Genomic DNA, 57,671 nt, shown 5'->3' on the forward strand with positions numbered 1-57,671 from the left:
CATACGGTTCATTGGTTTCTTCCAAAGGCCCCGTGAGCAGGTATGTTTCCTTCAGGGGTTGCGGTGCCATTTTGGGATAAATGCAACTGCTGCCTAGAAACATTAGTTTTTTAACGTTGAACTGATGTGCAGCATGGATGACATTGGCTTCCATAATGAGGTTTTCATAGATGAAATCTGCCCTGTAGGTATTGTTGGCTAGGATGCCACCCACTTTCGCTGCTGCTAAAAACACGTATTCTGGCTGTTCGGCAGCGAAAAATTGCTGTACCGCTTGTTGATTGCGGAGATCAAGTGATGCTGATGTTTGCAAAACCAGGTTGGTGTAGCCTCGTTCCTCCAGTTGACGCTTGATGGCACTGCCTACCATGCCACGGTGTCCTGCGATGTATATTTTGCTATTAGTATTCACGTTGGTAGATTATTATTTTAGTTTGTTATCGTTTTTTTCGAAATGGCCACCACCATCGTTTACGATGGTTTTCGGCATCCTCCCCATAGCTCCCATATCCAGGGCCATAGCCATACCCACCCTTGGACTTCATGTCATTTATAAGCAAGGCTATCTGTTTCATTTTTTGGTTACGATACAGGCTTTCCGGTATAGCCAGTTGGTTCTTGTGTGTGAACCCGCGTCGTACTAAATACAATGTTAAGTCAGCATGATCGCTGAGTAACTGGGCATCGGTAACCAACCCTACGGGCGGAGCATCGATGATGATGTAGTCAAATTCCTTTTTCATGTAAGTCATCAACTCATCCATGCGATTACTGAGAATGGTTTCTGCCGGATTTGGAGGGATGGGGCCAGAACTGATGATGAATAAGCCCTCGTGTATCCCGGAAGGTTTGATAATGTCCGCTGGAGCAAGTGATTGGGTGATTACATAGTTTGTATAACCGAAATCATTGGTGATGTTGAGTTTTGTCGAGAGATTGGGTTTGCGTAAGTCCATTTCCATCACCACTACTTTCTTTTTTGAAATGGCAAAGATCATGGCCATATTCAACGCTACGAAAGACTTCCCTTCGCCACTCATACTGGAAGTAAGTAAGATGGTTTTCCGATTCGGATCGTTCAAGTAAAAAGCTAGGTTGGTGCGCAATGAACGGAACTGTTCGGCAATGGCCGAGCGGGAATTCCAACCTACGACCAGCGTTTCCTTTGACGGGCTGTGGCTGATCTCGCCAGCCACAGGCACCTGCGTATACCGAGTGATGTCCTCTACGGTGTGGACACGTGTGTTGAGTAAATTGCGGAGATAGATTATGATGAAAGGAACGGCCAAGCCAATCAGCAATCCAACCAATAAGGTCGTTGAGCGTCTCGGACTGAATGGGTGTGCAGCCACCTTGGGGGGGTCAATGACCCGGCTATTGGAAATATTGGCCGTTTTGCTGATGGCCGTTTCTTCTCTTTTCTGCAATAGGTATACATACAATTCTTGCTTGATTTGTTGTTGCCGGGTCAAATCCAAGTACTTACGTTCCGTGGCTGGAATACTCGTCACCTCGGATTCCAACTGTCCGGTTTTTCGTTCCAAGTCATTACGGATAATCTCCAGGCGGTTTTGCGTGTTATTCATGTTGGCAAGCATATCGGCACGCAAATTTGATAGTTGTTTGTTCAGGTTCTGGATGGACGGGTTGTCAGGCGTGGCACTCAACAAACGTCGGTCCCTGTCCAGTAGCAAGGTATTATACCGTTCCACCAGCGAATTGAAAATCATATCGTTCGGCAAGATAGCGATGGGGAGCACACGTTCATTCGCTTCGTCCAGTAAATACGCTTTGAGATTGGCCATGATGTTCAACTGGGTTTCCACTTCGGCCAGCTCTTTGATATAATCGCTGGAGTTTTGGAGTAATAATTGAGACTGCGTATTCATATCTGCCAGTTGCCGCGATTGACGGAACGTTTCGATATCGCCCTCCACATCTCCCAATTCCTGACCCACAAATACAAGTCGGGTTTCAATAAATGAAATGGTACTGTCGGCAATGGTGTTCTTGGCTTTTAGGTTATTCTCCGTATAGGTCCGAATAATCGTGCGTAAAATCTCTTCGCCTTTATCCTTTAACGGATACTCAAACGCTAGGCTGATAATGGAAACCAGTTTATTATTAACGGCCACCGAAAGACGTCCCATATATTCATTGACACGGGAATCCAGCGATACTACCTGGAATTTATAAGGCTTATCCTCCAACAATATATCTGCATTGCGGGTGATCAGGACAGTCCCCAGGCCGGGAAGGTCAAATGGCTGGTTGAAAATGGCCTCCTGTTCAAAGCCATCTCGTGTAATCAAGATGTTCTCCCCCTCGGTACGTGTGAGGTAAAAAGTTCCCCCCCTTAGGCTGTCGGTCTGGAGTAGGGAGACATGAAAAGGCGGCCGGAAAATTTCCACATCCCGTATGTTCCCCGGTAGGTAATAATTAACCTGGGCATTGAGTTTTTGAACCACCTGTTCCATGAGGTACCTGGTTTTCAGGATCTCCGCTTCGTTATCCACGGAGCTAACCCCACCAAAAAGGTTGTTGAAATCGCCCATGAACGCTCCTTGTCCCGAGGTAGACGAACCTTTCTCCCCATCCGTAACCAGCACCTTTGCATTGATTCTATATTGCGGGGTGCTGTAACGTAATTTCAAGAAGGCAATTGCCAGACCAATAAAGCCACATAGTGCAAACCAATACCAATTGGATAATAGCTTACCTAAAAACTCGATTAGCCCCTTGTTGTCGTCTTGTGTTTCAAGCTCAAAATCCTCTTCCAGCCTCTCCTTCATATCTATCAATCTGTGTTTATATTATAATTATAAAAGCCTCGAAATGACCAATGTCAAAATAGAAACCACGGTAGCCGCAATGGAGATGGCTTGTGTACGTGCAGCGTTGGTTGATGCTATCTTGCCCTTGCCCGGTTCGACATAAATGACATCATTCTGTTTTAGGTAGAAGTAGGGTGAATTAAAGATGTCTTGAGAATTTAAATTAAAACGGATGAACTCTTTCTCTCCATTGTTTTCACGTACCAACAGTATATTGTCCCGTTTGCCGTGAATGGTGAGATCGCCGGCCATTCCCAAGACATCCAGTATGGTTACTTTTTCGTTGGGTACGGTATAGGTAGCCGGTTTTGCTACTTCACCGATTACCGTTATTTTGAAATTGGAGAATCGTACTTGTACTGTGGGGTCGTTGAAATATCGCGATGCATCTTTGGTGATGCGGCGGCGTACTTCCGAAGTGGTCAAACCTGCCACTTGCAGCCTGCCCAGTATGGGTATGGTGACTTGCCCCTCCTCATCCACCAAGTATCCACCTGGAGCGGCACCACTCATGGGCGTTGCTTGGCTTCCTGCATCTGAGGTGCCTCCTGAAAATTGATTGATGGCTGCCGTGGAACTCCCATCAAGGGTTTGGATGGTGATATGTAGGATGTCATCGACTTGAATGATGGGTTCATGGTATTCTGGGAGTTTTACCCGAGGACTGTCCGGGGAGATGTCGCTAAAATAAACGGTTTCCTTCGTGGAAACACAAGCTGTAAAGCAGCAGGATAAAAAAAAGAGACAGGTGATAATACAATTCGATTTTTTGTTAATTTTTTTTCTCAACATAGACATTAATCAAATGGGGAATATGTATGTTATTTGGATTACCACATGGTTGCCTAGAAGGCCCAGTAGGTTTGTTGGCATGGCCCTTATTTTTTTAAGATTTTGAATTCCCATCTAAATAGTAAGCAATGCGTACTTGTGTGGTGTGTGTTTTGTGAATTTCAGGCCAATGATGCCTCACCGTATGCTTAATGTGCGTTTTCTTCTCCCTTCACCATGTTGATGATGGTTAAGAAAACAATCCTTACATCGAGCATTGCCGTCCAATTTTCGAGGTACCAGACATCATGTTCCACCCGTTTTTCCATTAAGGTGGAGTCTTTAGTTTCCCCTCTATAGCCGTTAGCTTGGGCCCACCCTGTGATACCGGGCTTTACAAAATGCCGTACCATGTATTTTTTGATGATGGTACTGTATTCCTCCGTATGCGCCAACATATGGGGGCGGGGGCCGATGACACTCATTTCGCCTTTCAGTACATTGATAAACTGAGGTAGCTCATCGAGACTGGTCTTGCGAAGGAACCTTCCGATAGGGGTAATCCGGTCGTCGTCTTTACTTGCCTGTTTCCGGTCGCTATCGCTATTTACCCGCATGCTCCTGAACTTATAGCAGTAAAATGATTCATTATTCCTGCCACTGCGTAATTGTTTGAACAGGACGGGCCCTGGGCTTTGCATTTTGATGAGTATGGCAATGATGGGATATAGCCAACTGAGGATGAATACAACCACTAAAATGCTGAAAGACAAATCGAATATACGTTTCTTGAATCGATTGCTAATCTCGCTCATGGGCTCTTTGCGAACCGTAAGAACGGGGAACGCATTGAGGTATTGGACATGATAGGAGCTATCAAAGCCATCGCTCAGGTCAGGTACAAAATTAAGCCTTAGGCAATGCTTGTCGGCTTCCTCGGCCAATGCCGTGGCATGCGAAAGGTATTGAGGCTTTAGCGATAAATATATTTCCCGTACACCCGCTACCGCGGCTTTCATGAAATGTTTGCCTACGGTAGCTATTTGCAGTTTCCCCTGCCCATCGATAAACATTTCATCCTTGATAGGCAAGTTTTCCAATTTGTAATTGAGTTGGTGTTGCTCAAAATAGGAAGCCAATCGCTTGCTGGTGTTACTATCATTGCCCATGATGCTTACCCGTTCACGAATACGGAAGTGTTTGTCCAACGTAAATTGGAAATAAGTACCAGTGAAACGACTCAAGATGATCAGGCCACCGAAAAACGTGTAAAAGATAAGGAGGTGGTAGGGAGAAACATCGATTTGTTTGGAAAATGAGAAATACGAACAACAAATGATCAAATGGAATAAACCTGTGCGCCAAGAAGAGCGGTAGATATCTTCGAGCGAGGTGATAGTGTCATTGCGATACAAGCCGAAGATACTGGCCAATAGCAACCAAACCAAATTGATTACGACCAACGTTTCTTGTTGGAAAACTTGTTGATCTTGGGGTGGAGACCCAGATGTAGAAAAACCATAAGCGATTAAGGCGGATGCGATGAAAGCTAGATTCATCAATAACACGTCTGAGGCACCAATCACGTATTTGATGATGAATAAATAGCGTGTCTGCGGTTGTTTTGCGACGTTGGCGTTCACGGTGTTGATTGTTTAATGATGATGATGATTGAATGAATTAACCCTTGTCCATGTTGTCCCTGTTTGTTATTTCATATCTGTATCTGTAATTGTTTAATACCTAGCGGTCTAATATTGATGATCGCTTGGGCAATTGTTCTAATATTTCAGCATCTTCCATGTTCCGTGTAGTAACCCAATAATTGGCTAAAACGTTTAATCTCAATGACGAATCCTGTATCGGTCTCAACATCATGACACGATTAACCCACTATGTCGGTTTACCTTTCATCTCCCATTGGGAATTCCAGTATTTGAAAAAGAGCTATATAATGGCCTCTCTAATTCTCGGCCATATTATTGGCCCAACCTTGCCCCATACAGATGCGTATAAATAAAGCACTTGCACCCCTGTTTAGGGTATGGTATAATGCATGTTGGAACCAATTAATACTATCCATGTGTAATTGCAATTTCATTTGAATGGCATTTTATCATAGAACATTGGACAATATTTTTGTAAAACTATACTGAATTCTTTGTTTTAGTATCCAGAGGCTGGAAGACACAAAACACTATTCTTTTTGTGCCAAAGAGCCGTTTTACTTGTTATTATAAGGTAGATGTTTCCCGTTTTATATTAGATTAACGGATTTCATGGTAGCAAATATATTACATATTTTAATTTCAATCAAGTGTTTTTTAAAAAAACACGTAATTCGTTGAAAAATAACTAAAAAATAGGCTGTTTGCTGATTTTTTATGTAACAAACATCAATTTTTTGTTAAAAAATGATAAAATTAAGTGTTTAAGCGGGTTGTTGTGCGCTGGGGGAACGATAAAGAATGGTGTACAAACGACGTATGCCTAGCAGGTTATGGCTCCAACACCAATAGGTAGGAGCCAATATATTGGATTTAAGGCTAATCAAAATAAGCCAATTTGTCCATTATCATCTATCTGTATATCATCTGGATTGGTAATCTCAAAGTCCACGTCAGATTGCTGTTTTTGATTGGTCGGTTCCTCCTTATCCTTTTCCGGTGCGGAAGGTTGATCATCATCAGCATGGTCTATTGATGGGGGGGGCTCGGTTACCGTTGGAGGCGGTTCGACCGCTTCCTTTGGTTCTTCTTCTACTGCTTCTTCTTGGGCTGGGGTTGTTTTGCTTTCCATGTCAGTGTCAAGGCTGTTTTCAGCGCCTTGCTCGGTTTCCGGGGGTGTGCTCTGGATTTCACCCGGGGACAGCTCATCTTCCGCGGCGATTAATGTTACCTTCTTCACTTCATGTGGGCTAAGCCGATTACCTTGGGCCTTCATGCCTTTCACATCGATGATATCGGCAAGGTTTTGCTCCGTAGCATCCAGGTTTTGTGATTTACCTTTCTGTAGATCCACATGTACCCATGGTATGGTGGCATTGGTGATGAGTACCAATTTTGACCCCGGTTCGTCATTAATGACGGAGGTCCGTCTGCCTAATGGCGTATCCTCAAAGGTAAATCGTTTGACATAGTGGACGCCCGATTTGCCGTCGCGATGCACCACACTGTACACCCGTTGTCGGTCGTATTTTTCAATGCGCACCATTTTGTCATCGAAATGGTTGCTCAGTTCGAAGCTGCACAGCTCATAAGAACCGTCGGCCATTACGGTGAGGATTTTGTCATCACTGTCAAACTCCCCAAGGTATTTGCCACGTCGATCCGCATTAAGCCGTTTGCGCACATCGTCATACCAGATTTTGCGCCCCGTCAACGTAGATACTCCCTTGCTCTTCAACATGATTTTTTTGATGGGGTATTTCGTCAAGATATTGCCTTGGGAGCCTCGTCCCTTGATGGCTACTTCTGCAAAATCGAGGTCGAACTGCAATTTGCGGAGTTTCGAATGCGGTTTCAGTTGGATGTTCACCACCTCGGCTTCCCCATTTGGATTGGCTGTGAGGTAGAGCGTTTTGGAGCCGTTGCTCCCTTTGGTCAAGTCATATTCCTTGTCGCGCGTTACCCCCAACACGGAAAAGCGTTTCACGTAGGATACGCCTGATTTTCCATCGCGGTAAACCATGTTATAGACCGTTCGGTCGTCTCCTTTTTTGAACACGGCCACGTGGACAATGTCTTTACCCACGAAAACCTTATCCTGCACTTTGGTAACTAGACACTTGCCATCACTTCGGAATACGATGATGTCATCCAGGTCAGAGCAATCGCCCACATATTCGTCTTTGCGCATACCCGTACCTATAAATCCATCGGCGCGGTTTACGTAAATTTTCACATTGGCGAGTGCCACCTGAGCGGCCTCCACCCGGTCAAAAGCCCGTAGTTCGGTTTTCCGTTCACGGCCCTTGCCATATTTTTCCTTGAGGCGCTCAAACCAAGCGATGGCATAGTCGGTGAGATGCCGGAGATGGTGCCGTACCTTTTTGATTTCTTCCTCCAGTGAGGCCATTTGTTCATCAGCTTTCGCTACATCGAAGCGGGTGATGCTACTCATGGGTTTTTCAATGAGTTTCTTGTAGTCTTCCGGCAGTATTTCGCGGTAAAACTGACTGAAAAAAGGAGTAAATAGGCGGGTGAGCACCTCAGTCACGGTTTCGAAATCACCGGAATTTTCATAATCAGCATGCTTGTACATCCCCTCCTGGATGAATATCTTGAGCAGGCTGCTGAAAAAAATCCGCTCCTGCAGTTCTTTCAGTTTTATTTCGAGCTCCTGTTTGAGCAGGCTTTTAGTCTGTTTGGTATTTTCGACCAATATATCGTTCACCCCCATGAAATGGGGCTTATCATGCTTGATTACGCAGGTATTGGGCGATATGGATACTTCGCAGGAAGTGAATGCATACAAGGCATCAATGGTCACATCGGGTGAGATGCCTGGGGCAAGGTGAATGATGACTTCCACATTTTGGGCGGTGTTGTCCTCAATCTTTTTGATTTTGATTTTACCCTTTTCATTGGCAGCCACCACACTATCGATCAACCCACCTGTAGTGGTGCCATATGGGATTTCGGTGATCGCTAACGTCTTTTTATCGCGTTCCTCGATTTTAGCACGTACCCGTATCTTTCCGCCGCGTTGTCCCTCGTTGTAAGCCGAGCAATCGGCTAGGCCACCTGTGGGGAAGTCAGGCAGGAGATTGGGACGCCCGCCCCGTAATATATCGATGGAACTATCGATGAGCTCGATAAAGTTATGCGGCATGATCTTGGTGGCCAGCCCCACAGCTATGCCTTCGGCACCTTGGGTCAAGAGCAAAGGGAATTTGACTGGCAATGTCACAGGTTCCTTATTGCGCCCATCATAGCTAAGCTGCCACTCGGTGGTATCGGAATTGAAAACCACTTCGTTGGCAAATTTTGACAGGCGGCCTTCGATGTACCGTGGCGCGGCGGACGAATCGCCTGTCACGGGATCACCCCAATTACCTTGGCAATCAATCAGCAGGTTTTTCTGTCCGATCTGCACCATGGCATCACCGATGGAGGCATCGCCATGCGGATGGTATTTCATGGTATTGCCGATGACGTTGGCGGCCTTGTTGAACCGCCCATCGTCCATTTCCTTCAGCGAATGTAGGATACGGCGTTGTACCGGCTTGAACCCATCATTGATATGCGGTACGGCTCGGTCGAGGATAACGTAAGAAGCATAATCCAAAAACCAGTTTTCGTACAATCCAGACAAAGGGATGGTTTGGCTACTGCCCAATTGAGCATCGTTGGGAATGTTATCTTGGTTTTCTTCGGGTGTCTGATTCGTCTCGTCGCTCATGTAATCTCTTAGTGTAAAAACTGTACTATACAAATTGCCGACCAATATACACGATGGAAAGTGTGTTGCTGATTAGCTGCGGTAAAAATACAAAATGTTCATGATTCTTTCTTGGTGTCTTGCAAACCGGTGTCCAAAAAAGTGGCTAATGTGATTGACTATGCTAGAAAAGAAGGTGAAGAAAAAGGTGCGGAGCAAAAAAGCTACGAGGTAGTCAGCAACCTTTATTTTGGTAAATCGTTTCACCACGGCTGAAATCGCCAACTTTGCTGAGACCCGATACGGGGTTTGAAGGCCATTGTCCTACCAATTTAACTACCCACGCCATCCGTCAGAACAGTTTTGAGGGTGGAGTGATTTTTTATTATCTTGCAGAGCAAAACGGATGTAAACCATGAGAAGAATCGTTTTCCTTGCTGTATCACTCGTCATGTCTACATCGGCCATCTGCCAGCCGAAGAATGCGAAGCAATCGTTTAATTTTGATTTTGAGCAGACCCTCAATGGCATGCCCGTTGGCTGGGGAAACTTCGGCGAAACGGGATACAAACTGTCGCTGGATTCGGCCGTGGTGAAAAGCGGGAAATATGCCGCGGCAATCGCGTTTGAAGCCGAAAATCCGGGGTACCGTGCGTGGATGTTTACCATTCCGGGCAGCTACCCCGGCAGGGAGATCACGCTTTCGGGATACATTAAAACGGAGGATGTGGAGGGGTTTGCTGGATTGTGGCTGCGTATCGATCCACAGTTGGCATTCAACAACATGCAGCAGCAGGGCCTGGCGGGCACCACGGACTGGACCAGGTATGAGTTTGCCCTCCCAATGAACCCGGAGAAAACCGACCAGACCGTTCTGGGCGGGCTGCTGGTGGGAAAGGGCAAAGTTTGGTTCGATAGTCTGGCGGTGACCATCGACGGCAAGGACATCGCCACGCTGGAACCCTTGGAAAAGAAGAAAGTACCAGCCCAGCTGGATACCACTTTCGATAACGGGTCAACGATCAGCCTGCCGGTGCTCGATGGTGCACGGTCCGAAAACTTGAAGGTGCTGGGTTTGGTATGGGGATTCGTCAAATACTACCACCCCAATATTGCCAAAGGTGATTTCAATTGGGATTACGAGTTGTTCCGGATACTCCCTTCGGTATTGGCGGTGGGCGGTAAAGACGAACGGGATGAAGTGCTCGTAAAGTGGATCGGTAAGCTGAGGCCGTTCGAAAAGGGCGATGCCACGCGGCGGGCATCAGCGGAAGTGAAACTCGAACCCGACCTGGAATGGATTTTGGCAAGCGGCTTTTCGGATGCCCTGACCGCGTTGTTACTGGATGTCAAGGATGCCAAACGTACGGGTGAGCACTTCTACATCGGCATGCATCGGGGTGTCGGCAACCCGGATTTCAGCAATGAAAGTGCGTATCCAAGAATGCAGGCGGATGACGATGGTTTCCGGCTGCTCGCATTGTACCGGTATTGGAACATGATCCAGTATTTCTTTCCCTATAGGCACCTCATCGGCGAAGACTGGAAGGATGTGCTGGGCGAGTTCGTACCCAAATTTGCTGAGGCCGACGAAAAGCGTGCGTACATGCTTACGGTATTGGAGTTGGTCGGACGTATACACGATACCCATGCAAATGTTTGGGGCAATAATACCGTAATGGATAACTTCTTGGGTGAACGGTTCGCACCAGTGGAGGTGGAGTTTGCGGAAGAACAAGCTGTGGTAACCGGATACCGGCATGCGGAGTGGGGAAAAGCCACTGGTTTGGAAGTGGGCGATGTGATCACGTCGATCAATGGCCGGGCGATTGAAGGGATCGTGAAAGACTGGTTGGAGTATACACCGGCCTCGAATTATCCGACGCAACTGCGCGACATCGCCCCGAAATTGCTGAGGACAAATGACTCATTAATCCGAATCGAGTTCAAGCGCGATGGGACCATGCGAACAACAGCGCTGGAAACCTTTGAACCAAAACTGCTGACCATGCATAATCGATTTGTCAGCAAGGATACCAGTTTCCGTATGTTAACCGACGAAATCGCGTACCTGAACAACGGCACGCTTAACGCGGATGACCTCGCCACATTTTGGGAAACCATCCAAAACGCAAAGGGATTGATCATTGACAACCGGAATTATCCGCAACGGCCCGGTGCCAATCGGGTTGGAGAGTTTCTGATGGCCGACAATACGCCTTTCGCGAAGTTTACCATGGGCAGCGTGCAACAGCCGGGATTGTTTACCATGACACCTACGATGGACACGGGCAAAAAGAACGCCAGCCCCTACAAGGGGAAAGTGGTGATATTGGTCAACGAAGTGACGCAGAGTGCCGCCGAGTTTCAGGCCATGTCGTACCGTGTGCATCCAAATGCGACGGTCATCGGTTCCACAACGGCAGCTGCCGATGGCAACGTATCACCAATTGTGCTGCCGGGCGGTATACAGACAGCAATTAGCGGCATCGGGGTTTACTATCCCGATGGCCGCGAAACGCAACGGGTGGGCATTGTCCCCGATATCGAAGCGAAACCAACGATCAAAGGCATTAAAGCGGGCCGCGATGAGGTGTTGGAGAAAGCCATCCAATACATCAACAGCCGGTAGCACCCGGCCCTTGGTATGAAGGTGAACTGGCATCGCCCCCCATTTGTCCCACGTGGCAGCACTAAATCGCATAAGTAATTCAGGCATCCTTCCCCTATATCCGAACAAAAAAACTACCAAAGGGCATTTTCAGCACACGCAACGGCAGAATCAACGGTGGTGGAGTCAATGGTTGGGTAGCCCCGTTTTTCCGTAAACCCCCCAAAAGTTTGATTCCATGTGGTACACTTTTACGTAAGATCTTCCCACCTAAATTGGGGTAGTATTTCCCACAAATTAGGTGGGAAGAAACGATAAAATTTTTATTTTCCTTTGTTTCATGATAAATCGTGAAGGAATGAATGGGTTTGGGTTACAAGGACAATTGTTTTGGAAAATCGGATTGCACCATCATCTGAAATATAAACCAAAAGATTGAAAAATAAAATCCATTCTCATGGGGTAATTTTTCCAAACGTGCCGTATAGAGGTAAAAGGATAGTTGACATACTGGTGAGATCAAAAGCCGGAATGGCGCAATCCGGGTTTTTGATAAAAATACGCCACTTGCGTTGGATTTCAGTGTAATTCTGGATATCCCTGAAATGTATAAAGGTGGGGTAGGTTATTTATGACATCTATTTATTTTGGTTGGCTATGTGTTTTGCGTTCCAAACAGATTGAAATTGTGATGAAAGTGAATTTAGATATAAACCAACGTATAGTAAACCATTTGCTGTTACAAGGTTCCTTTATGGATAACGTAGGACTGTTCCATGGGAAGACAGGGGTTGCTATTCTCTTTTACCATTACTCAAGATATATGAGGAACTCAATATATGAAGAATTTGGGGACGAGTTGGTTCAACAGATATACGATGATATTGACAATCAAATGCCTATCAATTTGGAGAACGGTCTTTGTGGAATTGCTTGGGGGTTATGTTATTTGATTAGCAGTGATTTCGTTGAGGGAGATCCGGAAGAGGTGCTAAGTCAAATTGACGAGGTCATAATGGAGAGGTCACCTATGCGGGTAAAGGACTCATCAATTCGTACTGGACTTCAAGGTATCCAAATGTATGTACGGGACCGAATCGCCCTTTCAATTAAGCAGGAAACTAATCACCCCTTCAATCCTGATTATCTAAAGGAAATGGAGATGGCAGCAAAAAAGGTGAAGTTAAAAATGCCTCCATCACCATTTAGCGAAATGGATTTTCCAAATAAAGAAGAGCAAATCGAATTTTTGAACCTACCACTAGGGTTGGACCATGGGTGTGCTGGCGCTGTTTTACACGAAATAATGGCAAGGTGATGCATATTTATCTTTTTAACACATACAATTATTCGAGGGATTATGGTATCACTACCTATATCAACGAGCTGTCGAATCACTTTTGTGGTAGAGAGGGAATTAACCTAACCATTGTCACACTGCAATCTGATGGATCGGAATTTTCTGTTTCATATGATAAGGAAAAGCGCCTGAGAGAGATAAACATACCGTGGCCATTCAATATTCCCGTCATAAGCTTATTTGAGAATGATAAAATGCAGAAATACAGCTTGTCGGTAAGCTGCCTGTTGTCTGAATACATTAGTCCTATTGAACATAATACTTTCCATTTGAACTATAACCAACATGTTTCACTGATACCTTTTCTGCGGAAGTTGGCTCCGTCCTCCCGCATCATCTTCACTGTCCATTATATAAGGTGGGTTTCGCTTATAGATGGTAATTTGGAAGCTTTTAGAAAAATTATAGCTAATGAAGAGACCTCAGCGGATGATAGGATTAAACAATTAGTGCATTACGACTATGTGAGCTTGGAGAATATCTCTCAACAAGTTGATTCCGTTATTGTCCTATCGTCATATACATACAAATTGCTTTCAGTAGAATATGATATTCCTGCATCAAAAATTATCCTGCTACCGAACACCCTTAGCGACCGCGCAGCATTCAAGTCTCGTAAGGAAATTGAAAGACTGAAAGCTCAAATTGGCATTGGCAGATCGGAGAAAGTATTGTTGTACGCCGGTAGATTGCAGTCTTCGAAAGGGCTGCATGTATTGCTGCGAGCCTTCGGAAAAGCTGTCGACCGCTATCCAAATATGCGGTTGATAATAGCAGGAGGGGGAAATTATGACGAATTCATGAAGATGTGCACTTCCTTTTGTGGCAAGATGATTTTCATGGGCAGGGTGGAAAAAGACCTTTTATACGACTTGTACAGCATGGCCGATATTGGGTTACAGCCCTCATTGAATGAGCAATGCAGTTATGTTGTTATTGAAATGTTCATGCATGGCCTTCCAGTAATAGGCTTTGACGCAACAGGTATCTCGGATATGATTGATAATGATTTCAATGGATACAAGTTACCAGCGCAGGATGAAGATTTTTCCCTTTCTGATACACAAGTACTGATTGATAGACTGACAGAAGCCATCCTTAAATTACTGAATGACAATCCAAAACGGGATTATTTTGCGTTAAATGCTAGACAAACCTTTGAAGACCGATATAATACTAAAACTGTAGGTGAAGAGTTTTACAGTGAAGTTTACCATGCTAAGTTATTTAATTCACAGATTGTTTAACAAAAGAAAATGCTTATGGAAAAGGTAAGGTAAATGTAAAAGACCAGTCGAAAAAATGGTCGAATATCAAATCGAAAGCGGTAAGTAAGGTACTTATCCATTTTTTAACAAGTAGTAAATTGTTCTCATTTAAACTTTTTAAACATGAAAAAGCTTAAAAAACTATCCTTAGACAAGGAGAAAATTGTAAATCTTAATGAACAGGGTATGAGCGAACTGAAGGGAGGATCGATTTCCGCAATATCTAGATTTATAACTCATTACTCAGCCGGCAAATCTCTTGACTACACTACTAGTGTCGTTGAATCTTGGATGAAAGATAACACACTCTGGGTTGGTTGTACAACAGACCCAAAGTACTCGGAAATGTATGGAACAACTCCCGGGTGTATTGAACCATAGTAAATTTGATTAAATGTGCCTGAGAGTGATAACTCTCATGGCACATTTTTAACAGATAAAAGATGAAAGATTCCACATACGCCTTCCCAAATATTATGCAATCAATTTTATTGCTTGTCATGATATTTGTTAGTCATTTTTTCGCAAGCAAACTATTTTCATTCGTTGAAAACGAAACGCTGATAAATTTATTATCGGAGGTGTTTAAATTAATCCTATTGCTCATCTTTTTATCCTACATGACTAAACTTGGTAAAATCGACAAGGCGCAGTTTAAACTTAAAGTGCCTAATGGCATAGTTCTATTGTGCGGGACTTTATGTGCGATATTTATCCTATTTCTGCCGATGTCTGATATTTCTTATTTCGATGAAACCTATCTGGAAGATTATGTAGTGGATTTAATTACCCAAAGAACAAATGTGTTTACTTTCATTGCAATGTGTTTACTTGGGCCCGTCTTTGAGGAGTTGATTTTCAGAGGTGTCATTCTTGCCGGGTTATTAAAGCGTTACTCCCCAACAGTTGCTATTCTACTATCTTCTCTGCTTTTCGGTATAGGACACATATCAATAGTCCTGCCCTTTGTATTTGGACTATTTATGGGCTGGCTGTTTTTTCGCACCAGTAATCTCATATATTGTATAATAATACATTGTTTCGTGAACTTTATCGGCTTTGCGATGAGATACGCTGTATTTAGCAAAAGAGCTAGTATTGAGGATATTAATAAATATTTGGAGATAAACACGCTTACCAAAGGGGTTATTAGTTTAGTAATCTTTTGCTCCTGTATTTTCGTATTGCATTTTATTATGAAAAAAAGGACTTCTAATGTTAGTCGGCAACAATAAATGAAGATATGCTATTGGCAAATCCCCAAAAACATCTGTCTTTCTTCAACGGTAGTACGACACCACATTACGGCGTAGTTGCTGGCGAAGTAGGATATATGCTGAGTTTGGCATACGAATACCGTCTTTACAAACGTAAAGAAAGTTTGGATTTTTGCGGTAAACTGCTAAAACACTTAATCGGGAAGCACAACTCAAATTGTACCCTCGGTTACGGTTTGGCGGGTTTAGCGTGGGGTATTAGGCAAATACAAAGAATCGGGATTACCGACGAAAGCATTGAGCCTTGGTTTGAAAATACTGAGAGTATCTTGAGGCATAACTTCAAGGAGATACTCGAAAGCGGGAATTTCGACTACTTCCATGGAGCATCGGGTATTTTAAACTATTTTCTTAACAGTAAAAGGAAAGTTGATGTACGAACCGATGAATTGGTCACCACTTTTTTAGATAAAATTCATCAACAGTCAATTGACTACTTTTTTTCTCCTAGGGATGAAACGACACCTGATGGCCAATCGGTCCGCATTCTCAATTTGGGAGTGCCCCATGGGGTTAGCGGGATTATCCTGTTGCTATTGCAAATCAAGAAGAGAACGGGCCGCGACGTGGATGGATTAATAACATCCTTCATGGACAGGCTTTTGACTTACTGTGATAACGAAATGGGCAACGTGTTTCAGGTTCCAAGCTTGGTGGGCGATATTGAACGGGACAGTACGCTCGCCTGGTGTTATGGTGACTTACCTGTGTTGTATATCCTCACTGAAGCTACACACTTAGGCATTTGTGATTCCAAGTGCCAGAAAATTCTGGATTTCCTATCAGCTAGAACGGCAAAAAGACGAGACTATATGGATGGCAATCTCACCCTATGCCATGGACTGCCGGTGATAACCTACTTCTATTATAAACTTTGGAAAATGACTGGACATGAATTATACGAGAGTGCATTCAATTATTGGGAGCATGAATTGAAGTCAAACTTTTATATGCCTCATGAACAAAAGAATTCAAAACTTGAAAAAGATATTACGTCAAATTTCTCGCTATTTAATGGATTTCCCGGCATGTATATCGTTTCGCTTACCATTCATAGGCAGATAGCAGATGATTGGGACAACATTCTCTTATTTTAAAATACAATATGGAAACAGTAGCAGTATGCAGTTCAAATTTTAAAAAGAACGAAAGATGTTTGGATTACATTGAGTTCGAAATGTGCGATAGTGTTATCCCAATCGCATTATTGGATGTGGATCAATCATTTGAGAAAGTGCCTGAAGATGGTGTTGTAGTAGAAATCAATGCTTTTTCCTGCAACTATCGGGACAAATCGATAGTGATTCATTCCAACGATAAATGCAGAAACCAAAGTGTGTCAGGCAATCTGTACTATTATCCGGTAGGTTCTGAATTCGTTGGAAAAGTAGTCGAAATAGGAAACGAGGTCAAGCACCTAAGGATCGGCGATCGGGTCATTCCCGACGGGGCATACCCTCTTAAGGCTGATGGGACTTTTGGTGGGCTACCCACGAATTGTGCGTCACAGCGTTTTCAGATGCTTAGTCAGGCCTATTTGAAAAAAATCCCAGACACGATGTCGGACGAAGTCGCCGCTGCCTTTACCATTGCGGGGCAAACCGTATACAGTATGCTGAGGAAACTGGACTTGAAATTCGGACAAAGCATTTTGGTCACTGCAGCAACGTCCAATACATCATTAGCTGTGATTTCCGCTTTGCGTAAGTATAATGTCAATATTTATGCCTGTTCGACGTCTGATGCTAATTTCGATAAACTGAAGGAATTGGGGGTAAACGAGTGTATAACTAAATCATCATTGGAGAGTAGGGAGACCGCACTTTTAACATCTAGCTTTGGAGGGTTTGACGCCGTGATAGATCCCTTTTTCGATTTATACTTATATCCAGTTTTTGGACATATAAAAAATGGAGGAAAATATATAACGTGCGGTTTATATGCACAGAACGGCAAATTCGAAAATCAAAATAAACAGCAGTTGGATTTCGGAATGTTCTTGGGGACAAGTATTTCTCAGAATATTTCCATAATTGGTAATTGCTTGGGAACTACTAGTGATTTGGACATGGCGCTAAAGGACTTTGAAGCAGGAATATTTGACATCCGTATCGATTCCGTATGGGATAAATCGAATCTATTGCATTTCTTTCAGAAGACGTTCCATCAAGTTCCACGACTTGGAAAAGTAATATTTAAGTATGACTGACATATATAAACCCTTTAATCGATTTCTTTTCAGGGTTCCCGTGCTTCCATTTGAATTTCTGACTAAAACTTTGCTGCGTCCTGAGGAAAACTTCGTGAACGAGAAGCGTGGAGAGATAGAGGAGGGTATTTATTTATCTTCTCCTGTTTTATTTGGTGAATGGCAAAAACTCCAAGCCGGCACTGTCAAAGAACCGGAAAAAGAGAGTCGTATACGTTCATCGTTGATGAAGTATGTTGCCAGGATGGCTACTAGATGTACCCCATTCGGCACGTTGGCAACTTGTTCAATTGGAGAGATAGGCCCCGACACATCGTTTCTATTGGGTAATAAGTTGAGTAGGCACACACGGCTTGATACCCAATATCTTTATGTTCTTGCGGAGTTGTTAAGTCGGCGGCCTGAGATTAGGCACCAACTACGATATTATCCAAATAATACGGCGTATCGGATGTCAGATCGTTTAAGGTATATCGAATTTAGCCATGTCTCGGAGAAAATTAGACATAGCATCACGTCGGTACAGTCCTCTAAACTTCTATTGGATATTTTGAATCAGGCAAAAAGAGGGGCAACTATCGATGGGCTATTGAACTTTCTTCGTTCCCAGTCAATCCCAAATGCCGATGCCAAGGACTTTATCGAAGACATCATTGAATCCCAAATCCTGATCAGTGAGTTGAATGTCTCTACTACAGGAGCTTTCTATTTTGATAGGTTATTGGCAATAGTGGGACGAATGAGTTTGAAGGGAGATGGGCTTGCTATTCTCGATACACTCAAGTCAATTAACGCACATTTAAGACATATCGACGAGCTTGGCCTTGGGAACGTGAATAAATATAGACGTGTCATAAATGATATAGAAAAAATCCCCCTTGCTTACGATGAAAGCCGCTTATTTCAAGTCGATGTGTTCCGTGAGCACCGGGAAGCAGAATTGGGAAAGCATATTGTTGATGAACTACAATCTGTCCTCTCACTCTTTGCGAAAACGCATCAACACCAGGGCAACGTATTATTGAGGGATTTCAAGATGGCCTTTTATGAACGTTACGAAGAAGCCGAGGTGCCTTTGTCGATCGCCTTGGATCCGGATGTAGGGATAGGTTACCCGGTATCCAGGGGTATTGCAGATGTATCACCGGCGATCATAGAAAGCCTGGTGATACCCAGAAAAGATGGAAGGCAAAACCAAGCATTAGGCCTTAACGCTTTGGTCATGTCAAAGTATCTTAAGGAAGATACTGGAAGAGACGAAGTTTTACTGGGCGAAAATGACTTAAAAGGTATTGCGGCAAGCTATCAGAATTTACCATCCACAATTTATGTGATATTTCAGGTTGTGAAAGATAGAAATGCGGAGCTGTTAGTAAATGTGAAGGCCGTTGGTGGAGGGTCCGCGAAACTATTTACCCGGTTTGCTCATCTCAACGAAGATATCAATGGCTTTATCGCCGAGTTAATGGAAAAGGAGGATGCTTTGTTAGTAGACGGTAATGGTGTGTTAGCGGAATTGGTACATCTGCCCAATTCACGTATGGGCAACATACTAGCCAGACCTCATATCAGGAACTACGAAATCGTTTATTTATCGGACTCGGATTTGCCCGAATCCAATAAGATTCCAGTGACAGACCTGATGCTTTCTTATAAGTTTGGGAAGCTTATGCTTCGATCCAAAAGTCTTAATAAATGGGTATACCCTCAACTAACAACCGCACTCAACTATCACAATGATACCCTGCCAGTATACCGCTTTCTATGTGATTTACAGAACCAAGAAACAAGCGGGGGATTTGAATTCCGTTGGGGGGATACTGCTAACAACGTTAGCTTCCTGCCTAGGGTGAAATTCGGGAATTCTATCCTATCGTTGGCCTCATGGACCGTTTCCAGAAACGAATTGCAAGATGTTTTTAATTTGGACGATGGGGATTTAGTAAGTAAAGTTGGAAGTTGGCGGCTCAGACGAAATATCCCTCAGTATGCATTATTGAGTGATGGGGACAACGAACTATTTGTTGATTTTGAAAGCAGCTTGAGCATACGCTCTTTCTTTTCGACAGTAAAGAACCGAGCCCAATTCATTTTAAAGGAATTTATTTTCGAGACCGACAGTCTCGTCGTGAGCGACGGTGACGGTCACTATATAAATGAATGTATTGTGGCGTTCCATAGAAATAAACAATGAGTAAAAGAATCCAAAGGACCTTCATCCCAGGCAGTGAGTGGATGTACGTAAAGGTATATACCGGAAGTAATACCGCAGATAAGATATTAACCACAGAAATAAGAAAAATTGTTCAAGAATTGGAGGCGGAAGATCTCATTGAAAAGTGGTTCTTTATTAGGTATTCAGACCCGGACTTTCACTTGCGTGTCAGAATATTGCTCAGCAGCCCGGATTACGGAGGTCGGGTATTAGCGCTTTTCTATAACAACTTCAAACACTTAATTGAAGCTAGTTTAGTTTGGAATATTCAATTGGATACCTACAAACGAGAGCTTGAGAGATACAATGGGCATTTGATAGATTTAAGCGAAAGTCAATTCCATGTAGATAGCAGGCATATGTTGGAGGTTCTCAAAATCGTGAACTCCCAAAACGACGAAAACTTTAGGTGGCTTGTGGCTATGAAAATGGTCGATTGCTTTTTAAGTGACTTCGGGTACGGTTATAAGGAAAAGTACGGGTTGTTGCACCAGATGGATTCATCTTTTAAAATGGAGTTCGGTTTCCACGAATCCAAGTCCCGGCAATTTAATATACTTTATCGGAAATACGACAAACAAATCGAGGAGATGATGATCCAAACAAACAAAAGCGGCGTATCAAAAAAACTTGATAAAATCCTTTCTTTCAAGTCCACTCAGCTAAAAGACGTCATTACAGCAATCAATCAATTATCCAGCCGGAGGAATATAGAGCCCCCATTGTCAAGCTATATACATATGATGATGAACAGGATTTTTAAATCCAAAAACCGTACTTATGAATTGATTATATATGACTTCCTTAGTCGATTTTACAAGAGTGCTTTGGCTAGGGAGAAGTACAACACGCAACACTGATGATACGTAGTTTTCCCCACTATATCCAACATGACCAAATGGACTGTGGCCCCACGTGTTTGCGTATGGTTGCGAAATACTATGGTAAATTATATTCATTGGAGCAGTTAAGGAGCCTTTCATTTATTACCAGGGAAGGTGTTTCGATGTTGGGGATAAGTGACGCCGCCGAGCATATCGGATTCAGGACGGACGGCGTTGTCATTTCTTTCGAACAACTGAAAAATGATGTCTCGCTACCGTGCATACTGCATTGGGAACAAAACCATTTTGTTGTTTGTTATCGGATTAGAAGAAAAGGGAAATCAGGCGGCTATATAGTACATATTGCAGATCCGGCTTTCGGGCTGATAAAATACGAAGAACAAGAATTTCTGAAACATTGGTATGCGGTCAAAGATCTCAGTGAGAAGAAGGGAGCAGCTTTGCTTTTGCGACCGTCCCCCGAGTTTTATGAAAAGGATGATAACAAAGGTAAGGGCAATCGTAAACTGTCGTTTTTTTTAAACTATCTCGCCCCATATAAAAAGGAAATCATCCAGCTGTTTCTGGGAATGGCTGTTGTCAGCGTCCTTCAGTTGCTGTTCCCTTTCCTTACACAGTCATTGGTGGACATAGGTATTGGCAATGGCGACTTGCAATTCATTACACTGGTTTTGGTTTCCCAACTCATTATCTCCCTTTCACAACTGTCTGTCGAGTTTATCCGCAGTTGGATTGTCTTGCACATGAATTCCCGTATCAATATCGCTTTGATTTCGGATTTTTTGGCAAAGCTCATGAAACTTCCACTTCGGTACTTTGACACCAAGATGGTTGGAGATATCATGCAGCGGATAGGAGACCATAGGAGGATAGAAACGTTTCTGACAGGAAATTCAATAGGGACACTTTTCTCCTTTGTTAATTTCTTCATCTTCGCTATTGTATTGGCGTATTATAAGCTTTCTATTCTGGGAATATTCCTTCTTGGAAATACATTGTATGTTATATGGATATTATTATTCCTAAAATACAGGAGGGAATTGGATTTTAAGCGCTTCGCTCAGGCAACCGATGAACAAAGCAAGATTGTTCAAATGGTTACAGCAATGCAAGAAATCAAGCTGAATAATTATGAAAAAAAGAAACGCTGGCAATGGGAACGGATACAGGTCAAACTGTTTAAAATCAATATCAAAGGCCTGAAACTTGGCCAATTCCAACAGCTAGGTTCAATACTCTTCAGCCAGACAACCAATATTGTCATCTCATATATCGCCGCAAAATCAGTGGTCGAGGGAGACATGACGTTGGGAATGATGATGTCCATGACCTATATAATCGGGCAGCTCAACGCTCCAATCAGTTCGTTGATTGGTTTTGTACAGAGTTTCCAGGATGCTAAAATCAGTTTGGAAAGGTTGAATGAAATCCATGGAAAACAAGATGATGAAGAGCATATGGAGAGTAAGTTATCCTATTTGCCTGACAACAGGGATATTACCATCGAGAATGTCTCATTCAGCTATGATGGCGCGGATAGGAATTATGTGTTGCAAAACGTCAATTTAAAGATACCCCAAAACAAGGTCACTGCCATAGTCGGTGTCAGTGGAAGTGGGAAAACGACACTGGTTAAGCTTTTATTGGGCTTCTATGAACCCCTTAAGGGGTTTATAAAGGTTGGGGAAACCCCAATAAACATGATTAATCCCCGTCTTTGGCGCAGTAAATCAGGCTCTGTCATGCAAGATGGATTTATATTCTCAGATACCATCGTTGAAAACATCGCTGTTGGAAGTGATTCAATTGATCCAGAAAGATTGCAACATGCTGTTACAGTAGCAAATATTAGTGAATTTATCAGTTTGTTGCCCTTAGGCTACCAAACGAAGATCGGTATGGAAGGGAATGGAATTAGCCAGGGGCAGCGACAGCGGATTTTAATCGCCCGTGCGGTTTACAAAAATCCGGAGTTTTTGTTTTTTGATGAAGCCACCAATTCATTAGATGCAAATAATGAACTAAAGATCATGTCGCATTTGAAAAAATTCTATGAGGGGAGGACGGTTGTCATAGTGGCCCATAGACTAAGTACTGTACGAAATGCGGATAATATCGTGGTATTGCATAAAGGAAAAGTAGAAGAAGAAGGAACCCACGAAGAACTGGTTGCATTGAGCGGGAAATATTACGAACTGGTTAGAAACCAGTTGGAATTGGGAAACTAGACTTATCAATTAAATGATGTCCGACATGGAAAAAGGCGATATGGAGATAAGTTTGGAAATGAAAAGTGAGGAGGTGCAGGAAGTGATGGGACAAACACCGTCATGGATTGTTCGTTGGGGGATAATCTTGTTCTCATTTATAGTGATGATGCTATTGATGGGGAGTTATCTCTTTAAATATCCAGATACTGTCCAATCGCAGATAGTAATAACTCCTGATGATCCTCCAGCCAATGTTATAGCACGTTCTACAGGAAAACTTGATGAAATTTTCGTCATCAATAACCAGCTTATTGAAGAAGGGGAGCCATTGGCCGTCATTCAAAACCCTGCAACTACAAGTGACATGCTCCGGCTTGCAACAGTATTAAAGGAAATGGAGTCTTCAGCTACGGATCCAACTGGCGCTTACAATTTAGTAACAGGAGAATCCTATGGATTAGGGGTTATACAACCTGCTTTTAATGCGTTCGTAAAAGCCATAAATGATTATAAAAATTTTGACCAACTCAATTATTATAAACGAAAAATTACCTACCAAAGGCAACAGCTGGTTTTACAAGAGGAGGCATATTCAGAAATGCTAAATCAAATTCCATTAACCGGAGAGAGCTACAAAACATCAAAGGCTATCTTTGAGAGAGATTCCATTTTGCATTTAAAACGGGTAATTTCCGACAATGAATTTGATTTGTCGAAACAAGTCTACATTCAAGAAGGGCGCACACACTCTAATTTTCATTCGTCGCTAAAGCAACAAGAACTCCAGATTTCTAAAAGTAGTGAGAATCTGCTTGATTTGGAGCGAGAAGCCTTTGATAGAGAAAGCACCTATTTGATTGCGTTCCAAACGGCATTAAATGAACTGAATGCCCAGATTCGTAGTTGGGAACAGAATTTTTTATTGTCGAGCCCCGTAAAGGGCAAAGTGTACCTAATGGGCCCCTGGAGCAAAAACCAAAATGTTACTAGCGGGGAGACAATATTTAGTATTGCCCCTGCTGAGAACAACACGGTCAGGGGTAAGGCCCTGCTTCCTGCCCAAGGTGCAGGAAAGGTGAAAATAGGTCAGTTAGCAAACATACGTGTCGATAACTTTCCGGATCAAGAGTTTGGATACCTGAAGGGAAAAGTCATATCCATCTCAAATTCCGCAACTGCTGAGGGATTCTATGTTTTAGAACTGACGTTAATCAACGGAATGAAAACCAATTATGGGAAACTGCTTCCGTTGGATGGCGAACAAGTTGGTGTAGCGGATATCATAACCGAAAACATACGGTTATTGGAACGTATCTTTCTGCCTTTGAAAAAAATATTAAAAGAGCAAGATGAGAGCCTTTGATGATAATAAGATTTCAGTTGACCCGTGGCTATTGCACAAAATGGAGCACAGTTTAGGGGGTAAACTGTTAGGCTTAGAAAAAATGGCAACAGGGATGACTAATAGAAACTATCGATGTGTGATGAACGACATTGTATTCAACTATGGACTTAAATATCCGAAGGAAAATTTCTTTCCGCTTCAAGACACCTTATTGGGGGTGTCGCGCTATATATGCCTGCAAATCCGGCTGTGTGTCTTGACGATATTTTCGAAACCTGGCGAAAGGAAATCATTGTTTATCCTTATTCGCACAGATACGGAAAGTTTCATTTCCCCATACTAAGAGTAGATATTGAGACGGACCGTTAGGGAAAGCTGACGTAATTTCAGCATACATGTCTTAAGCACTGTTTACGCACAGCAGTTATTATGCAAGAAAATAAAATGGAAAAGCGGCGAGTATATGACTATTTAATAGTTGGGGCAGGTTTATTTGGGTGTGTATTTGCACACGAACTTCATCAGGCGGGATTCAAATGCCTAGTGATTGATAAGAGGGGTCATTTGGGAGGTAATACTTACTGTCGGGACGAAGGGGGGATTAAGGTGCATGAATTTGGTGCTCATGTATTCCACACAAGTAGTGAGCGTATCTGGGCATATGTAAATTCATTCGTACCTTTCAATCGGTATACAAATTGTCCTTTGGCGCGTTACAAGAATAAGGTGTTTAGTTTACCTTTTAACATGAACACATTCAACCAGTTGTGGGGAGTAACGACACCGGAAAAAGCACGACTGAAAATCAGGGAACAAGTCCGTGAATATTCTACTAAATTTCCAAAGAACTTGGAGGAATACGCTTTATCCGTTGTTGGCAGCGATATATATCATCGGTTTATTAAAGGTTACACTGAAAAGCAATGGGGAAGGGAGGCACGCGAGTTACCCGCTTTCCTGATTAAACGGATACCATTGCGGTTCACTTATGATAACAATTATTTTGACGATCGTTATCAAGGAATTCCCATCGGAGGTTACAATAAACTTACAGATGCACTCCTTAAAGGTGTGGATACGAAGGTCAACGTAGATTACCTTAAAGACAAGGTTGCATTGGATTTATTGGCTTGTAAAGTTGTCTATACCGGGCCCTTAGATGCCTTCTTTGGCTACGAAATTGGCCGATTGGAGTATCGAAGTCTAGCCTTTGAGCATGAAAATTTGGATTGCTACGACTATCAGGGAAACGCCGTAGTGAATTTCACAGAATTCGAAATCCCGTATACTCGGATTATAGAGCATAAGCATTTTGAATTTGGCAAACAACCGTACACTGTTGTTTCTCGCGAATACCCAAGGGCATTCACAAGAGGGTCAGAACCATTCTACCCCATAAATGACGCCCGGAACAACCAGTTAGCCGATGCATATAGGGTTATGATGAATCGCATTCCCAATTTAATATTTGGAGGCAGGCTCGCGGAATACAAGTATTATGATATGGATCAGGTTATAGCTTCAGCGTTAACTAAAGTAAAACAAGAAATCATCTCTCAAAATGGATTTGAAAGTGAACAAAATAATGGTATTGGTGCCATTTAGAAATGTGGGAGAATATCTCATTGATTGCGTGAATTCACTACTTGATCAGGAATATTCCTCGTATGAAGTATTTCTTCTTGATGACCAGTCGACTGACGGAACTCTGGATTTGATTGTGGAGGAATTCAATCACATTCATAAAATTAGGAATCATAGGAGAATGGGGCCTATGGAAAACATCTATAGGGCGCTCTTAGATATACCCATCGACGACGAAGATATCGTTCTACTTTTGGATGGGGATGACTATATATTCGGGGAATACGCATTCCAGTTGGTGAATGAGAGGTATCAGGGTAATAACTTACTTACCTATGGGCAGTATATAACGAACTATGGAACGATTGGACACTGCTCCGCTTATACAGAGGAGGAGTTCCGGGATGTAAGAAGTGCTTCCTGGAAAGGATCCCACCTCAAAACGTTTAAATATAAGTTATTTAAAGCACTTCAAGAACAGGATACGGAAGGAAAGCATTTTAAACTAGGCGATGGATCATTTTTCATGGCTTCAAGTGATATGGGCATAATGATACCATTAATGGAAGTCGCTGGTTTTGAAAACATAAATTTCATACCCAATGTCGTCTATTGTTATAGACAGCACCAGAATAATGACCATATGTCAGTTTCGGGAAGAAGTTTGCAAATTGAAGCGGAGCGGTGCATCAGGAATAGAAAGACCGATTTAATAGGAATGTTTTAGCGAAAAAAGGGAAGCTGAATTGTTGGGGTATCTTGATAGTTGGATATGATAAATTCCTTAAAAATGGTTTCAAATAAAATAATACAAGGCCTTTGGATAGGCGAAAAGTTAACTCCATTATGTTTGCTTTGCATGAAATCTTATCTTTTTCATGGTCATGAATTCCATCTTTACGCCTATAATCAATTCGATTTGCCGGAAGGTGCTATTCTAAAAGATGCCAATGAAATATTAAGCAAAGAGAAAATTTTCAAAGATAAATACGGCTCCTACGCTATTTTTTCCGATTGGTTTCGGTTTGAGTTGCTGTATAAATATGGCGGGTGGTGGTCAGATATGGACTCGATCTGCTTAAAACCCTTTGATTCGGACGACGACTATGTTTTTGCGACAGAGTTGTCCGGGATAAATAATTGTGTGATTCAAATTGGCAATATCAAAGTACCTGTAGGTTCAAAAGTTATAAAAGATTGTCTTGAAATTATATATAAAAAAGGACCGTTAGCAGTAACGAACTGGTTTGAAATAGGAGCACAGCTATTGTCAATAAAAATAAGTGAAAATAAATTGGAGGAGTATGTGTGCGACCCCAATGTATTTACGCCAATTTCCGTGTCCACTTCGGAAATTCTATTTCAAAATGCTTACATTGAGTTTTCGGATTTGACTTATGCAGTCCATTTTTACAACAATAAATTAAGGAGTGCTGGTGTGGATTTGGAAGAAAAGTTCCATCCCCATTCCCTGTACGAACGATTGAAGGCTAAGTATCTAACTAACCCGAACTCGTTATATTAAAAACCACCATCTTGAAAACCAACATCTTATTGTTCATAACGCTGCTATGCAGCCACATGGCTCTGGCCCAAAAGCATATGCAGGCGACCGACCGGATGGTAACGGCTTATAACACAGTGGTAAAAATGAAGACTGGCAGGATAAAGGGTGTACTGCAACAGGTGACGGACAGCAATATCGTGGTTAAAAATCTGTTCAATGGATACGATTACATACCCGTGGAGCAGGTGGAAACCATACACATCAAGTTCAACACGAAAACCCATACGTACAAACTCCAGAGCTATGCATTCGATGAAGAAAGACTCTTCAGGAACCAGCACGGATTCATCGATCTGGATGAACCGCTCAACCAACATTACCTCGAACGGACGGTGGGCGAAAACCTAGCCATCGACGCAGCTGGGATCATCGGCACGAGAGGCCTTAATGGCATGAAACGGCTGTTTACCCAGGATATCGCACGCTATCGCATCAGGTATGACAGGAACACCTACCTTAAGCTTTTCGATGAATTGAAGTTTTTCGCAGTTGACTACCAGTTGTCGCCCGAATTTGAAGCGGATTTATTAAAGATTTTCAAGGATACGCCGTAAGACAAACCATATTTTAAATTTATATGTAGTAAGCACTACTTCCCTGGATTTTTTTGCTCAATATATTGTGGTTCATAGTATGCTTACCGTTTGATCCAAATCTTTGTTTTCGCTACGACAGAAGCCCGTATTATCATGGCTAACGATTCGCTTTCCCGATTCAACAATTCACCCAACTTTATTGACGATTCGCCCAATCTTGTTTGGCTGGGCGATAGGAATGGTGGTATTTTAGCCTTCAGGGGATTAAAAGACGTATAAAACTGGAATTATGCTGAAAGGAACCATTGCTGAAAACGATGCCGATATATGGGTGTCAGGGAATATGGATGACATGGAGGGTCTCAGGCGTTCCTTGGAAAAGATATCGAAATTCCTTCATGAAAGTGGCTTTGCTAATCAAGCTTCATTTGGGGTAATAGCTGACATGGAAGAACAATTAAACCAATGGTTTCGCCGCGTTCATGGAAAACCATCGACACGCTGCACCGTCAAAGTAGATCTTTTTGAATTATTGGCACTCTACGGGCTGATGAGTTCCTTATTTGATTACCTTGTAACAGACGAGATCGACGAGATAAACAAGCTATTGCTGGTACTGATCCTGAAAAATGTTTCAAACCAATTGCCGCTAGGTGATCGGACTACTATACAGCAATTCATTTGCAAACGCTTCGAATTTCCGGACTTGAGGCATTTCATGATGAATTCCGGTTACCTGCCGGATGCTAAATTGGGTGCAAGGCCAAAAAATAGCATAACCACCGTAGCTTGGTAAGCTTTCCCGCCTAGGCTATTGAATTTTGTTGGTATATAGGTACATTTGTCAGATAGGCCCACCGGCTGCCCGATATACCAAGGCATAGGTGCTACAGGGAAAACAATGAATTTTCAACGTTCAGGAAACATCTTTGAAAGCCGGATATTCCGATTTTTATTCCGTATAACTGTATTGTTCCTATTCAGCGTGTTGTTCAAATCCTTTGACCTTACGTTTGTGGAAGGCTTCGGTACACAGCCCGTCCGCTCTGCGGTGTTCAGCACGGTATTCGTTGCCTATGGATACCTGGTTTGGATAGGGGCGATTGGTTTGACAGGGTTGATAGAGCGCCATACAAAAGGGCAGTTCGCCACGGTACGGCTGTGGAAACTCGTTGGCTCACTTTTTCTCTATGGCCTATTGGCTGCATTCTTCTTTGGATTTACCTATGCGGGGAGCGATATCATCTTGTTTGGCCGTTACGAGGCTTGGGATAGCTTCAAGAGGTTGAGTTATGAACTAAATATTGGTATATTTCTATTTTACCTGCTTATCCTGGCCTTCAACGGTATCATCTTCTATTACCGGCAATGGAATGAATACCAAATAAAGACTGAGCGCTTGATGCGGGAAAATATCCAAGCCCGGTATGAGACACTGATGAACCAGATAGAGCCCCATTTCTTCTTCAATTCATTGAGTGTGTTGACGAACCTTGTTTACAAAAACCCTGATCTGTCTGCTACCTACATCACGCGCTTGGCCCAATGCTACCGGTATATTCTGGACAAGAAGATGGAAAATCTCATCACCATTGCCTCCGAGCTCGATTTTTTGAAATCCTATAGTTTCCTTATCCAGGTCAGGCATCAAAACAGCATCATCTTTGACTTGGATATACCAGAAGAAATCCAGCAAAAACGTATGGTGCCGCCGGCCTCTCTACAGATGCTTATCGAGAATGCCATTAAACACAACTGCTTTTCTGTGGCCAAACCACTCCATATCCGCATCCGTTTTGAGGAGGGCTTCCTGATAGTATCCAATAATCTGGATAAACGTGCCTCCGTGCCCGACTCTACGGGTACCGGACTGGATAACATCCGTAAAAGGTATGAACTCAATGGGAGCGCTGGCATAACGGTGCTGCAAGAAGCCGGGCAATTTATGGTGAAACTTCCAACATTCTTGAAACATGGACATCCTCATTTTTGAAGACGAGAAGGATAACGCCGAAAGGCTGATACACCTATTGGGCAAATGCCCCATCAAACTGACATCGGTACAGACGTTGGGATCCGTAGCTGATGGCATCGAATGGTTTGGGAAGCATGGTGATGGGGCGGATTTGGTTTTTATGGATATCAAACTCGCTGACGGAGATTGTTTTGAGCTATTTGATCAGGTGGAGAGCCGCATCCCAATCATTTTTATTACGGCTTATGATAGTTTTGCGCTGAAGGCTTTTAAATTGTTCAGTGTGGATTACCTCATGAAACCCATTGATTTGCTCGAACTGCAAGATGCCTTAAAGAAATTCGAACAATTCCAGAATCCAGCACGGCAACATCATCAACTTGAGCGTGTGATGGAAGCTTACTTCATGCGCAAGGATGTGCGTTTCGTTGGTAAACTGAATAACCAGTTGGTTTATGTGCATGCGCGAGACATCGCATATATCCAAATTGCGCATGGAATCGTATGGGCCACAAGCCATACCGGTAATCGGACACCATTTGACTACACGCTTGACCAGACGGAACAACTGCTCGATAAGGCTTCATTCTTCAGGATAAACCGAAAGGCAATTATTCACATTGATGCGATAGCCAAAATAACTACTTATGCAAATAGTAGGCTCGAAATCAAACTGGCACCGGATGATGGAGACACACATATCGTAAGCCGGGAACGTGTAAATGATTTTAAGGATTGGCTGGCAGGTCGCAGAAGAAATTGACGAAACAGCAGCGCAGTTGGATATGTTTTCTACAGCATCTTATGCTCCTTGAACCATTGAATGGCACTGCTGATGCCCTTGTCAATAGGCTGGAATGTGATGCCCAGCTCTTTTTGTGCTTTATCGTTGGAATAGTAATTTTTGACACACAATATTTTCATATTGGTGGATGACAAGGCGGTCTTGAATCCCATTGTCCTGATGAGATCGCCGATATAGCCCATGGTCACTAAAAGTGGTTTAGGCAAGGCGATGAGAACGGGGGTTCCATTGGTTTGCGCAGCTAGTTTCCGGAAAAATTGCCGATAACTCAGGTTTTCGCCCGCCAATAGGTAAGCTTCACCGTTTTTACCATTCATAAGGGCATTCACCACCCCATTGGCGGCATCGGCCACATGTATGAAATTTTTGCCTCCCGGGGGATGGAAGATGATTTTTTTACGGTAGCCCATAAAGATGATGGTACCGGAGCTGGGTTTGCCATCGTAAGGGCCTATCATGAATGTGGGATTAACTACGGTGACCTCGATTTGATGCTTAATGGCTAGCATCCTGTTTTGTCCTTCTTGTTTGCTTTTTGCGTACCACGCGCTTTTGAAGGGAGCTTTTGCGGGCATGGTTTCATTACCCAACGCCTGTATCGAGCCATAGCCAAATGTATTGGCGGTGCTCACGTAAACGATCTTTTTAACCCCGCGTTTTAAGGCAGCCCGGATGATGTTCTCGGTACCCACCACATTGATACGGTGGTAGTCATCATAGCGCAATAGGTTTTGGTCGGTAGTGGCGGCGCAATGAATGATATAATCACAATTTTCAATAGCCAGTTCCAAAGCATTGTGATCCGTGATGTCACCAAGTACCAATTCGAGGTTTTCATGAAGGGGCAATAGGAATTTTTTGGTATCCCGTAGAAGACCTTTTACCCGATAGCCACGAGCCAGCAGGTTGATGATGGTATTCGTGGCCAATAAACCATTTGCGCCAGTGACCAGTACGTTCATGTGCGTTCGATTTCTTTTTTAATGGCCCGGGTCAGCAATGGAAGCCGGATATATACAGGCAGGAATTTCATGACCATCCAAGTCAGCTTGTTCACCCAATTGAGCATGATGAGGGTATCACGCTTGAAGAGCTGCCTGAGCGCAATTTCAGCTACCCGTTCAGGAGGGAGCAAGCCCATCTTGGCGAAGAAACCTTGTTTCAGCAACCGTTCGGAGGAATCCCCGTTGGTCATCATCGGCCCGGGGTTGACTACGCTGAAAAACACATTGGTATCCGCAAACTCTTGATAAAGTCCGCGTGTAAGGTTGTGTATAAATGCTTTTGATGCAGGATAGACAGTTTTGTAGCCGATGGGGCTGTATGCGGCCACACTTCCCACATTGAGTACATATGCCTTTTCGCGTTGCATCAGATTGGGCAACAGTTGGTGCGTAAGTAAAGCGGTGGCCTTGATGTTAAGTTGGATGATGCGGTCGAGGTAATCCACAGAGGCTTCCTGGAAACGCAGTGTACCTCCGCATCCGGCATTATTGATGAGTATGTATAACTCAAAATGCTGGTTTACCCAAGTAGCTAATGCCGCAATGTTCTCCTTTTGCGTAAGATCCGTCTCGTAGATATGTGCTTCTTGACCCAGTTCTTCCACCTTCGTCGCCACAAAACCCAATCCCTCGCCGGGTAAGCTGACCAAAATGGTGCTGACTTGTCTTTTGGCCAGCTCCAAGGCGAAGGCTTTGCCTAACCCTTGGCTAGCCCCGGTAATCAAGGCATAGGTTCTCTTTTTATTGGAAGGAACGGTGTGCGTCATAATGCGTGTAGCTTCATGCAAAGATGCGATTGTTCTATAAAAAAACCATGAAGATTAATTCCAATGTTGCGTTAATTTTTGTTAAAGACGCCCAATTAGTCCTTCGAATAAGCACTGCCATCCGTCATGCTATTTAGCCAGCATTTCCGTCCGGTCGTTGATGTCGTTGTCAAACTCTGCATCCCGTTCACGCCAGGGTTTTTCCCCATCGGTGGTTAGGAAATCCGTCCAACGTGATCGCATATTGCCCCATAGGTGCTTCACAATGGTGGTAATGCTATTCGACATGGCGTTGTATTGCGAAGAAAGGGCTTCATCCGGCAATTGATCAAACGTACGTTCACCCAACAGCTTGTAGTATTCGAATTGTTTTTTGACACTGCTTAGATATTCCGTAATCATGGCATGAAACGTTAATGGTTAGCACAAACTTAGATAAAGTTGCCTCGATATGCAAACCATAATCGCGCTGTTGACGCAATAGCCTACGCTTAGCGATTTCAGTATATGCCTTTTACCTTTCAGCGGCATCCATTGGATAAATCCTGCGCCAAATACCGGGATAATTGATGACGATCCCATCTTCATCCGTTTCGACCACGGACATAAATTCACTTTCCAGATTTTCATACTTATATGATGCTTGTCCAACACGGGTATAACGTTGCCCGACGGATCGACACGTCTGTTTCAGGACATCGATATATACCACATTGGTTTCTTCTGAAGCACCTTCATCCAGTTGCGATCGATTGATGGTCAGTGTATTGGTGAATGGGGTCATCGATATATCTACATCGATACAACCAGCTAAATCAAGGGGTTTATTTCCATTTCCATCACTCCATCCTCCGTGTTGGTCTTTCTGGAAAGCCAGCGAAAAACTGGTTTCAGCGTCCACTGTTATCGCGACGCTTTGAGTTGTCCAATCGTCCGTTGCATGAAGCTTGTAATGAATGTTCATCGCCATGCCCTGAACCTCCCCGATGATGATGCCGTTGATGGTATGGCCGCTGCCGGTATGTTCAATGGAAACATGCTCCATGGTGTTGTAATATAGCCCCTGCCATACGTATTTCTTTTCTTCGCTTTTGGTTATTAAATGCATACTCATGGTTTAATTGTGATCCATAAATTTATCATTTCATTGTCCACAACAAGACAAAACTAATTGGCATGACTGACAACCTTATGGCAGGCAGTGTTTAACATAAGCGAATAATACCGGAGATTCGCGGTCAATACCTTGTGACTAGTGCAAGATTTTGAAATTCATCCAATTCGTTGCCTTCCATGAACACAACATCGCCTCCAAACTGGACGTGGTTTTCAATGATTTCGTCAATGATATCATCCACCACGCCTTTTTGATTTTTATCCACTTGGTCTACCAGCACAATTTCATTGTCTGCCAATAATGCGGGTTGATAGAATCCCCGTTTTACAAAAAGTGTTTTTCCGCGGCCTTGTAATACTGCATCCCAAATTTCTCGGTAATCCGACACAAATTTGCCATTGTTTACAGCTTGGTGCAGTTCGGCTATCCGTGCTGCCGTATGTTTTTTTATCAGCTCTTGCACGACTGCCCAAGCATCTGGTATGATGTGATGGGCCTTCTCGTCATCACGGTTGCGATTGATGTGGCCGATGATTAAGTCTTTTTTATCAGCTATTTTGAGGTAATGGTCTGCGTTGCGGGTTTCGGTAGCAAGGAGCACCGGTAGAGGATGATGCTTGATGGTTTCGAGCAAGGCCTTATCCACTTGGTTAAAAAATTCTTCGATGAGGTTATCTTGTCCCTTTACAGTAGTGAGTTTTGCGCGATCTGTGGTGTATATTGTATTTTTCAGCGGGAATTCACCGGCATCTTCGGCTACGACACGGCCGCTATACGCTTCGATGAGTCGCGCCTGTTGCCGACTGACAACCAGTACATAATAAGCGGCTTCACTATGCAATGCTCGTACGATATCGCGTGTGGCAAATGTTTCGTCGATGACTACCCGGTCGGTTACCGAAATCGGAAGGCGCACGTATTCTGCAAATGTTTGGTTTGCAAAGATGGCCAAGCTATCCAAATTATGATTGTAGTCGATGCTTTCGACTACCTTGTTGAGATTCTCCATGATGGGCCATACAAACCGCTTGTCGTAATCCCTATATAGTCTTTCCTCGGCGTCCTTCAATAAGTTTTTCAGTGTCAATGGGTCTCTGACGTTGTCGGGCTTTGTGCGGTGTGTGTTTAGGAGGATGGTTACGCAACCTTCCGTATAAATATCTTTAATTTCTTTCAATAGTGCATTCATGCTGATGTCAATTTAATACATTATTAATTGTGCTGAGTCTAAATGGATAGGTCGTGGAGGCCCTCCCTGACGCGATGCGCCTAGTTACAAATATAAAATAAAAACGCTAAGGACAAAATGACGGTGGATACTACTCATCCCTCAGTGAGTCGACCGGATTCGCCACAGCCGCCTTGATCGCCTGGAAGCTCACCGTCAGCAATGCAATCATCAATGCGGTCAGTCCCGCCATGGCAAACACCCACCATTCGATGGCTATCCGATAGGCAAAATCTTCCAACCATTTATTAACAGCCCACCACGCAAGTGGGGCAGCGATGAGGATAGCCACTAAAACAAGTTTTATGAAATCTTTTGAAAGCAATTGTACAATTCCCGCTACCGAAGCACCCAACACCTTGCGGATACCAATTTCCTTCACGCGTTGTTCGGCCGTAAAGGATGCCAAGCCAAATAGGCCTAGGCAGGAGATAACGATGGATAGGAAAGTCAAAATGCCGACAATTTCGCTCACCGTACTATCCGCACGGTAGAGTTCGGCGAAATGGTCATCCAAAAACTGGTAAGAGAAATCACTTTCTGGAACAAGCCTATTCCAGGTCGATTGGATGAAGGCAATGGCTTCCTCGGCTTTTTCACCATTGATTTTTACGGATAATTCGGAATACCCCCAATCACTGAAGTTGAACAAACAGAGGGTTTCGATTTTGTGGTGGAGCGAATTGAAATTGAAATCCTTGGCTATGCCGATGATCGTGCTCGCCGAGTCCATGCCACTAAACCCAAACCTCGAACCGATTAACGATTCCACGGTGCTCTGTGGGGTATCTTTCATCAATTCTTTCGCCAGCGATTCGTTGATGATGTACGCTTGGCCGTTTTCGGTTTCATTGTCTGGAGAAAAATTCCGACCAGCCACCAAAGGGATATGATAGACTTCCAAGAAATCAGGGTCGACCACCAGTTGGGAAGATGCCAACTTGCGTTCAGGCCCGTCACCTTTGAAAGTAATACCGGATTGATGCAGGTTATTGCCCAGCCTTTGCTGTGAAGCGGTAACACCAGAAATGAGCGCGCTGGATGCGAGCTCCTGTTTCAACGCCCTATACCTCGGATTGGACTTGCTGTCTAAGGGTATGGTCACCACCTGTTCCCGGCTGAAGCCCGGGTCTTTCTTTTGCATATAGTTCAACTGCTTTGCCGCAAACAGGGCCGCAATGATAAGAAACACCGCGCTGGCAAACTGCCCCACGACCAATGCATTCCTGAAGACAGACCGCCGTCTGCCGGATTCGGGTGACCCTTTCAATACCTTGGTGGGCTGGAAACTTGATAAATAGGCAGCAGGATACAAGCCTGACAATACACCCACTATAACGGTGCCTATGAGTAATAACACCAGCAGTCCCGGATCGGTAAACAAGGGAAAGCTAATCTGGCGCTGGCTCAGCTGATTGACATAGGGAAGCAACAGGGTGACAAAACCGATAGCCAGTACCAGTGCGATGGCGCAAAGCAGCACAGATTCTCCGATAAATTGAAGATAGAGTTGCGACCGCTTGGCACCGGCGGTTTTACGCACCCCGATTTCCTTTGCCCGCGAAGCGGACCGCGCGGATGAGAGGTTCACGAAATTGATGGCCGCAATGACGAGGACGATGAGGGCTATCAGGGAAAAAACAGCAGTATAATTACCATCAAATTTATGATGGTTGAGGTAATCGTGGGTGATGTTTGCGGAATGGGCATGAACTTGCTTGAGCGGCTGCAAGAACAACTCATATCCTTTTGCCCGTTCTTCTCCCATGTTCGCTTTTAGGTAAGGGGGAAACTTTTTTTCCAATGCTGCAATATTCGCTCCCTCGGCCAATTCCAAGTAAGTGGTCAGCCAATTTCCTCCCCAGTTTTCCATATTCTGCGGACCGGTAATGGTGTTGAATGAAAGCAGCCCTTCAAATTGCAGATGGGAATTGTCAGGCGTATTCTCCAGGATACCCGTCACGGTAAAAAGCGTGGTGTCTTGTCCATAATGCGTCACCGTTTTGCCCATCGCATCTTCTTCCCCAAAAAGGTTATAAGCACCTTTTTCTGTTAGCACCACGCTATTGGGTTTTTGCAAGGCGGTGATGCGGTCGCCCTTAATGAGATTGAAATCGAAAAGTTGGAAAAATGTCGAATCCACCCAGAGAGAGGTTGCCAAGGTTGTTTTTGTGTCCTTGTATTGCAAGTGGTATTTTCCGCCAACGCGGACGCGGGTGAAGTTGGTGACTTCGGGAAACTCATCCTGCAATGTAGGCCCCATGGGGAACATGGAAAGCGCTACGTTTTGTGGAACGACCAACCCTTCCCATTTCTGCACCTCGTTGAGCCGGTAAATGTTTTTGGTATGGAAACCATCAAAACTCCGCTCATACGAGACAAATAACATGATGACGATGCAAACCGCCATGCCGATGGCTAGTCCGGTGATGTTAATGAAGGAGTAGAATTTGCTCTTCCACAGGTTCCTCCAGGCGATTTTAAAGTAGTTCTTTATCATAGTTTTTTGCTGTTCGCTTTTCGTTTAATCGCTGTTTGCTCTCCCCGCTTCGGCCTTCCGGCTCCCTCTTTATTCGCTTATTTGCAAGTTTGTGCATCCGCGAAGAGCGAATCGACACTGTAATCACTCATCCCTTAAACTATCCACCGGATTGGTCATTGCGGCCCTCATCGATCGATAGCCCACCGTGAATGCGGCAAGGATAAATGTAATCCCGATGAGGTATTGGTTTCTAGCAATGACCAATATGGTATTTTGGAACAGCAATCACGCCAAATTTTTAATGTGCTTAAAATCAGTAGTTTATTATGGTGTTATGAATATTGAGTGTTCGATTTCGAACACTTACTGTTCAGATGCGAACAGTTATATCCATTATGTTTGCTAAGTCAATATAGGTAACCGTACGTTGAAAGGGGGCAACGGAACAGTGCGTAAAAATAACGAGGAACTTACACTTATGTTTGGATACGTCCAAAAAGGATAACATATAAAGAAATTTGCAGGTTCCATATGGTTTTTTAAGATCAAACTTAGCGACCGCCAAAAGCGGCCACGACGTGAACAGGTCTCATTGATGCCTCAAAGAAAAAGTATGATATCCCGTATTGATTGTACCTCGAAAAGATTTAATTACTTATCATACTGAAAATGAAAATGTCAAAATACGCAAAACTGATTGTTGCATACCTGTTTCTCGTTTTAGGGTTCACAGCCTGCAAAAAAGGAGACGCGGGCCCCCTAGGACCCCAAGGCGAACAAGGAGAGCGGGGAGAACGTGGCGAGCGCGGCATAGCCGGCGCCGATGGTTCAACCATTTACAATGGTACCGCTGCGCCCGCTTCTACCCTTGGTAAAGAAGGCGACTACTACCTAAACAGAAGTACCAGCCAATTATACGGCCCTAAAACGGGATCGGGATGGGGCACGCCCATAAACTTGCGAGGGCAACAAGGGGCTACGGGGGCACAGGGAGCGGCCGGAGCCAACGGAAGCAAGATACTCAGCGGTACCAGTACGCCTTCGACGGGTGTAGGGGTGGCGGGCGACTATTACCTCAACCGTACCACCTACCAATTGTACGGCCCCAAAACGGCAGCGGGATGGGGTACGCCCATCAGTTTGCAAGGAGCCACTGGTCCACAAGGGCCTGCTGGCCCGCAGGGCCCGACCGGGACGGCCAACGTGATTTATTCACCGTGGACAGCACTTACTTTCTCATCAATACCAGTAGGATACCACAGGTTTTGGTCTGTGCCTGGCATAACAGCAGCCAATGTAAACAGCATCATGGTAATGGTTTACTGGAAATCGCCATCGGGCTACGTTAACCCATTACCGTATGAAACTACTACCGGTGAAAGGATACATTTTTCCATTTCAACATCCTATAGCCTCTACCTAGTTTCCGAACTTAATTTGGTTGTTACGGGCTATAATGAATTCCGGTATGTAATCATCCCAGGAGGCATTTCAGCAACAGCAAACCTAAGTACGGCGGATCTTATGCACTATGATCGGGTGGCAGCAGCGCTGGGCTTGCCCAATTAAAAGGCCACCTCGATGGATCGTGTTGGTATGCTATTGATTATTTCGCCTTATGGGTTTCTTCATGTCGGGTACGCCCTCGGCGTTTGCTGTAGGGATAAATTTCCTAAGACTGTCCAGTATAGTCGAATACTGGCCGTTACTTGCCAGGTTATCCCATTCATTAGCATCCGTGAAATGATCATATAACTCTTCAGCTCCATCCGCATAGTGGATATACCGCCACCGTGCTGTCCGTATCGCGTAATTTCCCTTCATATAGGTCATCAATATTATATTTCGAAAATATTTCCTCTGTGGGGCTTCCTGAGGTGGGTCGCCCATACGAGCATATGGCGGGGCTTGCTTGATGTTTGTAGACGGTTTATACCGATTGCCTCCTGGCCAATTCCGCGCAGAAAAGTGCCGCCGAAACCGCCACGTTGAGGGATTCAGCCTGGCCTATCCGTGGGATGGTGATGGGGTGCTGGATATGGGCCAACAAGGCTGTACTGATGCCATTGCCCTCATTACCCAATATAACCAGACCCTCCGGGCCAAAATCTGTCTCATAGATGGGCGCACCATCAAGAACGGCACCGAATACAGGAACGGGAATGTTTATAATCAGCGCCAAAAGATCCATGTATTGTACTTGCATCCGGGCAAGCGAACCCATGCTAGCCTGCACCACTTTGGGATTGTAGGCATCCACCGAGCCCAATGAACAGACGATGCTTTTGAATCCGAACCATTCCGCTGTACGGATGATGGTACCCAAATTACCGGGGTCCTGTACATCATCCAATACCAAATGGAAGCTATTTAGCAATGAATCATTCGTGAGTGGCGGGATGGTGGGTATGCGTACCAAGGCCAATACCCCTTGTGGTGTTTTCAAGGAACTGATACGTTTCAGGTCTTGTTCACTAATTTCCTCCGATTTTATATTTTGAGGTATTTTATCCAATTTTGCAGCCGCTTGGGAGGTGTAAAAAATATGTTGTACAATATAATTCGAATGGATGAATTCCGTTACGGATTTAGTACCTTCTACGGCAAACAACCCATGTTCCTTACGGAATTTTTTATGTTGAAGCGAGGTGATGGTACGGATTTGTGATTTTGAAAGCATTGTCAATGATTAAACGGAATTGTGTTTTTGCTTATGCAAGTATAATGCTTTTGCTGGTATTATTCACATCATGTCGCTCTACCGGATTATTGGAAGAAGGACAGGCATTAGTGACCAAAACAAAAATAGAAGGGATCGATCCCAAATTTGAGGAGCAAGCCGATGCTTATATCCCACTTGATATCCGCCCGAATTCGCGCATCAATTTGTTTATTTATAACCTTGCAAACGCGAGGAATGGACGCTACCGGACTGTGGATATTCGCAATGTGGGCGAGCCCCCACATATCTTGGATAGTGCCTTGGTGGATTTTTCCACACAACAGATTAATCGTTATTTGGCGTCCAAGGGATATTTTAATGCCGAGGTAACTAACCAGATTATCTTGAAAGGAAAGCGGGCTCATCTTTACTTTCATGCCGTACCGGGCGAACCGTTTACATTACGCCATGTGGATATGGATATTGCCGATCCGCGGTTGGCAAGGCTGTATGATGAACAAAAGGATGGTTTCAGCAAGATTAAGCCGGGAGTACGCTATGATGCGGATTCGCTGGTGGCCGAACGTGAGCATATTTATCACCTCATGCGGCAACATGGATACTACGACTATTTAAGACAGTATATGCGGGTGGATGTAGATTCAAGTCTACATAGCAACCAGGCAGACCTCAGACTTGTTGTGGATAATCCCGAAGGAAAAGCGGCGCATACCAAGTTTACCATTGATAGCAGTTTTGTGGTCATCCGGCATGATCGGGCTGGCCTTAACCAACCTGAGCCGAAGGAAACCGAATTGCCAGGAAACCTTTATTTTGAGGATCGCACCGGCCGCTTCTTGTCGCCCGCCATCGCACGCTATCTTTTCCACCGTCACGGCGATCGCTATAACGTGGACATGGAAAACCTGACCTACGACCGGTTGTATGAGTTAAATGGCTTCCGAAGTGTGAAAATATCCTATAGCAAACCGGATTCCAATACACTCAATGCTCATTATGAGCTAATCCCGCGGCCCTATATGGGCAACCAAATCGAAGGGGAATACACCTTCAATGCGGGGATGAGTGGTTTCAACATCGGAAATACCTTTACCCATCGTAATCTCTTTGGTGGTATGGAGCAACTGGAGATAAAGCTCCGCTATGGCGTATTATTCGATTCGCGGTTGCCGGGTAATTTATTCAATCGGGTATTCAACAATGATTTCCAAGTTGGGGTCAACGTCACGGTTCCACGTTTGATTACGCCTTTCCGAGTGTCGCATACCGGTAAAAATGGACTGCCGCGTACCATCTTCTCTACCAATATACAGGCATTTGACCAATACCGCACCTATTCCAATCGCTATTTTAGCAATATGGTTTCATACAATTGGTTTGATACGCGTTATAAACAGCATAATCTAACGCCATTGGTACTGGAGTACCGTTATGGGCAATTGAATAGTGAGTTTGCGCAACGGTTGATCGATCAAGGGTTTTTATTATATGTACGCAGCAACAACAGGGCTTATTTCGGATTGGGGTCCCAGTATGCCTATACCGTGAATGCCCTTAGGTTAACCCGGTTGGAGGATTTCCTATATTTCAGGGGGGCATTGGATTTGAGTGGCAACCTGTTGGGTTTGGCCAGTGAGGTGATTAATTTCAAGCAAAACGAAGACGGTGAAAAGGAAGTGCTGGGTGTACCTTATTTGCAATATGCTAAGGCCGAAACGGACTTGCGGTATTACAAGTATTTTGGGGGCGATCGGCAATTGGTCCTTCGACTCAATCCCGGAGTGGCGATACCCTATGGCAACAATTCCAGCTTGCTGATTTTCGAAAAGAGTTTTTTTGGTGGCGGGATGAACGGCATCAGGGCCTGGCAGGCCCGTACATTGGGCCCCGGCAACTATAACCGGGAAGTGCTAGATCCTGATTTAAGGCTCAATTTTCGCAACCTCGACCAGCTTGGGGAAATTAAACTGGAAGGCAATGCGGAATACCGGTTTAAGGTCATGAATGATCTCCTTGGGGCAAAACTGAAAGGTGCCGCTTTTGCCGATTTTGGCAACATCTGGCGAATCAGGGAAAACGCATTGAATCCGGGAGGCGAATTCCGGTTTGATAAGTTCCTAGGGCAGATAGCCATAGGCGCTGGAGCAGGTCTACGGTTCGATTTGGATTATTTCGTTATCCGGTTTGATGCCGGTATCAAGATTCGCGACCCGCAATTCTCCGGAGCAAAGCAATGGGTTATTTCAGAATTGTTCAATAGCCGGGCATTCAAAGCACAGTATCGCGTGACCAATGCGCCTGACCGTTATAATTTTGTGCAATATAATTTCGGTATCGGGATGCCTTTTTAAGTCATTGTCTGCGTTCCATCATAAAAAGTCCTTGATGCCATGCACAATGGTCTCAAAAATATTCTCCAAATCCAACCCCTTGCTGTAATTGAAAATAAACAATCCAACCAAAGCCAATATAGCCAATATCATGAGTCTTTTGAAGAAATAAGCCACCAATAAGATAACAGCCGGAATGAGGATAAGGTAATACCAATTGATAGCAATGGGATTGAGCCCCTTATCGTTTTTCAGTACGTAATACAGTCTACCATGCGAACCACCTTGATTGCGATGCTTGATGAATACAAAAGCTGAAGTTTCAATGGCGTTGGGCGTGACGGCCACCCCTTCATTGAATTTGAGCTCCTGCTTGAATCCGTTGATGACAAACTGGTAGGTGCCCGAAATGGTTTCTATTGGATTTTCATCTGCATCCGTGGCGATGATGGCCAATTTCCCGTTTTTTATGAGGTTTTCCTTAATGATGAAATGGTTGATGCCGCTGTCATGTTGTGCATGGATTAACATAGGGAAGGCCAAGAAGGCCAGTAAGTAAAGGACTTTTCGCATGCGTTTAGTTTTTATTCAATGCAATGTTAAGGAAAAACTATAAAACAACGTAATCGTTTTTCCCTACGGTCGGCATTAGGGAATATTATACAGCATTATTGCCATAGATTCCTATATTTGTGAATATTAACGTAAGTTTTACTCCATGGTGATACTTCCAAATTATAACTAATTCACGTTAATGGATTATATTATAGGCGTAGACATCGGTACCTCCAGCACAAAAGCAATCGCATTTAGTATAGCTGGCGGAATTATCGGTGAATACCGGGTAGGTTACTCCCTCCTAAATCCTCAGCCCGGCTACGTTGAACAAGATCCCGAAGTCCTGTTTGCGGCCGTCATCCAATCCATCTCCCATGTTGTCCAGGTCGTTATGAAGACGTACGGTGATGGCCAATTACTCGGTGTAGGTTTTAGTAGTGCCATGCATGGGTTAATTGCCATGGATGGCCAACATCAGCCACTGACCAACTGCATCACCTGGGCGGATACACGAAGCGAATCTTTTGCTACTAAGCTCAAAAGTACACCCGAGGGGCTTACTATTTATTCGAGGACAGGAACCCCCATCCACCCCATGTCGCCACTATGCAAATTGGGTTGGATGCGTGAACACCAACCAGCTATTTTTGCCGCAGCACAAAAATTCATATCCATCAAGGAATATGTTTTTCTCAAGTTATTTGGACGCTATGTGGTGGATGAATCCATCGCATCAGCCACGGGTCTCTTTGATATTCATGAACTGAGTTGGCATATTCCGGCATTGGAATTGGTGGGTATTTCACCATCCCATCTTTCCGAACCAGCACCCATCACCTATACCCTCGCTGGAATGGACGAAACGTTTGCCAATGATATGCATATACCACGAGATACACCTATCGTCATCGGGGGCAGCGATGGATGCCTGGCCAACTTGGGGGGCGGTGCCACACATCCTGGAGATGCGGCCGTGACCATTGGCACGAGTGGTGCCATACGAACAATGTCTGATTTACCCCAAACTGATCATAAAGCTCGTACATTTAGCTATGTGCTTACCCATGAGCTATTTGTACTTGGCGGGGCAGTCAATAGTGGCGGGGTAGTGTTGCAATGGTATCGAGAAAACTTCGGCCCGATAGCGACACCGGAAGAAGAAGCCTACCGCATGCTTATCGATGAAGCCGCGTCTGTTCCGGCAGGGGCAGCGGGGTTGGTTTTTTTGCCATACCTTGCTGGGGAGCGTGCCCCACATTGGAATGCCGAAGCCAAGGGCATGTTTTTTGGTGTGCAGTTGCATCACCGCAAGGCCCATTTTACACGAGCAGTGATTGAAGGCATTGTATATGGAATCTATAGTGTGGGAAAAGCGTTGGAAGAACTTGCGGGACCCATTAAGACCATACATGCCAATGGAGGTTTTGCCCGTTCATCCGTGTGGGTGCAGGTATTGGCCGATGTGTTCAACAAGCGTGTGCTTGTACATGAAAGTGTAGAAAGTGCTGCCAAGGGCGCATACTTGGTTGTGCTGAAGGCATTGGGTAAGATAAGCGGCTTTGGAGATGTGGAGACGTCGGTTATGGAAGTCTTTGAGCCCAATCCGGCAGCCCATCAGGTATATATGGAAAATTTCGGGCTGTTTGAGAGATTGTATGACAAGATCAAGGATGAATTTTAATCAATCATACTATTAAACCAATTTAGATTATGCCTATCGTTATTGTTGCATGCGGTGTGTTGTTGTTGTTGCTACTGGTGGTAGTACTTAAGCTCAATTCCTTTTTTTCATTGATCATCGTTTCCTTAGTAGTAGGTGTTGCCCAGGGCATGCCGGTTTCCGACGTGGTCGATTCCATTGAAAAAGGAATGGGAAGTACGCTTGGCTTTCTTTCCTTGATTTTGGGTTTTGGAGCTATGCTTGGCAAGCTGATTGCCGATGGGGGTGGGGTACACCGCATATCCGTGAGCTTGATAGACGCTTTCGGACGGCGGAATGTGCAATGGGCCATGGTTTTGACCGGTTTTGTTGTGGGTATCCCCATGTTTTACAGCGTGGGGTTTGTCATCCTGGTGCCTTTCGTTTTCGCGATTGCGGCAAGGACGGGGTTGCCGCTTATTTATGTAGGACTGCCCATGCTGGCATCGTTGTCGGTCACCCATGGTTACCTCCCCCCGCATCCCGGGCCTTCGGCTATTGTCACTTTATATAAAGCGGATATGGGACTCACGCTCATTTACGGAATGATTGTGGCCATTCCCGCCATTATATTGGGGGGTGTGTTTTTTTCGCGGACATTGAAAGGCATCAAGCCCAATCCTCCGGTGCATTTTTTGGATGTGGAGATGCCCAAGGATGAGGAAATCCCAGGGTTCTGGATCAGCCTGTTTACCGGGCTTCTGCCCGTCCTGCTCATTGCGCTAGCCTCGGCCCTGTCGTTCGTACTGCCGCCGGATTCCTTAGCCATAGCGATCGTGTCCTTCATCGGCAATCCCATCATTGCATTGCTGTTTTCGGTATTGGTAGCCATATATACCATGGGGATTGCACGGGGCAAAACGATGAAGGCCGTTATGGGCAATTTGGAAGAAGCCGTGCGTAACATTGCGATGATCCTGTTTATCATCGGCGGTGCAGGGGCGTTTAAGGAAGTGTTGGTTGACAGTGGGGTAGGGCAATACATTTCCGGTTGGGCCACAGGGTTGACCTTCTCGCCATTGATTCTAGTGTGGGGCATTGCGGCAGCCATACGGGTATCCCTAGGTTCGGCCACCGTGGCTGGGCTCACCACTGCAGGGATAGCGTTGCCATTCATTGCCTCCACCAATACCAGCCCCGAGCTGATGGTACTGGCTACCGGTGCCGGCACGCTGATGTTTTCCCATGTGAATGACCCCGGATTTTGGATGTTCAAGGAATATTTTGGGCTGAATATACGGGATACAATCCTATCGTGGTCGCTCATGGAGACCATCGTATCCATTGTAGGTTTGCTGGGGGTATTGGCGCTGGATATATACATTTGATACTGGGGTGATTTTGTAGGAAATGCTTTCAAAACCATGAAATATTTGTACTTTTGACGGCAAAGAATTATTGACATGGCAACTACGTTAGAAAAAAGACCCTCAAAGAAAACAGATAACAACGCTAATCAGACCAGCCACTATGTTACACTAACCACCGCGGTGGCGATTGGTCTTGCGGGTACATTTGTACGATTCATCCAGGATTCTTTCCTTTTTTCCACTATATCCAATATTTTATTGGCCATTGGTTGGTTCATTGTATTCCGTGTAGTTTTCAAGATTATGAAGTAAGGAGGATTTTACGAAATAATACGATAAAGCGCTCAACTTCTATGTAGTTGGGCAACAAGGGCCACCGTATATCGTGAATTAACGGCTTCCAACTTCGGTCTATCAGCTCCCTAACTATTAATGTAACTCTCCAGCTGGCTGATGGTCTGCTGTTGGTCCTCGATGATGTGTTTCACGAGGTCGCCGATGGACAGCATGCCGATGACCGTACCGTTTTCCACCACGGGTAGGTGCCTGAAGTGATTGGTTGTCATCAATTGCATGCAATGGTCGATGGCCTCATCCGGTGTGATGGTTCTTGGGGTTTTCGTCATGGCCTCGCTGATGGAGGTCTCTTTGGATGACTTCCCCTGTAAGATGATTTTACGGGCATAATCCCTTTCGGTAAAGATGCCCAGTAGGCCACCGTTTTCAATGACCAACAAGGCGCTGATATTTTTTTCCATCATGATTTTCAAGGCTTCCAATACAGAAACATCTTGAGCCACGGAATAAACGATTGCAGGTTTGCTTTTGAGGATGTGCTTAACGGTCTTCATAAGCCGAAAAATTTAGTGATAACTGGTTTTTTATAAATATCACGATAAAGATAACTTTTTTCGGATAAATAAAGAAATCACGCACCACCATTACCATTTTAGTTAGGCCAAACATTCCAGGGGATACGGGATAACATGAGCACCAAACCAATTAGGTAAAAAACCCATACACTAGCATTTTGCTTTTTGGGAGTGGGCAACCGCTTAGCTCTTGAATAGCCTACGGTGATGAGTATGATGGCCACCAACATGATGAGTGGATGTTCAAGGAAATAAAGACGTGCAATGCCGATTTTCATGGCTTCACCCGACGCTCCTTTGATGCCCAATGGCGAAATGAAATAGATGATAAGCCCCACCACTAATTGAATATGTGCGCATATTAGCCCTAAAAGAGCCATTTTTCGGTTATATGGTTTGTTGCGCAGGTAGGCAAACAGCGCATAAAGGATAGAGATAATCAAGCCAGCCAACAGCACGTAGGCTAGCATGGAGTGGAGGTGTTTGATTCCGGTGTACATAGTTGTATTTAGTTAGTGAAGTGTAATTATGGGGTTGAATCTATTCATTCGGATTAAAATGTGCGCTAAAATTACGGAATAAAAGTTAAATAATAGCGGTCGGCATGTTTATCCCTTCCGTCCACGTCGCTCCTGTCTTCCGGCAAGTTAGCTATGTTCAATCAGTCTTCAAATCAACAGGAGAGACCTCCGCTACCGGGCTGAACAAGTACACCCGCTGTGTCTTTATTTCTATGCAGCGGTAACGTTTCCTGATTTTTTCCTTTTTCTGAAAAACCTTACCGTTTTTAAGGGAAAACACGGTGTTTTCGGGTAACTGTTCGACGGTATGGGTATTATCCACTTTACTGTCATATCGTTTCAACACCCGGAAGAGCTGCAAATCCGAACAGCTGGAAGCCGCAGGGTTATCCATGTACTTGATTAAGGCCATCTGGATATCTTCAGGGAAGATCGCCGACTGAATAAAAGGCTGCATGAGTTGTCTGAAGCTGGCCTTCCATTCCTGTCCATGTGGTTTCACTCGGTTTTTGTGGACATTCCATGTTTTCAAGTGGGCAAATTCATGTACGGTGGTAATTAAGAATGCATATGGATTGAGGTTGTTGTTCACGGATATGCGATGCCCATAGCCAGCATACGGAGGGCGGTAATCGCCAAATTTGGACGTGCGGCTTCGGCTTATCCGAAACGTGCATGGACTATCGTTGATCCATTGCGAGATGATCGGAGCAGCTGAAGCTGGTATATATTTGCTGAGCTGTGCGTTGTAGTCTTGCATGGATGCAAACTTAAAACAATGGCGTAAGTATTCATAATCTTATGTTGTTGATGATAAAAAATGCATAAATTAGACCTTCATTTATTCCTAATATCCCTACTAATTTACCCTAGTAAAAATAATCACCATAGCACAGGATGCAATTCAAATTGTCGCTTATCGTCATTGCGAACCCGAGCGGGGTGCAGGAGCGATGGAGTGAAGCAATCTAACTTGACGAAGATTGCTTCGGCTCACGCAACCCTACCCAGCCTCGCAAAGACGTCAAAGTTGATCGTATCCGATGCGACAATTTGAATTGAACCCCATAGCATAATCCGATGAGTTTTTTTAATTCATTATCCCTATCTTTGGACATGATTCATCCATTGGGCATATTGGCAAAACAAGTATTTTTGGTGTTGCTTTTTGTGTGCGCTACCTGCACCATCATGGCGCAAGACCTGAATGCAAGGGTGCAGATCCTTTCTCCGCAGGTACAAAACACCAACAAAAGGGCGTTGGAAGTATTGGAGAAAGCGATCTCCGATTTCCTCAACAACCGTACATGGAGCGCAAACCAAATCCAACCACAGGAACGTGTCGATTGCAGCTTCGTCATCACCATCAATGCATGGGATGGCTCCTCCAATTTCACGGCGCAAGCACAGATTGTTTCCACACGGCCGGTGTTCAACACATCCTATAACAGCCCGGTGCTGAGCATAGCCGACAATAATTTCAACTTCAGCTATACCGAAGGACAATTGATGGATTATTCAGACCAGCAATACATGAACAACCTTACTTCTTTGCTGGCCTATTATGCCTATATTATTGCAGGCTTGGATGCCGATACATTCAGTCCCAATAGCGGCACACCGTTTTATACCGCTGCTCAGAATATTGTGAACAACGCACAAAATACTGGCTTCAATGGCTGGCGTTCGATGGAAGGAACGAACAACCGCTTCTGGTTGGCCAATAATTTGCTCGACCGCAGGTACCAGCCTATTCGTGATTTTCTATATAGCTTCTACCTCAAAGGATTGGACACGATGTCTGAGCAAGCTCAGGTTGCTAGGAAAACTATTCTGGACTTGCTGCCCTTGTTGCAAAAAGTAGATCGATTGGCTCAAGGAGCCGTATTCAACCAAGTTTTTTTTACCGCAAAATCTGACGAGCTTATCGGTATATTCAGCGGAATGGGCCCTCAGGAGCGCGTACAGGCTTACAACATATTGGCCGAAGTAGACCCAGCCAATTCAAATAAATATGAAGCGCTGCGGGGAAGATGACTTGATGATTTGCTCACAACTAAAGACTAAGTACTAAAGACTAACTACTAAAGACTAACGACCAACACCAACTATGCTTAGCCGCTTATTCATCCAAAATTATGCATTGATTGATTCCCTTGATATCCATTTTGACAGCGGGCTGAATATCCTTACTGGGGAGACCGGTGCTGGAAAATCCATCATCATGGGTGGGCTTTCGCTAATTTTAGGGCAACGTGTGGAAAGCAGGTATTTTTTTAGTCAAGATCGAAAGTGTATTATTGAAGGGTATTTTGATGTATCCGATTATCAATTGGAGAAGTTCTTCGAGGAGCAAGACCTGGATTACGAACAAGAAACCATTATGCGCCGTGAAATCAGTGCGGATGGTAAATCCCGGGCGTTTGTAAATGACACGCCCGTAACCCTCAACGTATTAAAGGCACTCGCAGAGAAGCTGATCGATATCCATTCCCAACACGCGACACTCCAACTGAATACGGAATCCTTTCAACTGCTCACCTTGGATAGTGTTGCCCAAAACGGGGAACTACGGCAGCGGTATACGACGAAGTTCCATGCGTATAAGACTACACTTGCGCGCCTAAATGCACTGAAAGATGCTGCGCAACAGGCAAATTCGGAAGCGGACTACCACCAATTCCTATATAATGAGCTGGCTGCGGCTAATCTTGAAGCGGATGAACAAGAACGGTTGGAGGAGGAACAAGGCCAATTGGAGCATGCCGAGGAAATCAAGCGTGGCCTGCTTGGCGCGGTATATGCATTGCAGGACCAAGAGATAAATGCGGTCACGTTGCTCAAAGAAGCCGTGCAGCAGGTGCAACAGGCCGAACATTACATGCCATCCCTTGCCGAACAGCTGAAAAGGCTGCAAAGTAGCTTTATCGAGTTGAAGGATCTTGCGGAAGAGATCAGCCGAGCAGAACAGGGGGTGGTGTTGGATGAAGGGCGTTTGGCAGCGGTCAACGAACGACTCAGCCTGCTCTACGCCCTACAGCAAAAGCATCACGTGGAAAACGTGGAGGCGCTGATTGCGTTGCGTGAGGAATTGCAGGAGAAACTCGAAATGTTATCGTCCGATGAGGCGGAGATTGGCCGATTGGAAATCGAAGTTGAACAGCTGAAGACCGAAACACTTGGACTGGCGGCCGAACTTAGTGAAAGCAGGCGTTTGACCATCCCAACCATACAGACCGCGGTGGGCGAGGTATTGCATGAAGTGGGGATGCCCCATAGCCAACTACATATCGTGCTCAGTCCCCTTGACGGTGCTGCAATACGGGATAGTGGGCAAGATAAGGTGGAATTTCTGTTCACAGCCAATAAAGGACAGGAACCACAGCCAATAGGCAAAGTGGCATCGGGTGGTGAGCTTTCACGGCTAATGCTGGCAATCAAATCATTGGTTGCCAAAACATCGGCACTGCCAACGATTATTTTCGACGAGATCGACACGGGGATATCCGGAGAAGTGGCTTTACGGGTAGGGGAGATTATGGAGCGATTGGCGGACCACATGCAGGTCATCGCCATCACCCACTTGCCGCAGATTGCCGCTAAAGGGAATGCCCATTTCAAGGTCTATAAAACTGAAGCAGCCGATAAGACAGCTACCAATATTCAGCAATTGGAGCAACATGAACGCATATTGGAAATTGCGCAGCTATTGAGTGGAGACAATCCCGGTGAAGCGGCGGTACAGCATGCTGCGGGGTTGCTGGAGCGTAAGTCATAAATTTTTTCTGATAGCCCCGACAGCTGATAACCGACAGCCAACAGCTTAAATACATATCTCTATTATCAAAAAAAACCTTATTTTTACCCACTTCATTATACAGCTATATTGTATTATAAAACCATTGACTATGTCCCATAACCTATTGAAAGGAAAGAAAGGAATTATTTTTGGTGCATTGGATGACAAATCCATTGCCTGGAAGACCGCCCAACGCTGCGTGCAGGAAGGGGCCGAAATCGTGTTGACCAATGCCCCTGTGGCTTTACGTATGGGTACCATCAAGCAGCTGGCCGAGGAGTGCAACAACGCACCGGTCATCCCTGCCGATGTAACCAGCAATGAAGATATCGAGAATCTGTTTGACCAAACGATGGAGCACTTTGGGGGTAGCATAGATTTTATCCTGCACTCTGTGGGGATGAGCATCAATGTGCGCAAGGGCATCCATTACACGGAAAACAATTATGATTTCATGCACAAGGCGTTCGATATATCCGCCATCAGTCTACACCGCGTGTTGGCAACGGCCATGAAAAAGGATGCCATCAACGAGTGGGGGTCTGTTGTGGCGCTTACCTATATTGCGGCACAGCGGGTATTCCCTGATTACAACGACATGGCCGACGCCAAGGCCTTGCTGGAAAGCATTACCCGCAATTTCGGTTACCAATATGGCGTGAAGAAGCATGTTCGTGTGAATACCATCAGCCAGTCGCCCACCCAAACCACGGCAGGTTCAGGGGTAAAGGGCTTCGGTGATTTCATTTCGTACGCCGATAAAATGTCGCCACTAGGCAATGCCACGGCCGACGAATGTGCAGATTACACTGTTACGCTGTTTTCTGACTTTACGCGCATGGTCACCATGCAAAACTTATTCCATGATGGTGGTTTTTCTTTTACAGGTGTGAGTCAGGCTGTGATTGAAGGGATGGGGGAAGGCAAGTAACGGAGATTTAACTTTTTCTCCATAAAAAAGCGGCTCATGGCCGCTTTTTTTATTGCCATTCAATAGCGTTGGCTTGCCAAGTTTTTGTTACCTACTCGACGTAGTCCGCTTCTGAGAGTATAATTTTTACAGTTACTCGGTCAGGTATTGGTACTTCGAAATCACCAAGAACAGGGTCTTCGCCATAAATTGTCACACGCCCAACGCTATAGTTCACGGAATAGGCGACAGCGTCGAATGTTGCTGGCAAAATATTGTAGGTACTTTCATTGTCAAAGCTCATCGCTACACTAACGCCCCCTTGATTCATGAAGTAGTCTGTCAATTCCGGAAGGGAAATATCGTAAGAGATTTGATTTCCATTGTCTGTCCATTGATTGGCATTGATGGTATAGATATAGGATGTGTTCGGTACAATATCGTAGTACTCCTTTGTACAAGATGACAAGCCGAAGATTGCTAAGAATCCGACGACCAAGGTAAGGTACTTCTTCATATGGGTTTGCTTTGGGTAAATAATTCTATTTCTAACTTCTGTCTGTTTGTATGACACCTGCCAACATGGAAAAGTTTACTACAATAACTGCACCAAGAATAATTATGTCGAGCATGTTACAATAAGAGCAGGCAGTGGGTACCCAGTTGCAGCGCAGGCTAACCGGAAAGAAGCAGAATACCGTGCGGCAGATAGGACCATTATTAATTTTATTTCTTGACAAGTTGTCAAGAATAACATACCTTTGCTTGTATGAAAACAATGACAGTAGGGGAGTTTAAAACACGTTTTGCGGAGGTGCTTGAGCAGGTCAAGTCGGGTGTTGGCTTCGCCGTGACTTACGGACGCAAAAAAGAGATTGTTGGTTATTTCCTTCCAGAATCACAGGTCTCTAAGCCAAAGCGTAAGTTAGGCTTGCTGGAAGGTAAAGCAAAAGCTATATTCAAGCCCGATTTTAAGATGACCGAAGAAGATTTAATAGGATGAGGCATCTTCTTGATTCGCATACATTCCTGTGGGCATTATTGGATCGGAAAAAGCTGTCTGCAGAGGTCATCCGCATACTAGAAGATACCAACCATGAAATATATATCAGTGCAATTAGCTTTTGGGAAATATCACTGAAATACAGATTGGGGAAACTCGATCTGACTGGAGTCAACCCCGACGAACTTCCCCCATTGGCGAAGGAAAGCGGCTTTACCTTTCTGGCACTCGAACCATCGGAGGCATCGGGTTACCACCGCTTGGAAGCCGATTGGCACCGGGATCCTTTTGACCGGATGCTGATCTGGCAGGCTATTAATCACGATCTTGTCTTGTTGAGCAAAGATGAAACCATCAGCCAATACCGTTCAGTGGGTTTAAAACAACTGTGGTAGAACCGGAGGGGACCTTATGTGAATTTTGCGACATATGGCGTTGCAGGGAAAATCTACGCGAAGCTTCATAATCAGCAGTAACTAAATATTCACCTGTCGGTGGTGTTGTTGTTAATCGATCTTCTTTACAAGCAGTAAAAAAGAGTAACATGATTAGTGTGTATTTTAATGTATTCTTCATAATATTATGGTCATATGAATTTTTTAAATTAATGTATAATAGTTGTAACCTAGAACGCTCCTTTTACATAGCTGGCCTCCTTTCTATATTAATATATCTGACCTAGTATTTAATAAATACGGTGGTTTTTGGGTTTTTACCCCATTAAAACATAAAACTTGTTTAAGTTTTTTTCTTCTAGTTCCTTAGGAACAGTACGCTGTTAGCTTGTTGAGCCATTAAAATATTGAACGAAGCGATTAACAAGACAAAGGAAAATAAAAATCTCATCGTTTCTTCACACCTAATTTGTGAGAAATACTACCCCAATTTAGGTGGTATAACAGGGAACGATGGGCCCAGGCTCCACCACGCTTACCAGCAACAGATCAAACAGCGCAAGCAGCTGACGCCCGTCATGCCGATCCTGTTTTATCATGGCAGGGACAAATGGGAATACCGCACATTAGAGCAGCTATTCGATGATTCGGCAGAAGATTTGTTTGATTTTATCCCGAATTTTGAATATGTTTACCACAATTTACGGGTGATGCCCGAGGAGCGTATCCAAGCGATGGGCAATCGGTATCTCGCTGGATCGCTGCTGATGCTTAAATACGCTTTTGATAAGCGCCGGCTGAAAGGAAAGCTTCCAGAGATACTGGCCATCGGACTATCCAAAGGCAGCGACGACCAGCAGGTGGCGTTGCTGGTTTACAGCTTTGAGCTGGTAAACTATACGGAGGAGCAGATAAAAGAGGTTGTTAACGAATTACCGTCGAACATAAAGGATAAAGTCATGAGTACGTACGACTTGTTGATAGAAAAGGGCAGAAAGGAAGGCATCGAGAAAGGCGCTGAGCAAAAAAGTTATGAGGTTATAAGTAACCTCTTGGCTACGGGCAAATTCACGATTTCGGAAATCGCCAATTTTGCCACGGTATCGGAGGATTTCGTCAAGAAAGTCTGCGCTGAGCTGAAAAAGAAATAACGGCAGCTCCGTCCACCATCATTTGATATTGAGTCATATCTGATCCGGGTATGGCTTTTCATTCATAGATAAGCCAGCCTCTTTATCCCAATTTCTTATACTCATGCTGCTCACCGCCGCTGCCTTTCACTTTGCGGAAAGTGAGAATTTGCCGGTTGTTTACCGTGCTCATCAGTCCGTTACCGGCGGCAGCGCATTTTCCAATTATTTAATCTCAGCATCATACCACGATGAGTCAACCGGTCCGATAACCACCTGCCCGTGCAGGACCTGACGAGATACCTAACTCTTCCCCATACCTCCGTCTCTACAACGCGGATGGAACACTCGCCTGGAATAATAACGGAATACCCTATCGAAACCTAGGGATGATAAACGCCAACCCACTTGCCCATCCCGATGCCGGATGAGCAGGGCCTGCTGGCCGTGGCGGATCCGGGGAGTTGCTGCGGGGATGCCCCATAAGGAGGTGAATATGAGAAAGAAATGTTACCGGACAGGGAAGGTCTGCTATCCTTCCCGCGAAGAAGCCGTGGACGCCATGTTTGCCATGAAATCCCTGCGGAAGCGGAATGATCCAGGAAGCCCTACAAACACCGGATGAAGAAGCCCGCACAGAAAAGGACCTACTGGTGCGCCTATTGCGGCCAGTTCCACCTGACCAAGATGGCGTATTTCCCGCGTATGGTAAAGCACAGCAGGCCGACAAAACCAAAAACATACATTGACAGCATTGATTGCTGGTTTACAAAAAAAAGCGTCGCTCAATTTTCATGAACGACGCTTTGCTTTTCTTGATGAAATAATATTTAGTTACTCATCTTTCTTTTCTTCAGCCAAATCAGAGGGTTTGGAGGAACTGTTGCCTCCTGCCTTAATGCTAACCACGATTTCGTCTTTCTTCTTGTCATGGTCAACCTGCAAGGTACTGCCCTCGGTGGCTTCGCCCTTGAGGATCTCCTCGGCTACGGGGTCTTCCAAGTATTTCTGGATGGCCCGTTTGAGCGGACGTGCACCAAAATTACTATCAAAGCCTTTTTCGGCAATGAAATCCTTGGCCGTATCCGTGAGCTTAATATGGTATCCCAATGCCTCAATGCGAACGAAAAGCGATTTCAATTCGATATCAATGATTTTAAAGATATGTTCTTTTTCCAAGGAATTGAATACGATGACATCGTCAATGCGATTAAGGAATTCTGGGGCGAAAGCCCGTTTCAAGGCAGTCTCAATAACACTGCGGGAGTGTGAACCAGCCTGTTCGGCTTTTGCCGCTGTGGCAAAGCCCACGCCTTGCCCGAAATCCTTCAGTTGACGCGCTCCAATGTTGGAGGTCATGATGAGGATGGTGTTCCGGAAGTCTACCCTACGGCCAAGACTATCGGTAAGCTGCCCTTCGTCCAATACTTGCAACAGCAGGTTGAACACATCGGGATGGGCTTTTTCGATTTCATCAAGCAGCACCACAGAATAAGGTTTGCGACGTACTTTTTCTGTCAATTGACCACCTTCTTCGTAACCCACGTACCCCGGAGGCGCCCCCACTAGACGTGAGATGGCGAATTTCTCCATGTATTCACTCATATCGATTTGGATGAGCGAATCTTCACTATCAAACATGAAGCGGGCCAATTCCTTTGCCAATTCGGTTTTACCGACACCGGTAGGTCCTAAGAAAATAAAGGAGCCAATCGGTTTTTTAGGATCTTTCAATCCGGCACGTGTCCGCTGGATGGCCTTGACCAATTTCTTAACCGCTTCATCCTGTCCGATGATGTGATCTTTCATAGAGTCGGTCATACCCAGCAGTTTTATGCTATCCGATTGTCCCACACGTTGTACGGGGATGCCGGTCATCATGGAAACCACTTCGGCTACATTATCTTCTGACACGGTATACCGCTTGGTTTTTGTTTCAGCTTCCCAAGCGGTTTTTTCCACTTCAAGTTCTTCCAATAGTTTTTTCTCGGTATCGCGCAGTTTGGCAGCCTCTTCATACTTTTGGCTACGCACCACTTTGTTTTTCTCTACCTTGATTTCTTCGATCTTCTGCTCGACATCGATGATGCTTTGTGGCACATGGATATTGGTAAGGTGTACCCTTGAGCCAGATTCATCCAAGGCATCAATGGCCTTGTCTGGTAAGAACCTATCCGTAATGTAACGCATGGTTAGGTTTACACAAGCTTCTATAGCCTCAGGCGTATAGTTCACATTGTGGTGTTCTTCATACTTGTCCTTAATGCGATTGAGTATTTCCACGGTCTCATCGTGCGTGGCTGGTTCAATCATTACCTTCTGGAACCTGCGATCCAGTGCACCGTCTTTCTCGATGTATTGGCGATATTCATCAAGTGTGGTTGCGCCGATACATTGGATATCACCACGAGCCAATGCGGGTTTGAACATGTTAGACGCATCTAACGAACCAGAGGCCCCGCCTGCACCCACAATGGTATGGATTTCATCAATGAATAAGATGACATCTGGTGATTTTTCCAATTCGTTCATCACCGCTTTCATGCGTTCCTCAAACTGGCCTCGGTATTTGGTGCCCGCCACAAGCGAGGCCAAATCCAACGTGACCACACGCTTGTTAAACAGCACGCGGGAGACCTTGCGCTGGATGATGCGCAGTGCCAAGCCTTCTGCGATGGCAGATTTACCCACCCCGGGCTCACCAATAAGGATAGGGTTGTTTTTCTTACGACGTGAGAGAATTTGTGAAACGCGCTCGATTTCCTTTTCACGACCTACGATGGGATCCAGACGTCCTTCCTCGGCTGCTTTTGTAAGGTCGCGGCCAAAATTATCCAACACCGGAGTTTTCGATTTGATGTCCGATACTTTCTTGGGTTGGTTGAAGTGATCCTCTTCCTTGAAATCATCGTCACCTGCGGCCGGGCCAGATGCCTGGTCGGTAATGCCCGCCTTGTTTTGTTCCACATCAGCCTTGAATACATCGTAGTTGATATCAAACTGCTGCAAGATCTGAGAGGCGATGTTATCTTCATCGCGTAGGATGGACAAAAGCAAGTGCTCTGTGCC

The 57,671-nt window shown here is 44.6% G+C and carries 53 protein-coding genes (2 of these 53 running past the window's edge); 33 read left to right on the plus strand and 20 right to left on the minus strand.

What is annotated here, in order from left to right:
• The 5 genes from fcl to NF543_RS12695 all read right to left on the minus strand — a co-directional run.
• Positions 1 to 412, minus strand: partial view of a GDP-L-fucose synthase gene (fcl, locus tag NF543_RS12675; RefSeq protein ID WP_257668502.1) — the start only. It extends 527 nt beyond the left edge of the window; 412 of the gene's 939 nt are visible here — the first part of the coding sequence; its start codon is at positions 410 to 412; its stop codon lies beyond the left edge, outside the window.
• Between the two features lie 25 nt (positions 413 to 437).
• Entirely contained in the window at positions 438 to 2,792 is a 2,355-nt protein-coding gene (locus NF543_RS12680; protein ID WP_257668503.1) for a GumC family protein, read from the minus strand.
• Between the two features lie 27 nt (positions 2,793 to 2,819).
• A complete protein-coding gene (locus tag NF543_RS12685; RefSeq protein ID WP_257668504.1) occupies positions 2,820 to 3,626 on the minus strand; it encodes a polysaccharide biosynthesis/export family protein in 807 nt (268 codons plus the stop codon).
• Positions 3,627 to 3,814: 188 nt separating this feature from the next.
• The gene (locus tag NF543_RS12690; protein WP_257668505.1) at positions 3,815 to 5,248 is read right to left on the minus strand and encodes an exopolysaccharide biosynthesis polyprenyl glycosylphosphotransferase; all 1,434 of its coding nucleotides are present in this window, start codon (positions 5,246 to 5,248) and stop codon (positions 3,815 to 3,817) included.
• A gap of 907 nt (positions 5,249 to 6,155) precedes the next feature.
• A complete protein-coding gene (locus NF543_RS12695; RefSeq protein WP_257668506.1) occupies positions 6,156 to 9,008 on the minus strand; it encodes a DNA gyrase/topoisomerase IV subunit A in 2,853 nt (950 codons plus the stop codon).
• A 394-nt stretch (positions 9,009 to 9,402) separates the two neighbouring features.
• Between NF543_RS12695 and NF543_RS12700 the strand changes: the two genes are divergently transcribed.
• From NF543_RS12700 to NF543_RS12795, 20 genes are all read left to right on the plus strand, one after another.
• Complete coding sequence (locus NF543_RS12700) at positions 9,403 to 11,619, plus strand: S41 family peptidase (protein ID WP_257668507.1); 2,217 nt, start codon at positions 9,403 to 9,405, stop codon at positions 11,617 to 11,619.
• A gap of 610 nt (positions 11,620 to 12,229) precedes the next feature.
• A complete protein-coding gene (locus NF543_RS12705) occupies positions 12,230 to 12,916 on the plus strand; it encodes a lanthionine synthetase LanC family protein (protein WP_257957483.1) in 687 nt (228 codons plus the stop codon).
• The gene (locus NF543_RS12710) at positions 12,916 to 14,205 is read left to right on the plus strand and encodes a glycosyltransferase (RefSeq protein ID WP_257668509.1); all 1,290 of its coding nucleotides are present in this window, start codon (positions 12,916 to 12,918) and stop codon (positions 14,203 to 14,205) included. The genes NF543_RS12705 and NF543_RS12710 overlap by 1 nt, the downstream gene beginning before the upstream one ends.
• A gap of 144 nt (positions 14,206 to 14,349) precedes the next feature.
• Positions 14,350 to 14,607 carry a class I lanthipeptide gene (locus NF543_RS12715; RefSeq protein ID WP_257668510.1) on the plus strand — a complete coding sequence of 86 codons (258 nt, stop codon included), beginning with the start codon at positions 14,350 to 14,352 and terminating at the stop codon, positions 14,605 to 14,607.
• 62 nt (positions 14,608 to 14,669) lie between these two features.
• Complete coding sequence (locus NF543_RS12720) at positions 14,670 to 15,461, plus strand: CPBP family intramembrane glutamic endopeptidase (protein ID WP_257668511.1); 792 nt, start codon at positions 14,670 to 14,672, stop codon at positions 15,459 to 15,461.
• Between the two features lie 8 nt (positions 15,462 to 15,469).
• A complete protein-coding gene (locus tag NF543_RS12725; RefSeq protein ID WP_257668512.1) occupies positions 15,470 to 16,600 on the plus strand; it encodes a lanthionine synthetase LanC family protein in 1,131 nt (376 codons plus the stop codon).
• An 8-nt stretch (positions 16,601 to 16,608) separates the two neighbouring features.
• Positions 16,609 to 17,712: an MDR/zinc-dependent alcohol dehydrogenase-like family protein gene (locus NF543_RS12730; protein ID WP_257668513.1), complete on the plus strand. Its 1,104-nt coding sequence runs from the start codon at positions 16,609 to 16,611 to the stop codon at positions 17,710 to 17,712.
• Positions 17,705 to 19,906 carry a lantibiotic dehydratase family protein gene (locus NF543_RS12735; protein WP_257668514.1) on the plus strand — a complete coding sequence of 734 codons (2,202 nt, stop codon included), beginning with the start codon at positions 17,705 to 17,707 and terminating at the stop codon, positions 19,904 to 19,906. The genes NF543_RS12730 and NF543_RS12735 overlap by 8 nt, the downstream gene beginning before the upstream one ends.
• A complete protein-coding gene (locus tag NF543_RS12740) occupies positions 19,903 to 20,787 on the plus strand; it encodes a thiopeptide-type bacteriocin biosynthesis protein (protein ID WP_257668515.1) in 885 nt (294 codons plus the stop codon). The genes NF543_RS12735 and NF543_RS12740 overlap by 4 nt, the downstream gene beginning before the upstream one ends.
• Complete coding sequence (locus NF543_RS12745) at positions 20,787 to 23,000, plus strand: peptidase domain-containing ABC transporter (RefSeq protein WP_257668516.1); 2,214 nt, start codon at positions 20,787 to 20,789, stop codon at positions 22,998 to 23,000. The genes NF543_RS12740 and NF543_RS12745 overlap by 1 nt, the downstream gene beginning before the upstream one ends.
• 25 nt (positions 23,001 to 23,025) lie before the next feature.
• The gene (locus NF543_RS12750; RefSeq protein ID WP_257668517.1) at positions 23,026 to 24,345 is read left to right on the plus strand and encodes an HlyD family secretion protein; all 1,320 of its coding nucleotides are present in this window, start codon (positions 23,026 to 23,028) and stop codon (positions 24,343 to 24,345) included.
• Between the two features lie 121 nt (positions 24,346 to 24,466).
• Complete coding sequence (locus tag NF543_RS12755) at positions 24,467 to 24,670, plus strand: hypothetical protein (protein ID WP_257668518.1); 204 nt, start codon at positions 24,467 to 24,469, stop codon at positions 24,668 to 24,670.
• 86 nt (positions 24,671 to 24,756) lie between these two features.
• Positions 24,757 to 25,932 (plus strand): UDP-galactopyranose mutase, encoded by a 1,176-nt coding sequence (gene glf / locus NF543_RS12760; RefSeq protein WP_257668519.1) that lies wholly within the window; start codon positions 24,757 to 24,759, stop codon positions 25,930 to 25,932.
• Positions 25,901 to 26,638, plus strand: coding sequence for a glycosyltransferase family 2 protein (locus tag NF543_RS12765; RefSeq protein WP_257668520.1), 738 nt, complete (start codon positions 25,901 to 25,903; stop codon positions 26,636 to 26,638). Before glf ends, NF543_RS12765 begins: the two co-directional genes overlap by 32 nt.
• Before the next feature lie 63 nt (positions 26,639 to 26,701).
• Complete coding sequence (locus NF543_RS12770; RefSeq protein WP_257668521.1) at positions 26,702 to 27,436, plus strand: glycosyltransferase; 735 nt, start codon at positions 26,702 to 26,704, stop codon at positions 27,434 to 27,436.
• A gap of 11 nt (positions 27,437 to 27,447) precedes the next feature.
• Positions 27,448 to 28,032: a hypothetical protein gene (locus tag NF543_RS12775; RefSeq protein ID WP_257957485.1), complete on the plus strand. Its 585-nt coding sequence runs from the start codon at positions 27,448 to 27,450 to the stop codon at positions 28,030 to 28,032.
• 135 nt (positions 28,033 to 28,167) lie between these two features.
• The gene (locus NF543_RS12780; protein WP_257668523.1) at positions 28,168 to 28,293 is read left to right on the plus strand and encodes a hypothetical protein; all 126 of its coding nucleotides are present in this window, start codon (positions 28,168 to 28,170) and stop codon (positions 28,291 to 28,293) included.
• A 10-nt stretch (positions 28,294 to 28,303) separates the two neighbouring features.
• Positions 28,304 to 28,810 (plus strand): hypothetical protein, encoded by a 507-nt coding sequence (locus NF543_RS12785; RefSeq protein ID WP_257668524.1) that lies wholly within the window; start codon positions 28,304 to 28,306, stop codon positions 28,808 to 28,810.
• Between the two features lie 105 nt (positions 28,811 to 28,915).
• On the plus strand, positions 28,916 to 30,007 hold the full coding sequence (locus NF543_RS12790; RefSeq protein WP_257668525.1) for a sensor histidine kinase: 1,092 nt from the start codon (positions 28,916 to 28,918) through the stop codon (positions 30,005 to 30,007).
• Positions 29,988 to 30,752 carry a LytR/AlgR family response regulator transcription factor gene (locus tag NF543_RS12795; RefSeq protein WP_257668526.1) on the plus strand — a complete coding sequence of 255 codons (765 nt, stop codon included), beginning with the start codon at positions 29,988 to 29,990 and terminating at the stop codon, positions 30,750 to 30,752. Before NF543_RS12790 ends, NF543_RS12795 begins: the two co-directional genes overlap by 20 nt.
• Positions 30,753 to 30,781: 29 nt before the next feature.
• Here the strand turns inward: NF543_RS12795 and NF543_RS12800 are convergent, their stop codons facing one another.
• The 7 genes from NF543_RS12800 to NF543_RS12830 form a co-directional block, all read right to left on the minus strand.
• Positions 30,782 to 31,756: an NAD-dependent epimerase/dehydratase family protein gene (locus NF543_RS12800; RefSeq protein WP_257668527.1), complete on the minus strand. Its 975-nt coding sequence runs from the start codon at positions 31,754 to 31,756 to the stop codon at positions 30,782 to 30,784.
• Positions 31,753 to 32,565, minus strand: a complete 813-nt coding sequence (locus NF543_RS12805; protein ID WP_257668528.1) for an SDR family NAD(P)-dependent oxidoreductase — start codon at positions 32,563 to 32,565, stop codon at positions 31,753 to 31,755. The genes NF543_RS12800 and NF543_RS12805 overlap by 4 nt, the downstream gene beginning before the upstream one ends.
• Positions 32,566 to 32,694: 129 nt before the next feature.
• The gene (locus tag NF543_RS12810; RefSeq protein WP_257668529.1) at positions 32,695 to 32,967 is read right to left on the minus strand and encodes a DUF1572 family protein; all 273 of its coding nucleotides are present in this window, start codon (positions 32,965 to 32,967) and stop codon (positions 32,695 to 32,697) included.
• A gap of 112 nt (positions 32,968 to 33,079) precedes the next feature.
• Positions 33,080 to 33,673 (minus strand): putative glycolipid-binding domain-containing protein, encoded by a 594-nt coding sequence (locus NF543_RS12815; protein WP_257668530.1) that lies wholly within the window; start codon positions 33,671 to 33,673, stop codon positions 33,080 to 33,082.
• A gap of 130 nt (positions 33,674 to 33,803) precedes the next feature.
• A complete protein-coding gene (locus NF543_RS12820; protein ID WP_257668531.1) occupies positions 33,804 to 34,871 on the minus strand; it encodes an AOC03_06830 family ribosome hibernation factor in 1,068 nt (355 codons plus the stop codon).
• Between the two features lie 130 nt (positions 34,872 to 35,001).
• Entirely contained in the window at positions 35,002 to 37,410 is a 2,409-nt protein-coding gene (locus NF543_RS12825) for an ABC transporter permease (protein WP_257668532.1), read from the minus strand.
• 123 nt (positions 37,411 to 37,533) lie between these two features.
• Positions 37,534 to 37,677: a hypothetical protein gene (locus tag NF543_RS12830; RefSeq protein ID WP_257668533.1), complete on the minus strand. Its 144-nt coding sequence runs from the start codon at positions 37,675 to 37,677 to the stop codon at positions 37,534 to 37,536.
• Between the two features lie 390 nt (positions 37,678 to 38,067).
• Between NF543_RS12830 and NF543_RS12835 the strand changes: the two genes are divergently transcribed.
• Complete coding sequence (locus tag NF543_RS12835) at positions 38,068 to 38,961, plus strand: collagen-like domain-containing protein (protein WP_257668534.1); 894 nt, start codon at positions 38,068 to 38,070, stop codon at positions 38,959 to 38,961.
• A gap of 30 nt (positions 38,962 to 38,991) precedes the next feature.
• Here NF543_RS12835 and NF543_RS12840 read toward each other — a convergent pair whose 3' ends face one another.
• Positions 38,992 to 39,216, minus strand: a complete 225-nt coding sequence (locus NF543_RS12840) for a hypothetical protein (RefSeq protein WP_257668535.1) — start codon at positions 39,214 to 39,216, stop codon at positions 38,992 to 38,994.
• Between the two features lie 106 nt (positions 39,217 to 39,322).
• Positions 39,323 to 40,072 carry a TrmH family RNA methyltransferase gene (locus tag NF543_RS12845; RefSeq protein ID WP_257668536.1) on the minus strand — a complete coding sequence of 250 codons (750 nt, stop codon included), beginning with the start codon at positions 40,070 to 40,072 and terminating at the stop codon, positions 39,323 to 39,325.
• A gap of 44 nt (positions 40,073 to 40,116) precedes the next feature.
• On the opposite strand from NF543_RS12845, the gene tamL reads away from it, so the two are divergent.
• A complete protein-coding gene (gene tamL / locus NF543_RS12850; RefSeq protein ID WP_257668537.1) occupies positions 40,117 to 42,426 on the plus strand; it encodes a translocation and assembly module lipoprotein TamL in 2,310 nt (769 codons plus the stop codon).
• An 18-nt stretch (positions 42,427 to 42,444) separates the two neighbouring features.
• Here the strand turns inward: tamL and NF543_RS12855 are convergent, their stop codons facing one another.
• Complete coding sequence (locus NF543_RS12855; protein WP_257668538.1) at positions 42,445 to 42,978, minus strand: hypothetical protein; 534 nt, start codon at positions 42,976 to 42,978, stop codon at positions 42,445 to 42,447.
• A 181-nt stretch (positions 42,979 to 43,159) separates the two neighbouring features.
• On the opposite strand from NF543_RS12855, the gene NF543_RS12860 reads away from it, so the two are divergent.
• The 3 genes from NF543_RS12860 (at position 43,160) to NF543_RS12870 (ending at position 46,284) form a co-directional block, all read left to right on the plus strand.
• Positions 43,160 to 44,644 (plus strand): gluconokinase, encoded by a 1,485-nt coding sequence (locus NF543_RS12860; RefSeq protein WP_257668539.1) that lies wholly within the window; start codon positions 43,160 to 43,162, stop codon positions 44,642 to 44,644.
• Positions 44,645 to 44,673: 29 nt separating this feature from the next.
• A complete protein-coding gene (locus tag NF543_RS12865; protein ID WP_257668540.1) occupies positions 44,674 to 45,990 on the plus strand; it encodes a gluconate:H+ symporter in 1,317 nt (438 codons plus the stop codon).
• Between the two features lie 75 nt (positions 45,991 to 46,065).
• Positions 46,066 to 46,284, plus strand: a complete 219-nt coding sequence (locus NF543_RS12870) for a hypothetical protein (RefSeq protein ID WP_257668541.1) — start codon at positions 46,066 to 46,068, stop codon at positions 46,282 to 46,284.
• Positions 46,285 to 46,394: 110 nt separating this feature from the next.
• Here the strand turns inward: NF543_RS12870 and NF543_RS12875 are convergent, their stop codons facing one another.
• The 3 genes from NF543_RS12875 to NF543_RS12885 all read right to left on the minus strand — a co-directional run bounded on the left by NF543_RS12875 (position 46,395) and on the right by NF543_RS12885 (position 48,125).
• Positions 46,395 to 46,823 (minus strand): CBS domain-containing protein, encoded by a 429-nt coding sequence (locus NF543_RS12875; protein ID WP_257668542.1) that lies wholly within the window; start codon positions 46,821 to 46,823, stop codon positions 46,395 to 46,397.
• A gap of 98 nt (positions 46,824 to 46,921) precedes the next feature.
• Positions 46,922 to 47,344: a hypothetical protein gene (locus NF543_RS12880; protein WP_257668543.1), complete on the minus strand. Its 423-nt coding sequence runs from the start codon at positions 47,342 to 47,344 to the stop codon at positions 46,922 to 46,924.
• A gap of 157 nt (positions 47,345 to 47,501) precedes the next feature.
• Positions 47,502 to 48,125: a SprT-like domain-containing protein gene (locus NF543_RS12885; RefSeq protein WP_257668544.1), complete on the minus strand. Its 624-nt coding sequence runs from the start codon at positions 48,123 to 48,125 to the stop codon at positions 47,502 to 47,504.
• 377 nt (positions 48,126 to 48,502) lie between these two features.
• Between NF543_RS12885 and porD the strand changes: the two genes are divergently transcribed.
• The 3 genes from porD to NF543_RS12900 all read left to right on the plus strand — a co-directional run bounded on the left by porD (position 48,503) and on the right by NF543_RS12900 (position 52,095).
• On the plus strand, positions 48,503 to 49,402 hold the full coding sequence (gene porD, locus NF543_RS12890) for a type IX secretion system protein PorD (protein WP_444511711.1): 900 nt from the start codon (positions 48,503 to 48,505) through the stop codon (positions 49,400 to 49,402).
• Positions 49,403 to 49,475: 73 nt separating this feature from the next.
• Positions 49,476 to 51,143 (plus strand): DNA repair protein RecN, encoded by a 1,668-nt coding sequence (recN, locus tag NF543_RS12895; protein WP_257668546.1) that lies wholly within the window; start codon positions 49,476 to 49,478, stop codon positions 51,141 to 51,143.
• 130 nt (positions 51,144 to 51,273) lie between these two features.
• Positions 51,274 to 52,095 carry an enoyl-ACP reductase FabI gene (locus NF543_RS12900; RefSeq protein ID WP_257668547.1) on the plus strand — a complete coding sequence of 274 codons (822 nt, stop codon included), beginning with the start codon at positions 51,274 to 51,276 and terminating at the stop codon, positions 52,093 to 52,095.
• Positions 52,096 to 52,186: 91 nt separating this feature from the next.
• Here the strand turns inward: NF543_RS12900 and NF543_RS12905 are convergent, their stop codons facing one another.
• Positions 52,187 to 52,591: a hypothetical protein gene (locus tag NF543_RS12905; protein ID WP_257668548.1), complete on the minus strand. Its 405-nt coding sequence runs from the start codon at positions 52,589 to 52,591 to the stop codon at positions 52,187 to 52,189.
• A gap of 252 nt (positions 52,592 to 52,843) precedes the next feature.
• Here NF543_RS12905 and NF543_RS12910 point away from each other — a divergent pair, with 252 nt between their 5' ends.
• The 5 genes from NF543_RS12910 (at position 52,844) to NF543_RS12930 (ending at position 55,351) form a co-directional block, all read left to right on the plus strand.
• Positions 52,844 to 53,077: a type II toxin-antitoxin system Phd/YefM family antitoxin gene (locus NF543_RS12910; protein ID WP_257668549.1), complete on the plus strand. Its 234-nt coding sequence runs from the start codon at positions 52,844 to 52,846 to the stop codon at positions 53,075 to 53,077.
• Positions 53,074 to 53,472 carry a type II toxin-antitoxin system VapC family toxin gene (locus tag NF543_RS12915; protein WP_257668550.1) on the plus strand — a complete coding sequence of 133 codons (399 nt, stop codon included), beginning with the start codon at positions 53,074 to 53,076 and terminating at the stop codon, positions 53,470 to 53,472. Before NF543_RS12910 ends, NF543_RS12915 begins: the two co-directional genes overlap by 4 nt.
• Positions 53,473 to 53,879: 407 nt before the next feature.
• Complete coding sequence (locus tag NF543_RS12920) at positions 53,880 to 54,623, plus strand: Rpn family recombination-promoting nuclease/putative transposase (RefSeq protein WP_257668551.1); 744 nt, start codon at positions 53,880 to 53,882, stop codon at positions 54,621 to 54,623.
• 475 nt (positions 54,624 to 55,098) lie between these two features.
• Positions 55,099 to 55,227: a hypothetical protein gene (locus NF543_RS12925; RefSeq protein WP_257668552.1), complete on the plus strand. Its 129-nt coding sequence runs from the start codon at positions 55,099 to 55,101 to the stop codon at positions 55,225 to 55,227.
• Positions 55,196 to 55,351 carry a hypothetical protein gene (locus NF543_RS12930; protein WP_257668553.1) on the plus strand — a complete coding sequence of 52 codons (156 nt, stop codon included), beginning with the start codon at positions 55,196 to 55,198 and terminating at the stop codon, positions 55,349 to 55,351. Before NF543_RS12925 ends, NF543_RS12930 begins: the two co-directional genes overlap by 32 nt.
• An 85-nt stretch (positions 55,352 to 55,436) precedes the next feature.
• Here the strand turns inward: NF543_RS12930 and NF543_RS12935 are convergent, their stop codons facing one another.
• Positions 55,437 to 57,671: the 3' portion of an ATP-dependent Clp protease ATP-binding subunit gene (locus tag NF543_RS12935; protein ID WP_257668554.1), read on the minus strand. The gene runs 315 nt beyond the window's last position; only the last 2,235 of its 2,550 coding nucleotides appear in the window; its start codon lies beyond the right edge, outside the window; its stop codon occupies positions 55,437 to 55,439.

The organism is Parapedobacter tibetensis (assembly GCF_024704835.1).
Taxonomy (GTDB): Bacteria; Bacteroidota; Bacteroidia; order Sphingobacteriales; family Sphingobacteriaceae; genus Parapedobacter; species Parapedobacter tibetensis.

Excerpts from the sequence above, each read along its gene's own strand:
- NF543_RS12680 (WP_257668503.1), bottom strand. The coding sequence starts at position 2,792 with ATGAAGGAGAGGCTGGAAGAGGATTTTGAGCTTGAAACACAAGACGAC.
- NF543_RS12685 (WP_257668504.1), bottom strand. The coding sequence starts at position 3,626 with ATGTTGAGAAAAAAAATTAACAAAAAATCGAATTGTATTATCACCTGT.
- NF543_RS12695 (WP_257668506.1), bottom strand. The coding sequence starts at position 9,008 with ATGAGCGACGAGACGAATCAGACACCCGAAGAAAACCAAGATAACATT.
- NF543_RS12700 (WP_257668507.1), top strand. The coding sequence starts at position 9,403 with ATGAGAAGAATCGTTTTCCTTGCTGTATCACTCGTCATGTCTACATCG.
- NF543_RS12705 (WP_257957483.1), top strand. The coding sequence starts at position 12,230 with ATGACATCTATTTATTTTGGTTGGCTATGTGTTTTGCGTTCCAAACAG.
- NF543_RS12710 (WP_257668509.1), top strand. The coding sequence starts at position 12,916 with ATGCATATTTATCTTTTTAACACATACAATTATTCGAGGGATTATGGT.
- NF543_RS12715 (WP_257668510.1), top strand. The coding sequence starts at position 14,350 with ATGAAAAAGCTTAAAAAACTATCCTTAGACAAGGAGAAAATTGTAAAT.
- NF543_RS12720 (WP_257668511.1), top strand. The coding sequence starts at position 14,670 with ATGAAAGATTCCACATACGCCTTCCCAAATATTATGCAATCAATTTTA.
- NF543_RS12725 (WP_257668512.1), top strand. The coding sequence starts at position 15,470 with ATGCTATTGGCAAATCCCCAAAAACATCTGTCTTTCTTCAACGGTAGT.
- NF543_RS12730 (WP_257668513.1), top strand. The coding sequence starts at position 16,609 with ATGGAAACAGTAGCAGTATGCAGTTCAAATTTTAAAAAGAACGAAAGA.
- NF543_RS12735 (WP_257668514.1), top strand. The coding sequence starts at position 17,705 with ATGACTGACATATATAAACCCTTTAATCGATTTCTTTTCAGGGTTCCC.
- NF543_RS12740 (WP_257668515.1), top strand. The coding sequence starts at position 19,903 with ATGAGTAAAAGAATCCAAAGGACCTTCATCCCAGGCAGTGAGTGGATG.
- NF543_RS12745 (WP_257668516.1), top strand. The coding sequence starts at position 20,787 with ATGATACGTAGTTTTCCCCACTATATCCAACATGACCAAATGGACTGT.
- NF543_RS12750 (WP_257668517.1), top strand. The coding sequence starts at position 23,026 with ATGGAAAAAGGCGATATGGAGATAAGTTTGGAAATGAAAAGTGAGGAG.
- NF543_RS12755 (WP_257668518.1), top strand. The coding sequence starts at position 24,467 with ATGAACGACATTGTATTCAACTATGGACTTAAATATCCGAAGGAAAAT.
- glf (WP_257668519.1), top strand. The coding sequence starts at position 24,757 with ATGCAAGAAAATAAAATGGAAAAGCGGCGAGTATATGACTATTTAATA.
- NF543_RS12770 (WP_257668521.1), top strand. The coding sequence starts at position 26,702 with ATGGTTTCAAATAAAATAATACAAGGCCTTTGGATAGGCGAAAAGTTA.
- NF543_RS12780 (WP_257668523.1), top strand. The coding sequence starts at position 28,168 with ATGGCTAACGATTCGCTTTCCCGATTCAACAATTCACCCAACTTTATT.
- NF543_RS12785 (WP_257668524.1), top strand. The coding sequence starts at position 28,304 with ATGCTGAAAGGAACCATTGCTGAAAACGATGCCGATATATGGGTGTCA.
- NF543_RS12790 (WP_257668525.1), top strand. The coding sequence starts at position 28,916 with ATGAATTTTCAACGTTCAGGAAACATCTTTGAAAGCCGGATATTCCGA.
- NF543_RS12795 (WP_257668526.1), top strand. The coding sequence starts at position 29,988 with ATGGACATCCTCATTTTTGAAGACGAGAAGGATAACGCCGAAAGGCTG.
- NF543_RS12800 (WP_257668527.1), bottom strand. The coding sequence starts at position 31,756 with ATGAACGTACTGGTCACTGGCGCAAATGGTTTATTGGCCACGAATACC.
- NF543_RS12805 (WP_257668528.1), bottom strand. The coding sequence starts at position 32,565 with ATGACGCACACCGTTCCTTCCAATAAAAAGAGAACCTATGCCTTGATT.
- NF543_RS12810 (WP_257668529.1), bottom strand. The coding sequence starts at position 32,967 with ATGATTACGGAATATCTAAGCAGTGTCAAAAAACAATTCGAATACTAC.
- NF543_RS12815 (WP_257668530.1), bottom strand. The coding sequence starts at position 33,673 with ATGCATTTAATAACCAAAAGCGAAGAAAAGAAATACGTATGGCAGGGG.
- NF543_RS12820 (WP_257668531.1), bottom strand. The coding sequence starts at position 34,871 with ATGAATGCACTATTGAAAGAAATTAAAGATATTTATACGGAAGGTTGC.
- NF543_RS12825 (WP_257668532.1), bottom strand. The coding sequence starts at position 37,410 with ATGATAAAGAACTACTTTAAAATCGCCTGGAGGAACCTGTGGAAGAGC.
- NF543_RS12835 (WP_257668534.1), top strand. The coding sequence starts at position 38,068 with ATGTCAAAATACGCAAAACTGATTGTTGCATACCTGTTTCTCGTTTTA.
- NF543_RS12840 (WP_257668535.1), bottom strand. The coding sequence starts at position 39,216 with ATGAAGGGAAATTACGCGATACGGACAGCACGGTGGCGGTATATCCAC.
- NF543_RS12845 (WP_257668536.1), bottom strand. The coding sequence starts at position 40,072 with ATGCTTTCAAAATCACAAATCCGTACCATCACCTCGCTTCAACATAAA.
- tamL (WP_257668537.1), top strand. The coding sequence starts at position 40,117 with ATGCTTTTGCTGGTATTATTCACATCATGTCGCTCTACCGGATTATTG.
- NF543_RS12855 (WP_257668538.1), bottom strand. The coding sequence starts at position 42,978 with ATGCGAAAAGTCCTTTACTTACTGGCCTTCTTGGCCTTCCCTATGTTA.
- NF543_RS12860 (WP_257668539.1), top strand. The coding sequence starts at position 43,160 with ATGGATTATATTATAGGCGTAGACATCGGTACCTCCAGCACAAAAGCA.
- NF543_RS12865 (WP_257668540.1), top strand. The coding sequence starts at position 44,674 with ATGCCTATCGTTATTGTTGCATGCGGTGTGTTGTTGTTGTTGCTACTG.
- NF543_RS12870 (WP_257668541.1), top strand. The coding sequence starts at position 46,066 with ATGGCAACTACGTTAGAAAAAAGACCCTCAAAGAAAACAGATAACAAC.
- NF543_RS12875 (WP_257668542.1), bottom strand. The coding sequence starts at position 46,823 with ATGAAGACCGTTAAGCACATCCTCAAAAGCAAACCTGCAATCGTTTAT.
- NF543_RS12880 (WP_257668543.1), bottom strand. The coding sequence starts at position 47,344 with ATGTACACCGGAATCAAACACCTCCACTCCATGCTAGCCTACGTGCTG.
- NF543_RS12885 (WP_257668544.1), bottom strand. The coding sequence starts at position 48,125 with ATGCAAGACTACAACGCACAGCTCAGCAAATATATACCAGCTTCAGCT.
- recN (WP_257668546.1), top strand. The coding sequence starts at position 49,476 with ATGCTTAGCCGCTTATTCATCCAAAATTATGCATTGATTGATTCCCTT.
- NF543_RS12900 (WP_257668547.1), top strand. The coding sequence starts at position 51,274 with ATGTCCCATAACCTATTGAAAGGAAAGAAAGGAATTATTTTTGGTGCA.
- NF543_RS12905 (WP_257668548.1), bottom strand. The coding sequence starts at position 52,591 with ATGAAGAAGTACCTTACCTTGGTCGTCGGATTCTTAGCAATCTTCGGC.
- NF543_RS12910 (WP_257668549.1), top strand. The coding sequence starts at position 52,844 with ATGAAAACAATGACAGTAGGGGAGTTTAAAACACGTTTTGCGGAGGTG.
- NF543_RS12915 (WP_257668550.1), top strand. The coding sequence starts at position 53,074 with ATGAGGCATCTTCTTGATTCGCATACATTCCTGTGGGCATTATTGGAT.
- NF543_RS12925 (WP_257668552.1), top strand. The coding sequence starts at position 55,099 with ATGAGAAAGAAATGTTACCGGACAGGGAAGGTCTGCTATCCTTCCCGC.
- NF543_RS12930 (WP_257668553.1), top strand. The coding sequence starts at position 55,196 with ATGATCCAGGAAGCCCTACAAACACCGGATGAAGAAGCCCGCACAGAA.